Annotated in this window: 49 protein-coding genes and 1 tRNA gene (2 of these 50 cut by a window edge); 18 read left to right on the top strand and 32 right to left on the bottom strand. The window is 67.2% G+C overall.

Features of this window, described 5'->3' with window-relative positions:
* Positions 1-813 carry the 3' portion of a S41 family peptidase gene (locus tag HDC96_RS12645; RefSeq protein WP_179460270.1) on the top strand. Its footprint begins 654 nt before the window's first position, so the window shows 813 of its 1,467 coding nt (coding positions 655-1,467); its start codon lies off the left edge, out of view; it ends in the stop codon at positions 811-813.
* 91 nt (positions 814-904) lie between these two features.
* Positions 905-1,279, top strand: a complete 375-nt coding sequence (locus HDC96_RS12640; protein WP_179460269.1) for a DUF6713 family protein — start codon at positions 905-907, stop codon at positions 1,277-1,279.
* Positions 1,280-1,694: 415 nt separating this feature from the next.
* On the opposite strand, the gene HDC96_RS12635 is transcribed toward HDC96_RS12640, so the two are convergent.
* From HDC96_RS12635 to aspS, 18 genes are all read right to left on the bottom strand, one after another.
* Positions 1,695-1,770, bottom strand: a tRNA-Lys gene (locus HDC96_RS12635).
* A 72-nt stretch (positions 1,771-1,842) separates the two neighbouring features.
* A complete protein-coding gene (queC, locus tag HDC96_RS12630) occupies positions 1,843-2,508 on the bottom strand; it encodes a 7-cyano-7-deazaguanine synthase QueC (RefSeq protein WP_179460268.1) in 666 nt (221 codons plus the stop codon).
* Positions 2,509-2,583: 75 nt separating this feature from the next.
* Positions 2,584-3,282, bottom strand: coding sequence for a 7-carboxy-7-deazaguanine synthase QueE (gene queE, locus HDC96_RS12625; protein WP_176988423.1), 699 nt, complete (start codon positions 3,280-3,282; stop codon positions 2,584-2,586).
* Positions 3,283-3,414: 132 nt separating this feature from the next.
* The gene (gene ybgF / locus HDC96_RS12620) at positions 3,415-4,215 is read right to left on the bottom strand and encodes a tol-pal system protein YbgF (RefSeq protein ID WP_179460267.1); all 801 of its coding nucleotides are present in this window, start codon (positions 4,213-4,215) and stop codon (positions 3,415-3,417) included.
* Between the two features lie 3 nt (positions 4,216-4,218).
* Positions 4,219-4,734 carry a peptidoglycan-associated lipoprotein Pal gene (gene pal, locus HDC96_RS12615; protein WP_179460266.1) on the bottom strand — a complete coding sequence of 172 codons (516 nt, stop codon included), beginning with the start codon at positions 4,732-4,734 and terminating at the stop codon, positions 4,219-4,221.
* 64 nt (positions 4,735-4,798) lie between these two features.
* Complete coding sequence (tolB, locus tag HDC96_RS12610; protein ID WP_179460265.1) at positions 4,799-6,118, bottom strand: Tol-Pal system beta propeller repeat protein TolB; 1,320 nt, start codon at positions 6,116-6,118, stop codon at positions 4,799-4,801.
* Positions 6,119-6,262: 144 nt separating this feature from the next.
* Positions 6,263-7,321 carry a cell envelope integrity protein TolA gene (gene tolA, locus HDC96_RS12605; RefSeq protein ID WP_179460264.1) on the bottom strand — a complete coding sequence of 353 codons (1,059 nt, stop codon included), beginning with the start codon at positions 7,319-7,321 and terminating at the stop codon, positions 6,263-6,265.
* Positions 7,311-7,739 (bottom strand): protein TolR, encoded by a 429-nt coding sequence (gene tolR / locus HDC96_RS12600; RefSeq protein WP_179460263.1) that lies wholly within the window; start codon positions 7,737-7,739, stop codon positions 7,311-7,313. The genes tolA and tolR overlap by 11 nt, the downstream gene beginning before the upstream one ends.
* 23 nt (positions 7,740-7,762) lie before the next feature.
* Positions 7,763-8,542: a protein TolQ gene (tolQ, locus tag HDC96_RS12595; RefSeq protein WP_179460262.1), complete on the bottom strand. Its 780-nt coding sequence runs from the start codon at positions 8,540-8,542 to the stop codon at positions 7,763-7,765.
* Between the two features lie 10 nt (positions 8,543-8,552).
* Positions 8,553-8,996 carry a tol-pal system-associated acyl-CoA thioesterase gene (gene ybgC / locus HDC96_RS12590; RefSeq protein WP_179460261.1) on the bottom strand — a complete coding sequence of 148 codons (444 nt, stop codon included), beginning with the start codon at positions 8,994-8,996 and terminating at the stop codon, positions 8,553-8,555.
* Complete coding sequence (gene ruvB, locus HDC96_RS12585; RefSeq protein ID WP_121039149.1) at positions 8,986-10,026, bottom strand: Holliday junction branch migration DNA helicase RuvB; 1,041 nt, start codon at positions 10,024-10,026, stop codon at positions 8,986-8,988. Before ruvB ends, ybgC begins: the two co-directional genes overlap by 11 nt.
* Positions 10,027-10,241: 215 nt before the next feature.
* Positions 10,242-12,092, bottom strand: coding sequence for a potassium transporter Kup (locus HDC96_RS12580; RefSeq protein ID WP_179460410.1), 1,851 nt, complete (start codon positions 12,090-12,092; stop codon positions 10,242-10,244).
* A gap of 127 nt (positions 12,093-12,219) precedes the next feature.
* Complete coding sequence (gene ruvA / locus HDC96_RS12575) at positions 12,220-12,810, bottom strand: Holliday junction branch migration protein RuvA (protein ID WP_088433901.1); 591 nt, start codon at positions 12,808-12,810, stop codon at positions 12,220-12,222.
* Between the two features lie 10 nt (positions 12,811-12,820).
* Positions 12,821-13,342, bottom strand: a complete 522-nt coding sequence (ruvC, locus tag HDC96_RS12570; RefSeq protein WP_121039160.1) for a crossover junction endodeoxyribonuclease RuvC — start codon at positions 13,340-13,342, stop codon at positions 12,821-12,823.
* Positions 13,343-13,471: 129 nt separating this feature from the next.
* Positions 13,472-14,203, bottom strand: coding sequence for a YebC/PmpR family DNA-binding transcriptional regulator (locus tag HDC96_RS12565; protein WP_176988417.1), 732 nt, complete (start codon positions 14,201-14,203; stop codon positions 13,472-13,474).
* Positions 14,204-14,286: 83 nt separating this feature from the next.
* Positions 14,287-14,919: an alpha/beta fold hydrolase gene (locus tag HDC96_RS12560; protein WP_179460260.1), complete on the bottom strand. Its 633-nt coding sequence runs from the start codon at positions 14,917-14,919 to the stop codon at positions 14,287-14,289.
* Positions 14,920-15,030: 111 nt separating this feature from the next.
* Positions 15,031-15,564: a GNAT family N-acetyltransferase gene (locus HDC96_RS12555; RefSeq protein WP_179460259.1), complete on the bottom strand. Its 534-nt coding sequence runs from the start codon at positions 15,562-15,564 to the stop codon at positions 15,031-15,033.
* A gap of 180 nt (positions 15,565-15,744) precedes the next feature.
* The gene (gene aspS, locus HDC96_RS12550) at positions 15,745-17,502 is read right to left on the bottom strand and encodes an aspartate--tRNA ligase (RefSeq protein WP_176988414.1); all 1,758 of its coding nucleotides are present in this window, start codon (positions 17,500-17,502) and stop codon (positions 15,745-15,747) included.
* 203 nt (positions 17,503-17,705) lie between these two features.
* On the opposite strand from aspS, the gene HDC96_RS12545 reads away from it, so the two are divergent.
* Entirely contained in the window at positions 17,706-18,659 is a 954-nt protein-coding gene (locus HDC96_RS12545; protein ID WP_179460258.1) for a DUF3011 domain-containing protein, read from the top strand.
* Between the two features lie 81 nt (positions 18,660-18,740).
* Here the strand turns inward: HDC96_RS12545 and HDC96_RS12540 are convergent, their stop codons facing one another.
* On the bottom strand, positions 18,741-19,355 hold the full coding sequence (locus HDC96_RS12540) for a hypothetical protein (RefSeq protein ID WP_257018709.1): 615 nt from the start codon (positions 19,353-19,355) through the stop codon (positions 18,741-18,743).
* Between the two features lie 187 nt (positions 19,356-19,542).
* Between HDC96_RS12540 and HDC96_RS12535 the strand changes: the two genes are divergently transcribed.
* The gene (locus HDC96_RS12535) at positions 19,543-20,811 is read left to right on the top strand and encodes an MFS transporter (protein WP_179460256.1); all 1,269 of its coding nucleotides are present in this window, start codon (positions 19,543-19,545) and stop codon (positions 20,809-20,811) included.
* Between the two features lie 62 nt (positions 20,812-20,873).
* Positions 20,874-23,120 carry a glucosylglycerol-phosphate synthase gene (ggpS, locus tag HDC96_RS12530; protein WP_179460409.1) on the top strand — a complete coding sequence of 749 codons (2,247 nt, stop codon included), beginning with the start codon at positions 20,874-20,876 and terminating at the stop codon, positions 23,118-23,120.
* 281 nt (positions 23,121-23,401) lie between these two features.
* Here ggpS and blaL2 read toward each other — a convergent pair whose 3' ends face one another.
* Positions 23,402-24,301 (bottom strand): L2 family extended-spectrum class A beta-lactamase, encoded by a 900-nt coding sequence (gene blaL2, locus HDC96_RS12525; protein ID WP_179460255.1) that lies wholly within the window; start codon positions 24,299-24,301, stop codon positions 23,402-23,404.
* 207 nt (positions 24,302-24,508) lie between these two features.
* Here blaL2 and HDC96_RS12520 point away from each other — a divergent pair, with 207 nt between their 5' ends.
* Complete coding sequence (locus HDC96_RS12520) at positions 24,509-25,408, top strand: LysR family transcriptional regulator (protein ID WP_179460254.1); 900 nt, start codon at positions 24,509-24,511, stop codon at positions 25,406-25,408.
* Between the two features lie 39 nt (positions 25,409-25,447).
* On the opposite strand, the gene HDC96_RS12515 is transcribed toward HDC96_RS12520, so the two are convergent.
* Positions 25,448-27,304, bottom strand: coding sequence for an ABC-F family ATP-binding cassette domain-containing protein (locus HDC96_RS12515; protein ID WP_179460253.1), 1,857 nt, complete (start codon positions 27,302-27,304; stop codon positions 25,448-25,450).
* A 344-nt stretch (positions 27,305-27,648) separates the two neighbouring features.
* On the opposite strand from HDC96_RS12515, the gene HDC96_RS12510 reads away from it, so the two are divergent.
* From HDC96_RS12510 to ybaL, 4 genes are all read left to right on the top strand, one after another.
* Positions 27,649-30,042 carry a TonB-dependent receptor gene (locus tag HDC96_RS12510; protein ID WP_179460252.1) on the top strand — a complete coding sequence of 798 codons (2,394 nt, stop codon included), beginning with the start codon at positions 27,649-27,651 and terminating at the stop codon, positions 30,040-30,042.
* 82 nt (positions 30,043-30,124) lie between these two features.
* Positions 30,125-30,550 (top strand): hypothetical protein, encoded by a 426-nt coding sequence (locus HDC96_RS12505; RefSeq protein WP_179460251.1) that lies wholly within the window; start codon positions 30,125-30,127, stop codon positions 30,548-30,550.
* A gap of 9 nt (positions 30,551-30,559) precedes the next feature.
* Positions 30,560-31,450 carry an XVIPCD domain-containing protein gene (locus HDC96_RS12500; RefSeq protein ID WP_179460250.1) on the top strand — a complete coding sequence of 297 codons (891 nt, stop codon included), beginning with the start codon at positions 30,560-30,562 and terminating at the stop codon, positions 31,448-31,450.
* Positions 31,451-31,596: 146 nt separating this feature from the next.
* Positions 31,597-33,300 carry a YbaL family putative K(+) efflux transporter gene (gene ybaL / locus HDC96_RS12495; protein WP_179460249.1) on the top strand — a complete coding sequence of 568 codons (1,704 nt, stop codon included), beginning with the start codon at positions 31,597-31,599 and terminating at the stop codon, positions 33,298-33,300.
* Between the two features lie 125 nt (positions 33,301-33,425).
* Here ybaL and HDC96_RS12490 read toward each other — a convergent pair whose 3' ends face one another.
* The 3 genes from HDC96_RS12490 to HDC96_RS12480 form a co-directional block, all read right to left on the bottom strand.
* The gene (locus tag HDC96_RS12490; protein WP_179460248.1) at positions 33,426-34,727 is read right to left on the bottom strand and encodes an aminotransferase class I/II-fold pyridoxal phosphate-dependent enzyme; all 1,302 of its coding nucleotides are present in this window, start codon (positions 34,725-34,727) and stop codon (positions 33,426-33,428) included.
* A gap of 122 nt (positions 34,728-34,849) precedes the next feature.
* Complete coding sequence (gene clpB / locus HDC96_RS12485) at positions 34,850-37,435, bottom strand: ATP-dependent chaperone ClpB (protein WP_179460247.1); 2,586 nt, start codon at positions 37,433-37,435, stop codon at positions 34,850-34,852.
* Positions 37,436-37,584: 149 nt separating this feature from the next.
* Positions 37,585-38,901: a retropepsin-like aspartic protease gene (locus tag HDC96_RS12480; RefSeq protein WP_179460246.1), complete on the bottom strand. Its 1,317-nt coding sequence runs from the start codon at positions 38,899-38,901 to the stop codon at positions 37,585-37,587.
* Between the two features lie 114 nt (positions 38,902-39,015).
* On the opposite strand from HDC96_RS12480, the gene HDC96_RS12475 reads away from it, so the two are divergent.
* The gene (locus tag HDC96_RS12475) at positions 39,016-39,726 is read left to right on the top strand and encodes a glutathione S-transferase (protein ID WP_179460245.1); all 711 of its coding nucleotides are present in this window, start codon (positions 39,016-39,018) and stop codon (positions 39,724-39,726) included.
* Positions 39,727-39,929: 203 nt separating this feature from the next.
* Here HDC96_RS12475 and HDC96_RS12470 read toward each other — a convergent pair whose 3' ends face one another.
* The 4 genes from HDC96_RS12470 to HDC96_RS12455 all read right to left on the bottom strand — a co-directional run bounded on the left by HDC96_RS12470 (position 39,930) and on the right by HDC96_RS12455 (position 44,904).
* On the bottom strand, positions 39,930-41,528 hold the full coding sequence (locus HDC96_RS12470) for a hypothetical protein (protein WP_179460244.1): 1,599 nt from the start codon (positions 41,526-41,528) through the stop codon (positions 39,930-39,932).
* Positions 41,529-41,731: 203 nt separating this feature from the next.
* A complete protein-coding gene (locus tag HDC96_RS12465; RefSeq protein ID WP_179460243.1) occupies positions 41,732-43,453 on the bottom strand; it encodes a thiamine pyrophosphate-dependent enzyme in 1,722 nt (573 codons plus the stop codon).
* Positions 43,454-43,525: 72 nt separating this feature from the next.
* Positions 43,526-44,386 (bottom strand): SH3 domain-containing protein, encoded by an 861-nt coding sequence (locus HDC96_RS12460; protein WP_179460242.1) that lies wholly within the window; start codon positions 44,384-44,386, stop codon positions 43,526-43,528.
* Positions 44,387-44,421: 35 nt separating this feature from the next.
* Complete coding sequence (locus tag HDC96_RS12455; RefSeq protein WP_179460241.1) at positions 44,422-44,904, bottom strand: DUF3574 domain-containing protein; 483 nt, start codon at positions 44,902-44,904, stop codon at positions 44,422-44,424.
* Between the two features lie 244 nt (positions 44,905-45,148).
* Between HDC96_RS12455 and HDC96_RS12450 the strand changes: the two genes are divergently transcribed.
* The 4 genes from HDC96_RS12450 to otsA all read left to right on the top strand — a co-directional run bounded on the left by HDC96_RS12450 (position 45,149) and on the right by otsA (position 51,675).
* Positions 45,149-47,599, top strand: coding sequence for a TonB-dependent receptor (locus tag HDC96_RS12450; protein ID WP_179460240.1), 2,451 nt, complete (start codon positions 45,149-45,151; stop codon positions 47,597-47,599).
* Positions 47,600-47,687: 88 nt separating this feature from the next.
* Complete coding sequence (gene otsB / locus HDC96_RS12445) at positions 47,688-48,446, top strand: trehalose-phosphatase (protein ID WP_179460239.1); 759 nt, start codon at positions 47,688-47,690, stop codon at positions 48,444-48,446.
* Between the two features lie 86 nt (positions 48,447-48,532).
* Positions 48,533-50,314: a glycoside hydrolase family 15 protein gene (locus HDC96_RS12440; RefSeq protein WP_179460238.1), complete on the top strand. Its 1,782-nt coding sequence runs from the start codon at positions 48,533-48,535 to the stop codon at positions 50,312-50,314.
* The gene (gene otsA, locus HDC96_RS12435; RefSeq protein WP_176988389.1) at positions 50,311-51,675 is read left to right on the top strand and encodes an alpha,alpha-trehalose-phosphate synthase (UDP-forming); all 1,365 of its coding nucleotides are present in this window, start codon (positions 50,311-50,313) and stop codon (positions 51,673-51,675) included. Before HDC96_RS12440 ends, otsA begins: the two co-directional genes overlap by 4 nt.
* Before the next feature lie 32 nt (positions 51,676-51,707).
* Here the strand turns inward: otsA and HDC96_RS12430 are convergent, their stop codons facing one another.
* From HDC96_RS12430 to rluD, 3 genes are read right to left on the bottom strand one after another with little or no spacing between them, the layout of a single operon-like run.
* On the bottom strand, positions 51,708-52,133 hold the full coding sequence (locus tag HDC96_RS12430) for a thiol-disulfide oxidoreductase DCC family protein (RefSeq protein ID WP_179460408.1): 426 nt from the start codon (positions 52,131-52,133) through the stop codon (positions 51,708-51,710).
* Positions 52,130-52,909, bottom strand: coding sequence for a peptidoglycan editing factor PgeF (gene pgeF, locus HDC96_RS12425; RefSeq protein WP_179460237.1), 780 nt, complete (start codon positions 52,907-52,909; stop codon positions 52,130-52,132). Before pgeF ends, HDC96_RS12430 begins: the two co-directional genes overlap by 4 nt.
* On the bottom strand, positions 52,909-53,904 hold the full coding sequence (rluD, locus tag HDC96_RS12420; protein ID WP_019183947.1) for a 23S rRNA pseudouridine(1911/1915/1917) synthase RluD: 996 nt from the start codon (positions 53,902-53,904) through the stop codon (positions 52,909-52,911). The genes pgeF and rluD overlap by 1 nt, the downstream gene beginning before the upstream one ends.
* Positions 53,905-54,020: 116 nt before the next feature.
* Here rluD and HDC96_RS12415 point away from each other — a divergent pair, with 116 nt between their 5' ends.
* From HDC96_RS12415 to HDC96_RS12405, 3 genes are all read left to right on the top strand, one after another.
* The gene (locus HDC96_RS12415) at positions 54,021-54,905 is read left to right on the top strand and encodes an outer membrane protein assembly factor BamD (RefSeq protein WP_179460236.1); all 885 of its coding nucleotides are present in this window, start codon (positions 54,021-54,023) and stop codon (positions 54,903-54,905) included.
* 205 nt (positions 54,906-55,110) lie between these two features.
* The gene (locus HDC96_RS18395) at positions 55,111-55,536 is read left to right on the top strand and encodes a type II toxin-antitoxin system MqsR family toxin (protein ID WP_257018706.1); all 426 of its coding nucleotides are present in this window, start codon (positions 55,111-55,113) and stop codon (positions 55,534-55,536) included.
* Between the two features lie 2 nt (positions 55,537-55,538).
* Positions 55,539-56,270, top strand: a complete 732-nt coding sequence (locus tag HDC96_RS12405) for a type II toxin-antitoxin system MqsA family antitoxin (RefSeq protein ID WP_179460234.1) — start codon at positions 55,539-55,541, stop codon at positions 56,268-56,270.
* Between the two features lie 155 nt (positions 56,271-56,425).
* On the opposite strand, the gene HDC96_RS12400 is transcribed toward HDC96_RS12405, so the two are convergent.
* Positions 56,426-57,459: the 3' portion of an NAD+ synthase gene (locus tag HDC96_RS12400; RefSeq protein ID WP_179460233.1), read on the bottom strand. 601 nt of this gene lie beyond the right edge of the window; 1,034 of the gene's 1,635 nt are visible here — the last part of the coding sequence; its start codon lies beyond the right edge, outside the window — the gene reads right to left on this strand; it ends in the stop codon at positions 56,426-56,428.

The raw sequence follows: 57,459 nt of genomic DNA, 5'->3' as shown, positions 1-57,459 counted from the left end.
GCCAGCCTGCGGCGTTTCCAACAGGACGGGGTGGACGCCGTGCTGGTGGATGTCGGCGACAACCCGGGGGGCGACGACAGTGGCGATACGCTGGCGCGGCTGTTCACCCCGCAGCCGGTTGCCTCGGCCGTGCTCCAGGTCAGCCAGTCCCCGGCCGGCAAGCCCTATCTGGACGAACAATTCGAGCGGCTCGACGACGCACTGCGCAATCACCGCCCCAACGCCACAGCGCGCAGGCTTCTCACTACAGAGCGGCGGGCGTTCCAGGCCTCGCGGCAGGCCGCGGCACTGCCGGCCTGCGATCTGTCCTGGGCCTGGCAGGTACAGCACGACTGGAACGGCCCCACGTGCCGGCGCCTGGTGCCTGCAGGTACCTCCGGCGGCCCGTTGCCGAGCCCTGCCGTGGACACCCTCGATGATTTCCTCATCGCGCACCGCCTGGACTGGTCACAGGATGTGCGCGAGCACTGGGGCGCCTGGAAAGGCCCGGTATATGTCCTCACCAACGCAAAGACGGCGTCCTCGGCCGAGATGTTCGCCGCGCGGATGCAGGACAACCACATTGCCCGCATCATCGGGACGCACAGCGGAGGGTACGGCTGCGGTTTCATGAGTGCGCAGGCAATGCCTGAACTGCCCCATTCGCATCTGCGCCTGCGCGTTCCGAACTGCGTGCGCCTGCGTGCCGATGGGAGTGACGAGGTGGCCGGCATCCGCCCGGACCTGCCGGTCGAGCCGCGTCATGGCGAAGGCGCGCGGGGCCGCGCGCAGCGCCTGGTCGATACGCTCATCGGCGACATCGCGCTGCATTGAATGCGGACCGCACCGAAGCCGACAGGGAAACGATGGGCCCCGCTACACTGTGCACGCTGCAGGATCCGCAGCCTTCGGCATCGTCTGTCCCATGGAAAGAAGCTACTTCGCCACCCTGCTCGCCCTGATCCTTCATCAGATCGACGCCGCCTTCTGGCGTGAGTGGGAGATGTTCCTCCTGCCCGGTGGCGTGCAGGGCTTCCTGGTCTTCAACCTGCTGGCCGTCGGCGTGGTGCTGCTCGGCTACCGCCACGTGCTGCTGCGGACGAGCAAGGCACGTGGCTTTGCGGTGGTCTGCGCGGCGCTGGGCATGGCGACGTTCGTCATTCACCTCGGCTTCGCCATATTCGGCCACCGCGCCTTCCACCTGCCGTTGTCGATGACGGTGATCGCGGCCTGCCTGGTCTCGGCGGTGTGCCTGTTGCGCTCGCTGCGCACCGTTGCGCGGATGCCCACACGCACCTGACCGACGCTTGGCAGGCACTGCGCCGGTGTCGGGCACAGGTGTGGAGCCGGCCAGGCCAGCCGACCTGCTGGTGTACCAATGCCGAGCGCGCAGCAGCACGCCAAACAGGGACAGTACCGTCGCAAAGACGGCGGCGGTCTGCAGGACATCGATCATCAGTGCCATTCCAGTGCTCCGGATCGACCGTCGGCATGCACGCGTTCTCCGGGAGGCGGCATGTCGTGCTCACGGTCGGGAGGTACAGCGTGCAGGTCCGGGCGATGGACAGGCATCGGTCATTGCCCTGCTGCGCCTCGGTGAAACGCGCAGCGCGCTGTGATACAGCTCCGTAGCGCGGACGGGAGATCCTATGGCGCGTGCGCCCCGCTGGAGGCATGAAAAAGGCGACCTCGCGGTCGCCTCGATCATGATGCAGTGGTGGGCCGTGATGGATTCGAACCATCGACCAAAAGATTAAAAGTCTTCTGCTCTACCAACTGAGCTAACGGCCCATTGCATCCCCGACATGACGCCGGGGGTGCGCATTCTAACGCATCTTGGCGCTCATGCGTACCCGTCCGGCATCACGCGTAATGGGTCGGGTCCGGCACGCCGGCCTCCTTGAAACCCTGCGCACGCAGGCGGCAGGCGTCGCAGTGACCACAGGCGCGGCCCTGGTCGTCGGCGTTGTAGCAGGACACGGTCAAGCCGAAATCCACGCCCAGGCGGACGCCTTCACGCACGATGTCGGCCTTGCTCAGGAACTGCAGCGGGGCGTGGACCTGGATGCCGGCGCCTTCCACGCCCGCCTTGGTGGCCAGGTTGGCCAGCGTCTGGAACGCCTGGATGAATTCGGGGCGGCAATCCGGGTAACCGGAGTAATCCACCGCATTGACGCCGCAGAAGATGTCATTGGCGCCCAGCACTTCAGCCCAGCCCAGCGCGACGGACAGCATGATGGTGTTGCGTGCCGGCACGTAAGTGACCGGGATGCCCTCGCCGCCCGCTTCGGGGACGTCGATGTCGTCGGTCAGCGCGGAGCCGCCGATGCTGCGCAGATCGATGTTGACGGTCTTGTGGGCGGCCACGCCCAGCGCGCTGGCGACCGCGGCGGCGGCATCGAGCTCGGAGGTGTGGCGCTGGCCGTAGCGCACGCTCAGGGCGTGGACGGCGAAGCCCTGTTCGCGGGCCATGGCGACGACGGCGGCGGAGTCCATGCCGCCGGACAGGAGGACGACTGCTTTTTTCATGGGGTGTTTCCGGTGGTTTGCGGGGAACCAGCACGCTGTCCCGCGCCGGCTACATCAGGGTACGTCGAGACGGAGTTACCTTCCGGGCTCGTCGTCCCAAAGCAGCTTGTGCAGCTGCATCTGGAAGCGGACCGGCAGGCGGTCGGCGACGATCCAGTCGGCCAGTTCGCGCGGGCTGACCTCGCTCTTGCTCGGCGAGAACAGCACCATGCTGCGCTCGTTGAGCCGGTGCTCGCGGACCATCCCGCGGGCCCATTCGTAATCCTCGCGGCTGCACAGGACGAACTTGATCTGGTCGCGCCTGGTCAACAGCGGCAGGTTCTCCAGGCGGTTGCGGGCCATTTCGCCCGAGCCGGGGGTTTTCAGGTCGACCACCCGCGAGACGCGCGGATCCACGCCGCTGACATCCAGCGCACCGGAGGTCTCCAGCGAGACGTCCAGGCCGGCATCGCAGAGCTTCTCCAGCAGCACCAGGCAGCGCTTCTGCGCCAGCGGCTCGCCACCGGTCACGCAGACGTGGTGGACGCCCTGGGCCAGCACTTCTTCCACGATCGCGTCGATGTCCCACCAGGTGCCGCCATGGAAGGCGTAGGCGGTATCGCAATAGGTGCAGCGCAGCGGGCAGCCGGTCAGGCGCACGAACACGGTCGGCCAGCCGGCGGTATCGGCTTCGCCCTGCAGGGACAGGAAGATCTCGGTGATCTTCAGTCGCGGCAGCGGGGACTGCACGATCTCACTGGGGAGCGCGGCGGCAGCGGACAGGGTCGTGGTCATGGCGGTGATTCTTGGGGGACGGCTTCGGAAACGACAACAGCCGGGCATGGCCCGGCACGGAGGACCGGGCAGCGCCCGGTTGGCGATCAGACAGTATACCGGGCCCGGACGCTCCAGCGGCCCGGGGCGGGTTCAGCGGATCTGCTGACCCAGCCGGATCGACTGCAGACGGTCCTGCGCGGTGCGCGCGGCGTCGGAGCCGGGATACGTGGACACGACCTGTTCGAGGGTCGCCTGGGCCTGGTCGACCTTGCCTTCGCCATACTGCGAGAGGCCGATCTTGAGCAGGCCACCGGACGCCTTGTCATGGGTCGGGTAGCGCGAGAGGAGGTCGCGGAACTGCGCCTCAGCCTGCGGGAAATTGCGGGTGGCGTAATAGCTTTCGCCCAACCAGTACAACGCGTTGGGGGTATAGACGCCGTTGGGGTACAGCTCGAGGAAGCTCATGAACAGCTGCGCCGAGTCGTCGTACTTGCCGGCCTTGAGCGAATCGAAGGCGACATTGTAGGCCGTGCGCTCGTCGCCACTGGCAGCCAGGCTGCCGGCATCGCCGTGCACGGAGGGCGGCCGCTCGGAAGCGGCCGTTGCCGGTTTCGGGGAGGCAGCGGGAGCTGCTGCGGCCGGGGCGGCGGGAAGCACGGGGGCCCCACCTTCCAGGCGGTTCAGGCGGCTGTCCAGGTCCAGATACTGGTCCTTGGCGGACTGCTTGAGCTGCTCATTGTCGTGCTGCAGCAGCTCGACCTGCGACTGCAGGGCCTGCAACTGGGTACGCAGCTGATTCAGCTGATTGAGCATGTCCATGTTGGACTGGTTGTTGTTCGCCTGCTGCTCAAGCGCGCCGACGCGGTCGGCCAGACTCTGGCGCTGCGCATTGGCCGGTGCGGCAGCCACGAGGGCTGCCGCAACGATCATCGATAGAAATCGAAAGCGCATCTATTACTGAGCCGTGTACACGATCTCGACGCGACGGTTCTGCGACCAGCAGGACTCGCCCGACTCGGTGCAGACCGGACGCTCTTCACCGTAGGACACGACGGTCAGCTGCGAAGCCGAGCCACCGTTGGCCTGCAGTGCCGAGGACACGCCGTTGCCACGACGCTCGCCCAAGGCCTGGTTGTAAGCGCGCGAACCGCGCTCATCGGTGTGGCCCTGCAGGGTCATGCGCGAGGACGGACGGTCACGCAGGTACTTGGCGTGGCACGCCATGATGGCCTGGAATTCCGGCTTCACTTCTTCCTTGTCCAGGTCGAAGTACACCACGCGCTGGCGCAGGCAGGAATCGGTATCCAGATCACCCGGGCCGTACAGGCCGGAGGTGGACGGGCCGGTCGGAGCGGTCGTGCTGCCGGTATCAACCGGGGCAACAGGCGTTTCCTTGACCTTCTTGGAACAACCGGCCAGGGCGGCCACGGACAACAGGGAGACAAGCAGAACGCGGGTGGTCTTGTTCATGGCGATACCTTTGAGGCTCCTAAAGCCGGATGAGGGATGAATACGGCGAAATCTTAACACTCTGTTAGCGCTTTGTACGGTAAGGCGACCAAGAAGGCTCACGAACATCACCGTCAGCCAGAACCAGCCGCTGGCGCACGCGCGCATCGGCCGAAACGGCGTACAACACTCCACGCCCCCCCTCGCGGGCGGCGTACAACACCATGCTCGCGTTGGGCGCAAAGCTCGGCGATTCATCCAGCGACCCGGGCGACAGCGTGTTCCAGCGGGCCGAGCCCGTGCTGCTGTCCATCATCGCGATCTTGTAGGTGTTGCCGCTGCCCTGGGCGACCACCAGCTTCTTGCCATCGTAGGACAGGCTCGGCGTGGCGTTGTAGTTGCCCTGGAAGGTCACGCGCGAGGCGCTGCCGCCGCTGGAGGCCACCTGGTAGATCTGCGGGCGGCCGCCACGGTCGGAGGTGAAGTAGACGCTGCTGCCGTCCGGGCTCCAGGTCGGCTCGGTATCGATGGCGAAGTGGTTGGTCAGCTGGGTCAGCTGCTTGCTGCCCAGGTCCATCACGTAGATCTCCGGGTTGCCACTGCGCGACAGCGACAGGGCCAGGCGACGGCCGTCCGGGGAGAACGACGGGGCGCTGTTGATGCCGCGGAAGCTGGTGACCAGCTCACGGGCGCCGCTGGAAATGTTCTGGATATAGATCGCCGAGTTGCCACGCTCGAAGCTCACGTAGGCCAGCTTGCTGCCGTCCGGGCTCCAGCTGGGCGAGAGCAGCGGCTCGGCCGAGCGCACGATGGTCTGCGGATTGAAGCCGTCCGAATCGGCCACCATCAGCGCATAGCGCATGGCATCGCCCTTGCCGCTGGCGGTGACATAGGCGATGCGGGTCCAGAAGGCACCGCGCACGCCGGTGATCTTTTCATAGATGGCATCGGCCATCTGGTGGGCGACGTCGCGCATGGCATTCCCACGGGCGGTCATCGCCAGGCCGAGCAGGCGCTCGCCCTTGGGCACGTCGTACAGCTCGTACTCGACCCGATAGGCGCCGGCGCCGGCGTCCATGACGCGGCCGACCACGATGTAGTTCTGCTTCAGCGCCCGCCAGGTAGCGAACTGGATCTCGCTGCCGCGGGTCGGCTTTTCGACGATCTGCGCTTCAGGCAGGTTGCGGAACTGGCCCGAACGGTCCAGATCGGCGCGCACGACCGCGGCGACGTCGGTCTGGGGCGCACCTGCCGAACCCTGGTAGGGCATCGGGACGACCGTGATCGGGGTGGCGGAGGCGTTGCCGCCGATGATGTCGATATCCAGCCCCTTCTGCTGCGCCATGGCAGCAAAGGGCAACAACAGGGCCGCAACAACGGCAAACCAGCGAGGCATCTTTTTCATTGAGCGCTCAATAGGGGGAAACCAGAACGAGGGATAACAGGACGGCGGTGAACAGTTTCGCAATCATGAACCAAGGCCGTGTGAATTCCGAGTCACCGGGCGCACACATCTCACGAGCCGTTAACAACAGGGTCCCGCCCAAGATCAATCCTGGGCGGTGAAGGTGAAATTGATCGTGCGCGCGAACACCGACTCGAAACCGCGGTAAGGCAACGGCTGGGCGTTCAGCACGGCAGCCTCGATCGAGCGGCGGCCGGCGTCGTCGAACGGGCAATTGCCGCTGACCTTGGCCTGGATGACCTGCCCGCCGGGGATCTGGGTGATCGAGACCTGGCAGCGCTGGCCCAGCGGGACCGAGTCCGGACGGGTCCACTGGGCGGAGACCTTCTGCTGGATCGCGGCGGCGTACTTGGCGCTGAGGTCGTCGCTGGTGCCCCCTGCCCCGGCCGCCGGCTTGGCCGCGCCGGTGGCACCGGCGGTCGAGGCCGAGGCATTCGCGGCCCGCGCGGCGGTGACCTGGCGCAGCTTCTGCTCGGCCAGCTTGGCTTCGTTCTCGGCCTGGGCCCGCTTGCGGCGGATCTCGGCCAGCTTCTTGTCGCGCTCGGCGTCGGCCTTGGCGTCGTTGGCCTTCTGTTCCTGCTCGGCCAGCTTCTTCTTTTCCGCCTCTTCCTGCTGCTTGGCCAGGCGCAGCTTCTGCTCGGCCTGTTCCTGCCGCTTGCGCTCGGTCAGGTCGATCTGTTCCTGGCGGCGCTTGGCTTCCTGCTCCTGCTTGGCCTTTTCAGCCGAGATCGCCAGCGCGTTGACCGCTTCCTGGTCGACCGTGTCGGGCTGGGCGATGCGCTCCTGCGCCTGCGACTGCTGCGGGGTCGGTGCGTCCTGCGGGCGCGGCTCGGGCAACGGCTGCGGGGGCGGCACGGTGTCTTCCGGAATGGGCTCGGGCTCAGCGACCGGCTCGGGCAGGTCCGGCAGCGATTCGGAGGCACGCAGGGCCTGGCGCGCGGCCGAGGCTTCGGACGCGGACAGTTGCAGACTGGCTTCGATGGCCGGATCGCCGGCGGCCGCTTCGGTGGTGCGTTGCGGCGACCACAACCAGGCGGCGATGAAGATCAGTGCCAGCAGCAGATGGACGCCGAGCGCCAGCGCGATCGGCAGGCCCCACTCCTCATCCCGTGCGCGCTGCGGTGGCAGGGCTTCAGTGTGCATCGGTCGCCAGGCCCACCTTTTCCACGTTGGCGCGCTTGATCACGTCCATGGCCGCGACCACCTTTTCATAGGCCACGGCCTTGTCGGCGGCGACGATCACGCGCAGGTTTTTGTCCTGCGAGGAGAGCGCGGACAGCTGGGCCTGCAGGCGGGCCGCATCCATCGGCTCCGGGTCCTTGGCCTCGGGCAGCTTCAGGCTGAGCTGGCCATCCAGGCGGACGGACACGACGACGGGATCCTGCTTGCTCTCCAAGGCCTTGGCCTGGGAGGTCGGCAGATCCACTTCAAAGCTCAGCGTGAGCAGCGGCGCGGTCACCATGAAGATGATGAGCAGCACCAGCATGACGTCGATGTACGGCACGACGTTGATTTCGGATTTGAGCTTTCGGCGCTTGCGGCGGCCAATGGCTGCGGTCATGGCAGGACTCCTGTGCTGGGCGCTTACTCGTCGCCCGCGGTCTGGCGCTGCAGGATCGAGCTGAACTCTTCTGCGAAGGTTTCAAAGCGCACCGACATGCGCTCCACGCGGGTGGTGAAGCGGTTGTAGGCCCACACGGCCGGGATCGCCACGAACAGGCCGATCGCGGTGGCGAACAGGGCTTCGGAGATGCCCGGGGCAACCGAGGCGATGCCGGCCTGCTCACCACTGTTGATCATGTCATGCATGGTCACCATGATGCCGAACACGGTACCGACCAGGCCCACGTACGGGGCGGTCGAGCCGATGTTGGCCAGCAACTCCAGGCTGCGCTCCATCTGGTCCACTTCACGCGTATAGGTGGTGCGCATGGCGCGCTGGGCGCCCTCGAGCTGGGCCCGGCCATCCAGGCGACGCTTGTCGCGCAGGCGGGTGAACTCGCGGAAGCCCGATTCGAAGATCGCTTCCAGGCCGCCGACCTTGCGGTTGCGGTCGGTCGCTGCGCTGTACAGCTTGCCCAGGTCCGCGCCGGACCAGAAGCGGCTTTCGAACTCGTCGGCCTCACGGTTGGCGGCGTTGAACACGCGCGCCTTGCGGAAGATGATCACCCAACTGATGAACGAGCCGGCCAACAGCAGCAGCACGATGATCTTCACCGGGATGCTGGCCTTGATCATCAGGTCCAGGTAATTGATGCCACCGCCATGCGCGGCTTGGGCGACAGTCTGCGCCGCGGCGCTGGTGACTTCCTGCGGCAGCGCTTCGGTCACCGTGGCCTGCAGGGCCAGGAGCATTGCGATCATCCGTTGTTCCTCAGTGTGCGGATTCTGGAAATTCGAGGTGTTTCAGCGCGGCATGCAGTGCATCGTCCATGCCACGCGGCTTGAAGGTGGTTGCATCGAGCGCGGCGATCTTCACCTGCGCGGTCAGCAGTGTCTCCTCGCCCCGGCACACGGCCTGGGCGAACACCATGCTGGCGCGCTTGCACTGCACCAGCGTGGCGGTGACATCCAGCGCATCGTCCAGGCGCGCCGGCTTGAGGAAATCCATGGTCATGCTGCGCACCGCGAACACCAGGCCATGGTCGCAGCGCATGCGCTCCTGACCATACCCCAGTGCACGCATCCATTCGGTGCGCGCCCGTTCCATGAAGGCCACGTAGCGGGCGTGGTATACGACCCCGCCAGCGTCGGTATCTTCCCAGTAAATGCGTGTCGGCCAACTGAATCGGGGCTCAACACGGGGATCAACCGACATCCGGGACCTCCGCGAACAGGTCGGCCGGCGGGTTTTTCGGCTTCAGGCCCATGTGCCGGTAGGCCTTGTGCGTGCACATGCGGCCCCGCGCGGTCCGGATCAGGAACCCCTGCTGGATCAGGTACGGCTCGACCACGTCTTCCAGCGTGCCGCGTTCTTCGGACAGGGCCGCGGCCAGCGATTCGATGCCGACCGGGCCACCGTCGAAGTAATCGACCATGGTCCGCAGCAGGCGCCGATCCAGCTCGTCGAAGCCTTCCGGGTCCACCTTGAGCATCTGCATCGCGGCCTGGGCGACGTCCTGGTCGATGTGGCCGGCGGCCTTCACCTGGGCAAAGTCGCGCACGCGGCGCAGCAGCCGGTTGGCGATACGCGGGGTACCGCGCGAACGCCGTGCGATCTCGGCCGCGCCTTCGGCGGTGCAGTCGATGTTGAGGATGCTGGCCGAGCGCCGGACGATCTTCGTCAGCTCTTCGGGCGTATAGAACTCCAGCCGGTGCACGATCCCGAAGCGGTCGCGCAGCGGCGCGGTCAGCAGGCCTGCACGGGTGGTCGCGCCGATCAGGGTGAACGGCGGCAGATCGATCTTGATCGAGCGGGCCGCGGGGCCCTCGCCGATCATGATGTCGATCTGGAAATCTTCCATCGCCGGGTACAGCACTTCTTCCACAACCGGCGAGAGGCGGTGGATTTCATCGATGAACAGCACATCGTGCGGCTGCAGATTGGTCAGCAGCGCGGCCAGGTCACCGGCTTTTTCGATCACCGGGCCGGAGGTGACGCGCAGCGCGACCCCCAGCTCGTTGGCGATCACATGGCTCAGGGTGGTCTTGCCCAGGCCCGGCGGCCCGAAGATCAGCACGTGGTCGAGCGCGTCGCCACGGGCCTTGGTCGCCTCGATGTAGATCGACAGCTGCTCGCGCACCGGCGCCTGGCCCAGGTAATCGGCCATGCGCTTGGGGCGGATGCTGGCGTCGGTGCCCTCGTCTTCGCGGGTGGCACCGGCGGCGATGATGCGGTCGTCGGTCATTCGGCAATTATGCGGCAAAAGCGGCGCGATCCGCGCCCGGTAGTGCCGGCCGCTGGCCGGCTCCGCGCGATGCAGATGTCATGAGGAGCCGGCCAGCGGCCGGCACTACCGGGAACGCATCGCCGAAGGCGCGGGGACAAGGGGGAATGCCGCCGGGGCCCACGGTTTGCTTCGCAAACCGTGGGGTAGCGGCCGACCGTTGGTCGGCCGTCCGGTCAGATCTCCACCTGCGCCCCGAGCTCGACCAGCCGATTACCCGGAATCCGGAAGAACCCGGTCGCCGGCGCCGCATTCCGGTGCATCAGCGCGAACAGCTTGTCGCGCCAGATCGGCATGCCGCGGTTGGCGGTGGCCACGATCGTCTCGCGGCTGGCGAAGAACGTGGTGTCCATCGGGTCGAAGTAGATCCCGCCGTGGTCGCACGAGCGCATCAGCGCCAGCGGCACGTCCGGGGTCTCCATGAAGCCGAAGCGCACGTAGATCCGGTAGAACTCATCGCCCACCGATTCGATCTTCAGGCGCTGGCCCGAGGGCGCGTACGGCACCGGCAGCGTCACCACGTGCAGGAACACGTTGCGCTCGTGCAGCACCTTGTTGTGCTTGAGGTTGTGCATCAGCGCATGCGGGGCCACCGAGGGGTCGGCGGTCAGGAACACGGCGGTGCCCGGCACCCGCACCGGCGGGGCCAGCATCAGGCCCGGCAGGAAGGTGTCGATGCGGATGCCGTCCTTGCGGATCTCATCGCGCAGCAGCTCGCGCCCACGCCGCCAGGTGCGCATCATGGTGAACAGCACGATGCCCAGCACCACCGGGAACCACGCGCCCTGCAGCAGCTTGGCGCCGTTGGCGATCACGAAGCCCAGGTCGATGACGAAGAACACCACGCACAGCGGGATGATCCAGTTGCGGGCCTTGGGCCACAGCGCACGGGCCACCAGCGCCAGCAGCAGGGTATCGATCAGCATGGTCGCCGAGACCGAGATGCCGTAGGCCACCGCCAGGTTGGAGGAGCTGCGGAAGGCCAGCACCAGCCCGATCACCATCACCGCGATGCCCCAGTTGATGCCCGGGATGTAGATCTGCCCGATGGTGTCGTGCGAGGTATGGGTGATGCGCATGCGCGGGATGTAACCCAGCTGCATGGCCTGGCGCGAGACCGAGAACGCCCCGGTGATGACCGACTGCGAGGCGATCACCGCGGCCATCGTGGCGAGGATGATCATCGGGTACAGCGCCCAGTCCGGCACCGCTTCGAAGAACGGGTTCTTGACCGCCTCGGGGTTGTTGAGCACCAGCGCGCCCTGCCCCAGGTAGTTCAGCACCAGGCACGGCAGCACGAAGAAGTACCAGGCATGACGGATCGGCTTGGCGCCGAAATGGCCCATGTCCGCATACAGCGCCTCGCCGCCGGTGACGGCCAGCACCACCGCGCCGAGGATGAAGATGCCGTGCCAGCCATGCTCCATGAAGAAGCGCAGTGCCCACATCGGGTTGAAGGCCTTCAGCACTTCCGGGGCGTCGACGATGTTCCAGATGCCGATCGCGGCCAGCGAAATGAACCAGATCGAGGTGATCGGTCCGAACAGCTTGCCGATCTGGGCCGTGCCGAAGCGCTGCACGGCAAACACCGCCAGCAGCACCACCACGGTGATCGGCACGATGAACGCATGCAGCCCGGGCGCCGCGACCTCCAGGCCTTCGACCGCGCCCAGCACCGAGATCGCCGGGGTGATCACGCCGTCGCCGAAGAACAGCGAGGCGCCGAAGATGCCCAGGATGCCGACCACATAGGCCGAGCGCGACCCGTTGCGCAGGGTGCGCTGGGTCAGCGCCATCAGCGCCATGATGCCGCCCTCGCCGTCGTTGTCGGCGCGCATGATGATGGTGACGTACTTGAGCGTCACCACGATGTTCAGCGCCCAGAACGCCAGCGACAGCACGCCCAGCACGGTGTCATGGTCGCTGGTGAGGCCGTAGTGCGGAGAAAAGGCTTCTTTCAGCGTGTACAGCGGGCTGGTGCCGATATCGCCGAAGACCACGCCGATGGCGCCGATCATCAGCGCCATGCCGCCGGCCGCCGGCGCGTGGCCGTGCGGGGCCTGGCCGTCGCTGTGCTGGGGGGAAGTGGTGGACATGGGGCTCCGGGAGGACGCGGTCGTTGGTGTCGTTAGCTAGGGAAGGCAGGCGCGCGGCTCAGCGCAGCGCGGCCTGCAGGGCCTTGCGGATGACCGTGGCGACGTCGTCACCCTCGGCATTGGCATCGCGCGCCATGCGTGCGGCCTCGGTCGGCTTGTAGCCCAGCTGCTGCAGGGCCACGGTCGCCTCGGAGACCGGATCGGTCGCCGGTGCAGCGCCGGCGATCGGCGCGCCGCCCCCGCCGAAATTGGCCGCGCGGTCGCGCAGCTCCAGCACCATGCGCTCGGCGGTCTTCTTGCCGATGCCCGGAATCCGGGTCAACGCGGTGATGTCACCGGCCTGCAGCATGCGGGCGAATTCGTCCACGCTCACGCCGGACAGCACCGCCAGCGCGATCTTGGCGCCGATCCCGCTGACCTTCTGCACATCGCGGAACAGGCGGCGCTCGCCCTCGCGCAGGAAGCCGTACAGCGAGACGCTGTCTTCCTTCTGCGCGTAATGGGTGAACAGGGTGACCTCGCGGCCCAGCTCGGGCAGGTCGTAGAAGGTGCTCATCGGCGCCTCCAGTTCGTAACCGACGCCATTGACGTCGACCATGAGCCACGGCGGCGCCTTGTAGGCCACGATCCCGCGCAGACGACCAATCATGCAGTGTTCCTCATTTCCGGCTCCAGGCCTGGCGCGCATTGACGCCCAGGCGCAGCGCCGTGGCCCGGACATGGGCGTGGGTGATCGCCACGGCCAACGCATCGGCAGCGTCGGCCTGCAGCTTGGTTTTCAGGTTGAGCATGAGCCCGACCATGTGTTGGACCTGTTGTTTTTCCGCGCCACCGCGGCCGACCACGGCCAGCTTGATCTCGGTGGCAGCGTATTCGCTGACCGGCAGGTCGCGCATCACCACGGCCGAGATCGCCGCGCCGCGCGCCTGGCCCAGCTTCAGGGCCGAATCCGGATTGCGCGCCATGAACACCTTTTCGATGGCCACTTCGTCGGGGCGGTATTCCTCGACCAGGGCGGTCAGGCCGACCACCAGCAGCTTCATCCGCTGCGGGAAGTCGTCGGCGCCCAGCAGGACCAGCGGCAGGTGATGCACATGCACCACCTTGCCGGCGGCGTCCACATCAATGATGCCCACCCCGGTGCGCTGCGAACCGGGGTCGATGCCGAGAATGCGCGTCATGCGGCACGCACACGGCCGCCGGCGGCCCGGGAGGGACACATGCGGCGGGGATAACGGGGAACGGCTGGGGTCATCATGGTCCGCATTGTCCGCTCACCGGTCGCGCAAAGCGACCGGTGAAGCGCCCACTCAGGCGTAAGCGTCCGCGCCGAGGTCGGCGTTGGAGAACACGTCCTGCACGTCGTCCAGGTCTTCGAGCATGTCCAGCAGCTTCTTGACCTGCAGGGCGGTGTCGCCCTCGACCTTGATGTCGTTGTCGGCACGGTAGGTGATTTCGGCGTGGTCGGGCGTGAACCCGGCCGCCGCCATCGCATCCTTGACGGCGTGGTAGCTGTCGGCTGCGGTGACCACATCGATCGCCCCGTCTTCCGGGTAGACCACGATGTCGTCCGCGCCAGCGTCGATCGCCGCTTCGGTGACGGCTTCTTCGTCCGCACCGGCGGCGAAGTGCAGCACGCCCAGGCGCTTGAACATGAACGACACCGAGCCTTCCGTGCCCATGTTGCCGCCGCACTTGCTGAACGCATGGCGGACATCGGCCACGGTGCGCACGCGGTTGTCGGTCAGGCAGTCCACGATCACGGCCACGCCACCGGGGGCATAGCCCTCGTAGCGGATCTCTTCGTATTCGACGCCTTCCAGCTCACCGGTCGCCTTCTTGATGGCGCGCTCGATCACATCCTTGGACATGTTCGAGGACAGCCCCTTGTCCATGGCCACGCGCAGGCGCGGGTTGTTGTTGGGGTCGCCTCCACCGCCGCGCGCGGCTACGCCGATCTCGCGGATGATCTTGGTGAAAATCTTGCCGCGCTTCGCGTCAGACGCGTTTTTGCGGTTCTCGATGGAGGGGCCTCTACCCATGGGGTGACTCTCGTGTTTCTGTCAGGAACAGGGCGCGAATTCTACCTGATCCGCCGGCCGGCCCGTGTCAGTGCCCAGCCCGCTCAGGCGGCGTGGGCCGCATCATCGCGCCGGAACCGGCCATCGCGCAGGAACGCAGCGGTCTGGCGCGCGGCATCCGGCGAGAACACCAGCCCGCTGTGGCTGGCCGGGATCACGCAGTGGTCGGCCAGGCCCGGCAACTGCGTCTCATCCAGCGCCACGGTGCCATCGGAGGCATCGCCACAGGCGCCGAGCAGGCTGCCCAGCCCGTGCGGGACCGAGCCGGCGATCAGCCCGACCTGCGCCCTGCCCTCCCACGCCGGCAGGCCATCCAGCAGCAATTCCGAGCTGCGGCCGAGCGCCAGCGACCAGCCGTGATCGCTCAAGGAACGCGCGGTCACGCTGCCACGCAGCGGCGAGCCCAGGCAGACCACCCGCGACACCGGCAGTTCGGGCGCCCGCCGCAGGGCCTCCAGCGCGACCAGCCCGCCCAGGCTGTGGCCGACGAGGGAAATCGGGCCACTGTCCTGGAGCCGCTCCAGCAGTTGGGGCACGGCGACGTCAGGGCCGCCGAACACGCTCGAATAGCCGAAGGTATCCACGGCGAAGCCACGGGCGCGCAGCCGCCAGGCCAGGGGGCCGACCCAGGCACGTGCGTTCCAGATGCCGTGCAGCAGTAAAACAGGGGGATTCATGGTGTCAGCCTAGCCCGTTGGGCGGGGCGCCTGCAGAAGGAAACAGCGTCATTAGACGAATGGACCGGACAACGGCAGGTGAAGCCGCTGCGGGCCGTGACAGTGTCGCGCTCAGGCCGCCGTGGGCGGGCGGCGCAGGATGAACTCCAGGTCGAGCACCTTGCCGACCGGGAACGCATAGGTACCGACCTTGCTGAAGCCGTAGCGGGCGTAGAAACGCTGCGCGCCGAAGTTTTCCGACCACACGCCCAGCCACAGCGTGCGCGGGCCCTCGCGTTCCAGCCAGGCCAGCGCGGTTTCGAACAGGCGGCTGCCCCAGCCACAGCTTTGCTGGTCCTTGATCAGGTACAGGCGCTTGAGCTCGCCATCGCCGGGCTGCACCTCGGCATGCGGCAGGCCACAGGGACCGGCGGCGGCATGGCCCACGGCGACACCGTCCAGTTCCAGCAGCCAGACCGCGTAATCGGGGTGTTCAAGAATGATGCGCTGGCGCGGCGCCGGGTACGCCTCATCAAGGAAGGCCTGGAGGTCCTCCGCCGGGTACAGATGGCCGAAGGTTTCCACGAACGTGCGCGTGGCCAGCACCGACAGGGTCTGGGCGTCGTCCGGGGTGGCGCGGCGGATGGTGTAGCGGCCTGGGGTCACGGCGGGAGCATCGGCATCGGCGAGAACCGCCAATTTACCTGAACGTGGCGGCGATGGCGCCCCACGACCCTCGAACCTGTCGAACCTGTCGATCATGGCGGCCACGATCCGCAGCAGGCACCGACCACCGGTCGGTACCTGCCACGTGTTGACGCCGACCGGGGGCCGGCGCGTCCCGGCTTATTCCTTGACGGCGCGCGGGCGGACTTGCACGTGCACTTCGGCCAGCTGCTCGTCCGGGATCGGCGACGGCGCGCCGGTCATCAGGCACTGCGCGCCGGTGGTCTTCGGGAACGGGATGACGTCGCGGATCGACTCGGTACCGGCCATCAGCGCGGCGATACGGTCGATGCCGAACGCGATGCCACCGTGCGGCGGCGCGCCGAAACGCAGCGCATCGAGCAGGAAGCCGAACTTGCCCTCGGCCTCTTCGGCGCCGATGCCCAGCAGCTCGAACACCGCGCTCTGCATGTCCGAACGGTGGATACGGATCGAGCCACCGCCGATCTCGTTGCCGTTGAGCACCATGTCATAGCCGCGCGACACGGCGGTCTTCGCGTTGGCGCGCAGGTCGGCGATGTCGTCCACCGCCGGTGCGGTGAAGGGGTGATGCAGGGCGACGTAGCGCTGGGCTTCGTCGTCGTATTCGAACATCGGGAAGTCGGTGACCCACAGCGGTGCCCAGCCGGCGGTGACCAGGTTGAAGTCCTTGCCGGCCTTCAGGCGCAGGGCACCCATGAAGTCGGAGACCTTGTTGTAGCCACCGGCGCCGAAGAACACGATGTCGCCGTTGCCGGCACCGACGTGGGCGACCAGCGCGGCGAAGGCCTCTTCGCTGAAGAACTTGGCGATCGGCGAGCTGACTTCACCGCTGTCGCTGATCTTGATGTAGGCCAGGCCCTTGGCGCCGTACTTGGCGGCATGCGCGGCGTATTCGTCGATCTGCTTGCGCGACAGGCTGGCACCGCCCGGAACGCGCAGCGCAGCCACGCGGCCATCGGCATCGTTGGCGGCGGCGGTGAACACCGGGAACTCGCTGGTCTTGACCAGCTCGGCCACGTCCACCAGCTCCAGCGCGATGCGCAGGTCCGGCTTGTCCGAGCCATAGCGACGCATCGCCTCGGCCCAGGTCATGCGCGGGAAGCTGGCGGCCAGCTCCACGTCCACCACTTCCTTGAAGATGGCGCGGATCATGTTCTCGACGAAGTCCTGCACATCCTGCTCGCGCACGAAGGCGAACTCCATGTCCAGCTGGGTGAATTCCAGCTGGCGGTCGGCGCGCAGGGCCTCGTCGCGGAAGCAGCGCGCGATCTGGTAGTAACGGTCGAAGCCGGCGACCATCAGGATCTGCTTGAACAGCTGCGGGCTCTGCGGCAGGGCGTAGAACTCGCCCGGGTGCATGCGCGCCGGCACCAGGAAGTCGCGGGCGCCTTCCGGGGTGGCCTTGGTCAGGATCGGGGTTTCGATGTCCTGGAAGCCGGTGGCGTCCAGGTGGCGGCGCAGGGCCTGCACCAGCTTGATGCGGGTGCGCTGCATGCGCTGCATTTCCGGGCGGCGCAGATCCAGGTAACGGTACTTCAGCCGGGTTTCCTCGCCCGGGTTCTCGTGCGCGTGGAACGGCAGCGGCTCGGCCTTGTTGAGGACGGTGATGGCCGTGGCGATCACTTCCACCTTGCCGGTACGGAGCTTGTCGTTGGCCGCATGGCGCGCGCGCACCACGCCTTCCACCTGCAGCACATCCTCGTAGCCCAGGCTCGCGGCCACGGCGAACACGGCCGCGTTGTCGACTTCCACCGTCACCTGCACGATGCCTTCATGATCGCGCAGATCGATGAAGCACACGCCGCCCTGGTTGCGGGCAACGTCGGTCCAGCCGGCGAGGGTAACGGTTTGGCCAATCAGGGTCTCGTCGACCAGGCCACAGAAGTGGGTACGCATGGGGGTAAAGCTCCGCAGGAGAATGCCGGCACCAGGTTGCGCCGGACAGCCCTTTATTCTGCGGCGTCGGCCCGGCCGGGGCAAATCCCCCGCGCCATGTGCCGGCGCGGCGGCACCCGGACGGCCCGCCCGGGCGGCATCACGCCTTTTGAACCCTGACTCTTCCTATAGTCCGCGCACCAACCACCGCAAGGGATGCCGCCATGAACAGACGTCTGACCGTTGCCTGCCTGGCCGCCGCACTGGCCTGTACCGCCCCGGCCGCCCAAGCCCAGATGAGCACCCGCGCCTACGCCCCGGAAAACCTGTCGCAGCTGTCCAGCAGCGACCGCAGCCGGGTCATCACCCAGGAATACGCCGACCAGTCCAATGGCCGCCGGATTCCGGACGACCAGCTGCGCTTTTACCTGGCCCAGGTCAACTCGGGCTGGAGCTTCTCGCGGATCAAGCAGGACATCGCCACCTCCCTGCGCGGCAGTGGCAGCGGGGGCGGCTGGAATGGCGGCGGCAACGGACCGGGCAACAGCGGCACGGTCCGCTGCGAAAGCCAGGACAACCGCGAGCGGGTCTGCAACACCGGCTGGCGCAGCGCCCGGCTGTCGCGCCAGATCTCCGGGACCACCTGTACCGAGGGCCGCAACTGGGGCTCGCGCAACGGGACGGTCTGGGTCAGCGGCGGCTGCCGCGCCGAGTTCGTCGAGGGCCGCGGCAACGGCGGCAACTGGGGCGGCGGCGGTGGCAACGGCGCGACGATCCGCTGCGAGAGCCAGGACAACCGCGAGCGCACCTGCAACACCGGCTGGCGCAATGCGACCCTGGTCCGCCAGATCTCCGGCTCGGCCTGTGTCGAGGGCCAGACCTGGGGCGTGCGCAATGGCGCGGTCTGGGTCAATCGCGGCTGCCGCGGCGAGTTCGCCGAAGCGCGTGGCAATAGCGGCGGCAACTGGGGCGGTGGCGGCGGCAACAGCAATTACAGCGTGACCTGCAGCAGCAACGACAAGCGCCAGCAGACCTGCGCCTGGGACGACCGCCAGGGACGTCCGGCACTGGTCCAGCAACTGTCGGGCACGGCGTGCGTGGAAGGCCGCAGCTGGGGCTACAGCAACGGCAGCCTGTGGGTCAGCGGCGGCTGCCGCGCCCGTTTCGGCGCACGCTGATCGCCCCCTCGCGGTAGGTGCCGACGGTTGGTCGGCACCCTCGCGGCGGCATCGCCCATACGTCGGCGAAACCAGACTGCGTTACGGCGCAGCGGTCTTCTCGCTGCCCCACGGCGCCGGCGGCAAGGCCACCGGCTTGCTCAGATCGAACACCACCTGGAAGTGGCGCCCGCCGGGACGGGTCAATTCGTAGACGAAACGCTGGTCCGGTTCGACCTCCATCGCCCACGTGTTCTGCACCGAGGCGAGCATGTCCGCCTTGCGGAACATCGCCACCGAGTCCGAATCCACCGGGAATGACTGACGTTGCGCGGTGCCTGGCGGCTTGCTGTCGCCGCCGTACAGCGTGACCGCATCCGGACTGCCGTCTTCGTGGCGGTGATCGTGCTTGAGCCGCAGCCCATTTTCGGTACGGCTCAGCACCCAGGTGCGCGAGTGGTCGTCGCCGACATGGAAGGGAATCCGCAGCTCATGTGCCGGATCCTCACAGCCACGCACATGCATGACCAGCCGTTTGCCGTCGAAGGGATCGGGTGCATCGGTGCGCGGCTCGTTGACCGCGATGCGGCCTTCGAACGCCTTGCCGCAATGCGCAGCGACGGCAGCCATGAAGGCATCGGACGGCGCCATCGAGACTTCATGGCCGACGGTATCGTTGGAACCACTGCAGGCAGTGATCGCCAGTGCAGCTGCCATGGGAAGAAGTTTGACTACGTTCATGGGCCCACCCTAACGGGCGCGAACGACCAGCGCAAACCATGCGTCCTGCCCCGCCGTGCCACACGCGCTCGACGCCCGCAGCGCTGCAACCAGGGCTTCATCCCTCCTGTGTTATGGTCGGTCACGTGACTCGTTCGCCTTCTTCCCCACGAAGGACGCACGCATGTTGCGGTTGACCGCCCTGCTCGCCGGCGTGGCGCTGTTGCTGACCGGCAGCGGCCTGCTTGGCACGTTGCTGGCGGTGCGCGGTGGTGAAGCCGGCTTCGGTGCCGGTACGTTGGGGTTGGTGATGTCCGGCTATTTCGCCGGTTTTTTCATCGGCACCTTCTTCGCCCCCTCGCTGATCGGCCGCATCGGCCATATCCGTGCGTTTGCCTTCTTTGCCGCCCTCGCCGCCATCGCGGTGCTGCTGCACCCTCTGTGGATCAATCCCGTGGGTTGGGGCGTACTGCGCATCCTCACTGGCATCGCACTGGTGGGCCTTTACACCGTGATCGAGAGCTGGCTCAACGCCGAGCCCGACCCGCGCCTGCGCAGCCGCGCCTTTTCGCTCTACATGGTGGTCAATCTCTCGGCGCTCGCGCTGGGACAGGTGCTGCTGATGCTCGGCGACGGCGGCGCGACCTCGATGTTCATGCTCACCGCGATCCTGGTCTGCGCGGCGGTATTGCCGGTCACCGCTACGCGCCTGCGCCCGCCGGAAATTCCCTCGGTGCCGCGCCTGAAACTGGCGCGACTGTATGCGATGGCACCGGTGGCGACGGTTGCCGCCGGGCTCTCCGGCCTGGCGATGGGTGCGTTCTGGGGTCTGCTGCCGGTCTACGCCGGCGAGGTCGGCCTGGATGGCAACGGCGTCGCTCTGTTCATGCTGACCGCCATCGCCGGGGGTGCCTTGCTGCAATGGCCATTGGGCCACATCAGCGATGGACATGACCGCCGCACCGGACTGGTCGCACTGAGCCTGGCCGCGGCCGGCATCGCCGTGGTGGCCTCCTTGCCGATGATCCAGCTGCAGACCCATCTGCTGTTCGGGCTGTTCTTCTTCTACGGCGGGCTGGCGTTCGCGCTGTATCCCTTCGCGGTCGCGCACATGCTGGATTACCTGCCGCGCGAGGACCTGCTGTCCGGCTGCTCCAGTCTGCTGCTGGTGCATGGCGTCGGCGCGGCGCTCGGCCCCGCGCTGGCGGGCGCCGCCATGCAGCGTTTCGGTGCGCCGGCACTACCGCTGTACTTCGCGGTGGTGCTGACGCTGCTGGCGCTGTTCACCACCGCGCGCCTGCTCAGCTTCGAGCGCCTGCGCACGCACCCGGTCGGGTTCCGGCTGATGCTGCGCACCACGCCGTCGGCGCTGGAGCTGATGCCCGAGACCGACACCGCGCCGCCGGATTCCGATTCCCCCGTCCCCTCTGACTCCGATAAGGAAGTGCATTGACTGTTTCGACACCGACCTCCCTCACTCCGACCCCTACACCGCCGGCCCCGCCGGCCCCGCAACTGATCCTAGCCACCGATCTGGATGGCACCTTCCTCGCCGGCGATCCCGCCGCGCGCCATCGGCTCTACCGGCTGGTCGACCAGCACCCCGGCATCCGCCTGATCTTCATCACCGGCCGCGGCCTGGAAGCAGTGATGCCCCTGCTCTCCGATCCGGCCATCCCGCGCCCGGATTACGTGGTCTGCGATGTAGGCGCCACTGTCGTCGACGGTCACACCCTGCAGCCGCTGCAGCCCCTGCAATCGATGATCGATGCGCACTGGCCGGGCGAGCAGGTGGTCGCCGCGGCGATGCGCCCGTTCACCGCGCTGCAGCGCCAGGACGTTCCCCAGGAACGCCGCTGCTCGTACTTCTGCGATCCCGACACGCTGGCGCCGCTGCGCTCACAGATCCAGGCTGCCGCACAGGCGCTGGGCTGCGACGTGCTGTACTCGGCCGACCGCTACCTGGATATCCTGCCGCCCGATACCGACAAGGGCCGCACCCTGGCCGCGCTTGCGCGCCTGCTGGAACTCCCGCGTGACCGCATCCTGGTGGCCGGTGACACTCTCAATGACCTGTCGATGTACACCTCCGGTTTCCGCGGGGTGTGCGTCGGCGATTCCGAGCCGGCACTGACCGCCGCCACCGCCGACCTGAAGCACACCTATCACGCGCAGGCGCCCGGCTGCGGTGGCATCCTCGAGGCGATCGAACAGTTCGGCCTGCTCGCCGATGACGATCCTTTCCTGCGTCCGCCGGCACAGGCGCGCGCCGACGGTGCGGACCTGGTGATGGTCTACCACCGCCTGCCCTTCGATGAAGTGATGGAAGACGGCGTGCTGGTCCAGCGCCCACCGCGCTCGCCGAACGGCATCATTCCCTCGCTGCTGAGTTTCTTCGAAGGCGGCCAGAAAGGGTCCTGGGTGGCCTGGGGCATCGACGAGCCCAAGCGCGGCCCGTTCCAGACCCATCTGGCGGTGGATGCCGAGCGCTACCCCACCCTGACCGCCGCGCGCGTGCCGCTGAGCAAGCAGGAGGTGGACATCTTCTACAAGCGCTTCTCCAAGGAAGCGTTCTGGCCGATGCTGCATGTGTTCTGGGAGCGCGCGAAGTTCCGCGAAGAAGACTGGCAGGTGTTCCTGAAGGTCAACCGCAAGTTCGCCGAGGCCACCGCGGCCGAAGCCGCCCACGGCGCGACCGTGTGGATCCACGACTACAACCTGTGGATGGTGCCGGCCACGCTGCGCGAATTGCGCCCGGACCTGAAGATCGCCTTCTTCCACCACACCTATTTCCCCTCGGCCGATGTGTTCAACGTGGTGCCGTGGCGCCGCGAGATCATCGGCAGCCTGCTCAGCTGCGATTACATTGGCTTCCACATTCCGCGCCAAGTGGAGAACTTCGTGGACGTGGTCCGCGGCGCGATGCCGGCCGAGCGGTTGGCCTGGGAAAGCTGCGCGCCGCGTTTCCTCACCTACGGGTGTGCCGTCGGCCTGGACACGATGACCACGCGCCTGCGCGTGGGCGATCGCGAAGTCGCGCTCGGTGCGCATCCGGTCGGCACCGATCTGCGCCGCATCCACAACGTGCTCGCGCGCAGCGACGTGCGCAACGACATCTTCAAGCTGCGCCGCGAGATCGGCGCGCGCAAGCTGGTGCTGTCGGTGGAGCGGCTGGATTACACCAAGGGCACGCTGGCCAAACTGGAAGCCTTCGAGCGGCTGCTGGAACAGCATCCGGATCGCCAGGGCAAGGTCACCCTGCTGATGATCTGCGTGCCCGCCGCGCGCGAGATGACCATCTACCGCACGCTGCAGAACCAGATCGAACAGGCGGTCGGGCGGATCAACGGGCGCTTCTCGCGGCTGGACTGGACCCCGGTGCGCTTCTTCGCGCAGGCGTTGCCGTTCGAGGAGGTGGTGGCGCATTACGCGGCCGCGCAGGTGATGTGGATCACCCCGCTGCGCGATGGTTTGAACCTGGTCTCCAAGGAGTTCGTGGCCACGCAGGGCATCGAGGGCAGCAACGGCGTGCTGGTCCTCAGCGAATTCGCCGGTGCGGCCGCCGAGCTGAAGGGCGCGGTGCTGACCAACCCGCACGATCCGGCCGATCTGACGGCAGGGCTGCTGCAGGCGTTGTCGATGCCCGACGACGAAGCGACCGGCCGCATGCGGCAGTTGTTCGGCAGCGTGGAGTACTACGACGTGGACCGCTGGGGCCGGGATTTTCTGGACGCGGTGCGCAACAGCCACGCCGAAGGCTGACGCGGAGACGGTGGTGCCGGCCGCTGGCCGGCTCTGCTGCAGGCGGTGCGGGCGGCGGGCGATGCGGGTTTCGTGGGTAGTGCCGGCCGCTGGCCGGCTCCACGCGGTCCTGGCGGCGGGCGATCACGGCCTTGGGCGGTGACGGCTTCATGGGGAGCCGGCCAGCGGCCGGCACTACCATCCGTGCGCACCGACCAACGGTCGATGCCTACCTAGCGCGCACCGACCAACGGTCGGTGCCTACCGGGCGTGCATTGCCGAACGGAGGGTACATGGCGCTATCACGCCGCCTGCATGATGCCTTCGGCGATCACCGCCACTTGGCGCAGCACATCGTTGCGGCCGGCATCGTCGACCGTCGCGCCCTGCAGGTAGCTGGTCAGCACCCAAGGAGCGCCGCCGGCGAGCGGCCACAGGATCGCGATGTCGTTGGTGGTGTCCTCGCCATTGCTGCCGGTCTTGTCGCCGACCCGCCACGCCTTGGACAGCCCGGCGCGCAGACGCGCATCGCCGGTTTCATTGTCGATCAGCCAATCGGCCAGCTGCTGTTTCGAGGCGAGCTTGAGGACGTCACCGAGCACGAAGCGCTGCAGGCTGGCCGCCATCGCGGCCGGGCTGGTGGTGTCGCGCGGGTCGCCCGGGGCGAACCGGTTCATCTCCGGCTCGAGCCGATCATTGCGGGTCACCGCGTCGCCATTCGCGCGCAGGAACGCGGTCACGCCGGCGGGCCCGCCAACCACGCCCAGCAGCAGGTTCGCCGCAGGATTGTCGCTGGTGATCATGGTCGCCCGGCACAGGTCACGCACCGTGACGTCCTTGCCGATATGCCGCGTGGTCACCGGGGCATGCGAGAGCATGTCCTGCTGGCGGACGGCCACGCGCCGGTCCAGCGAGAGCCTGCCCTGGTCGGCCAGATGCAGGACAGCGGCGGACAACACGAACTTGAACGTGCTGCACATCGGGAAGCGTTCGTCCTGCCGGTTGCCGGTGCGCCAGCCGGTGCCGGTATTGAGCAGGGTCACGCCGAGGCGCCCGCCGCTCGCCGCTTCCAGCGCCGCGAAGTCCTTCGCCGCGACGGCGGGTTTCGGCGAAGGCAGCGGAGTCTTGGCGAAGGCGGTGGCGGCCAATGCCGAGGCGGCGGCCGCGCCGGTCCATTGCAGGAACTGTCGTCGAGCGATCATGCGGTTCTCCTTGGCGAAGGCCTGAGTATTGGCAGATTGCGGCGCCGCCACCAGCGAGGATTTTCAGCGGAAGCCATTAGTTGACCTCACATCTCTCTGGACCTACCTCTGGGAATGAACCCAGGAATTGCCCTCATCCCTGCCAACTGCTCGCCGCAGCAGCCCCCTCGGTGCGAAGATGCATCACCTCTGCTCACGGCTCGGCCCATGCTCCGCCCCCAGCTGCCGCTCAATGCCCTGCGCGCCTTCGAGGCCGCTGCACGGCACCAGAATTTCACCCGCGCCGCATTGGAGCTGTGCGTCAGCCAGGCCGCGCTGAGCCATCAGATCCGGGCCCTGGAGGACCGGCTGGGGGTGTCGCTATTCACCCGATTGCCGCGTGGGGTCGCCCTGACCGATGAAGGAGCCCGCCTGTATCCGGTGCTCAATGAGGCCTTCGACCGCATCGCGGTGAGCCTGGACCGTTTCGTCGGCGGGCACTTCCGCGAGGTATTGAGCGTGGGCGTGGTCGGCACCTTCGCCACCGGCTGGCTGCTGCCACGCCTGGGCGATTTCAACGCGCGGCATCCGGATATCGAGCTGCGCCTGCAGACCCACAACAACCGCATCGATCTGGCCGGTGAAGGGCTGGACCTGGCAATCCGGTTCGGCGATGGCGACTGGCAGGGGCAGGTCAGCGATGCGGTGCTGGATGCACCGTTCGCGCCACTGTGCGCCCCGGCGCTGGCACGTACGCTGCGGCAGCCGCGCGATCTGGCCAATGTCGCGTTGCTGCGCTCCTACCGAAGCGACGAGTGGCCACGCTGGCTGCAGGCGGCCGGGGCACCGGAGCTGGACGCGCGCGGGCCGGTGTTCGATTCGTCCCTGACGCTGGCCAGTGCCGCCGCAGCCGGCGCGGGCGTGGCGCTGCTGCCGTTGAAGATGTTCGAGCAGGACCTGGCCCAGGGGCGCCTGATCCAGCCGTTTGCGCAGACGCTGGACCTGGGGCGGTACTGGCTGACGCGGCTGCGCTCGCGCACCGAAAGCGATGCGGCGCGCAGGTTCCGGGAATGGCTGGAGGCGCAGGACGCTGTGCCGACCAACGGTCGGCACCTACCGGTTGCCTGAGGGTGCCAGGTAGATGCCGACCGTTGGTCGGCATGCCGTCTACGCGTCCAGCAATTCCATCCACGTCTGCTCGGCCTTGCTGAGCAGGGTGGCGGTGGCTTCACGGTCGCGGCCGAGGACCGCCATGCGGGTCGCATCGGCGTAGTTGGCCGGGTTGGCCAGCTCGCGGTCCAGGTCGGCCAGCAGCGCCTCCAGTTCGCCCACCTTGGCTTCGGCAGCAGCCAGCTTGTGGGGATTGACCGGCTTCTTCGGCGGCAACGGCGGGGTCGGCGGTGCCGGCTCCGGGGCGGCGGCAGCCATCTTCTGCTTGGTGCCCTGCGCGGCAGGACGCGAACGCAGCCAGGCGGCGTAGGCATCCAGATCGCCGTCGAACGGCTCGACCACGCCATCCGCCACACGCCAGAACGTGTCGCAGACCAGTCCGATCAGATGGCGGTCATGCGAGACCATCACGATCGCGCCCTCGAAGTCGGCCAGTGCTTCAGCCAGCGCTTCGCGCATTTCCAGATCCAAATGGTTGGTCGGTTCGTCGAGCAGCAGCACGTTCGGCTGCTGGTAGGCGATCAGCGCCAGCGCCAGGCGCGCGCGCTCGCCACCGGAGAAGCCGTCCACCGGTTCGAAGGCACGGTCGCCGGCGAAGTTCCACTTGCCGAGGAAATCGCGGAAGGACTGGTTCGGTGCATCCGGCGCCAGGTCGCGGAAGTGCTCCATCGGCGACTGCCCTTCGTGCAGCGACTCCACCGTGTGCTGGGCGAAGTAACCAATGCGCAGGTCCGGATGCGCGGCACGCTCGCCGCTGATCGGGTCCAGTTCGCCCACCAGGGTCTTCACCAGGGTGGTCTTACCGGCACCGTTCGGACCAAGCAGGCCGATGCGCTGGCCAGCCTCCAGGCCGAAGCCCACGTTGTGCAGGATCACCGAATCGGCGCCGTAACCGGCCTCGACATGGTTCAGGCGGATCAGCGAGAACGGTAGTTTGGCCGGCGGGGCGAATTCGATGCGGAACTCGCGCTCGGCGCGCACGGCTTCGGTGCCGGCCAGCTTGGCCAGGCGCTTCATGCGGCTCTGCGCCTGCGCGGCCTTGCTGGCCTGTGCCTTGAAGCGGTCAATGAAGCTCTGCAGATGCGCGCGCTCGGCCTGTTCCTTGTCGTGGGCGAGCTGCTGCTGGCGCAGCTGTTCGGCACGCTGGCGCTCAAAATCGGTGTAGCCGCCGACGTACAGCTTGGCGCCGCCACCGTGCAGATGCAGGGTGTGGGTGGCCACGTTGTCGAGGAACTCGCGGTCATGCGAGATCAGCAGCAGGGTGCCCGGGTACTTGAGCAGCCACTGTTCCAGCCAGAACACCGCGTCCAGATCCAGATGGTTGGTCGGCTCATCGAGCAGCAGCAGGTCGCTGGGCATCATCAGCGCGCGCGCCAGGTTCAGGCGCACACGCCAGCCGCCGGAGAACGAGGAGACCGCGCGGGAGTGCGTCTCGGCCGGGAAGCCCAGGCCATGCAGCAGCTTGCCGGCACGCGCTTCGGCGTCATAGGCGCCGATCTCGGCCATGCGCTGGTGGGCGGTGGCGACCGCTTCCCAGTCTTCACGCGCGGCAGCGGCAGCTTCCTCGCGCATGACGGCGGCCACCTCGGTGTCGCCCTCCAGCACGAACTGCAGCGCCGGGTCGGGCAGCGACGGGGTTTCCTGGGCCACGCTGGCGATGCGGATCTTGCCGGGCAGATCGACGTCGCCCTTGTCCGCCTCCAGCTCGCCCTTCACGGCGGCGAACAGGCTGGACTTGCCAGCGCCATTGCGGCCGACCACGCCGACGCGGTACCCCGCGTGCAGGGTCAGGTCGACGTTGGACAACAGCAGCCGCTCGCCACGGCGCAAGGCGAAGTTACGAAGGGAAATCATCTTGGGGGTCCATATAACGGAATGGAATGTGCTCGTGAGCACCTTTCCTGCGACGTAATTCTAGCGTTAACGAATACTTGACGGGCCCCGGGATGCGCGGCAGGCCTCGTTTCTCTCTCCCACGACCCTGCCTGCGCTCCCCCGGGACCCTCCTGTCAGATCCTCGACCTCACGTAAATGGTTGCTGCTGCAACGTTTTTTACGAACATGGCTAATATTTGACAAGCGATGAATATCCCGTTAATCCATCTCTTGCGCACCGCAACAACCGCCTTCGCAGACCCGATCCTCGATGTCGTGATGTCGCTTTGGTGCAGCACCGCCCCTACCGGAGCCCCATCCTGATGAACCGCAAGACCAGTACGCTCGCCGCCGCCGTAGCTGTCGCGCTCGGTATGTCCAGCTTCGCCGCCACCGCCCAGGAGGCGCCCGCCCGCACGGCGGCCAACACCCTGGACACCATCATCGTCACCGGTACCCGCGTCGCCGACCGTACCGTGGCCGAGTCGCAGTCGCCGATCGACATCATCACCCCCGAGGCGCTGCAGTCCACCGGCACCACCGAGCTGGCCACCGCGCTGGCCCGCGCCCTGCCCTCGCTGAACTTCCCGCGCCCGGCGCTGACCGATGGCACCAGCGGCATCCGCCCGGCGCAGCTGCGCGGCCTGTCCCCGGACCAGGTGCTGGTGCTGGTCAACGGCAAGCGCCGCCACACCTCCGCGCAGATCAACGTCAATGGCAGCATCGGCCGTGGCTCCTCGGCGGTGGACATCAACGCGATCCCGATCGCCTCGATCGAGCGCGTGGAAGTGCTGCGCGACGGCGCCTCGGCGCAGTACGGTTCGGACGCCATCGCCGGTGTGATCAACATCGTGCTCAAGGGTTCGTCCTCCGGCGGCAGCCTGGCGCTGGACGCCGGCCAGTACTCGGCCGGTGACGGCAACAAGTACCAGCTCTCCGGCGATACCGGCATCGGCTTCGCCGACGGCCGCGGCAGCGTCCACGTGGCCGGCCAGATCGTCCAGCAGGACGAGAGCAACCGGGCCGGCCCGTACCAGGGCACCACGCCGAACACCGGCAACTTCCCCAACATCGGCCAGACCACCTTCGTGGTCGGCGACCCGCAGGTGGATGCAACCGCCGCCTCGGCCAACGCCAGCTTCCAGTTCAGCGACCACGTCTCGGCGTATGCCACGGCGATGGCAAGCAACCGCGACATCACCTCGTTCGCGTTCTACCGCTCGCGCAACAACCTCAACCAGGGCGCGCTGCTGGCGCAGACCTACCCGGACGGCTTCGTGCCAGAGATCAACCAGTATTCCAAGGACCGCTCACTGGTCGCCGGGGTCAAGGGTGATACGGACAGCGGCTGGAACTGGGACGTCAGCTACAACTACGGCGCCAACAAGATCGATTTCCACACCCGCAACAGCATCAACTACGCCCTCGGCGTGAACAGCCCGCGCTCGTTCTACGACGGCGCGCTGGAGTACACCCAGAACATCGTCAATGCCGACGTGACCAAGACCCTGGATTGGGGCCTGGCCTACCCGGTCACGCTGTCCTTCGGCGGTGAGTACCGCAAGGAGAAGTGGGAGCAGTCGGCCGGTGAACTGAACTCCTACACCGGCAGCGGTGCGCAGGGCTTCGGCGGCTTCACCCCGCTCAACGCCGTCGACGCCGACCGCGACAACTACGCGGTCTATGCCGGTCTGGAAGCCGACCTCACCGACAAGTTCTCCGCCGGCGTGACCGGCCGCTACGAGGACTACTCGGACTTCGGCGACAAGTTCTCCGGCAAGCTCTCCGCACGCTACGCCTTCACCGACAAGGTCGCCCTGCGCGCCACAGCCTCCAGCGGTTTTCGCGCGCCGTCGCTGGCCCAGCAGAGCTACCAGGCGGTGACCAGCACGATCGTCAACGGCGTGTTCGTCGAACGCGGCACCTTCCCGACCACCAGCCCCGCCGCGCAGGCGCTGGGTGCCAGCCCGCTGAAGGCCGAAAGCTCGACCTCCTACAGCCTGGGCCTGGTGCTGCAGCCGGTGGATCGGCTGTACCTGACCGTGGATGCGTACCAGATCGATATCGATGACCGCATCGTGCTCTCGACCAACATCACCACCAATGCCGCGGCCAATGCGCTGCTGTCCGGGCTGGGGCTGCCGGGCGTCACTGCGTTCTCCTACTTCACCAACGGCGTGGACACCCGTACCCGCGGCGTGGATGCGGTCTCCAGCTACACGATTCCGTTCGCCGTCAGCGCGCTGGAGCTGACCGCTGCCTACAGCTACAACGAGACCGAGGTGAAGAAGTTCATCGGCTCGCCGCCGGTGTTCGGCACGCTGGGCATCACCCAGTCGCTGATCGGCCGCGATGAGATCGGCCGCATCGAGGACAGTTACCCGCGCGACAAGACCATCCTCAGCGGCACCTGGCGTTCGGACCGCTGGGACCTGAATCTGGCGGCCACCCGCTACGGCTCGTTCACCGTGCGCAATTCGGCGACCGCGCTGCGTGACCAGACCTACGACGCCTCGTGGGTGCTGGATGCCTCGGCCAGCTACAAGCCGAGCGAGAACTGGACCCTGACCTTGGGCGCGGACAACATCCTGGACGAATACCCGGACCGCACCGTGGACCTGCAGAACTCCACCTGGGGCATGCTGCCGTACAGCAACTACTCGCCGTACGGGTTCAATGGTGCATACGTGTATGGTCGCGTGACCTACAAGTGGTAACAGGGGTAGTGCCGGCCGCTGGCCGGCACTACTGTGCGCCCCGACACGCATTTCACACGCGGCGCCATGCCAGAATCCAGGCATGAATCGCCAAGACCTCCCACTGAACCTGTCCAGCAGCGCACGCCGCGTGGTGCGCTGCGCCGTCGCATGGGCGGCGCTGGCGGCGGTCCCGCTTTCCGGATGTGCAGGAGATCACGTGAAACCGAGCTATTCCAAGTCAAGCGTCGAGCCGGTCGTCGTGACCAAGGTGTCCGACTCCACCCTCCAGGTGCAATTCGAGGAACCTGCCGAAAGCATGTACTACGCAGCGGGAATCAGCTACGTCGTCGAGGCGGACACCATGAAGATCGTCATCGACCGGTGTCCGATATCCGGCAACTGCGCAACCATGCTGCGCCGTCACATCGTGCCTGGCCCACCGAAACCTGCTGTGCAGGATATTCCCCTGCTGGCGCCTCGCGTTGTAATGCTCTTCGCCGACAGCGAAGAGCAAGTCTTTCCTTAAGGGGGCGCTATGGCTGACAAGGTAGTCCTGGGTATCCATAGCGACGTAGACCCCAACACGCAAGGCTCATTCAATCAGTTTGTGGATGGTCATGCCTGGATCACGGTCACCCGCAATGGCGACACGCAGTACTACGGCCTGTGGCCAGACGGGCACCCACGCGCAGGCGACAATGGCCCCGAAACGGACATCAGGGTCGGCTTGGAAACAAGGTTCAGGTCGTCGGCCTCCCGCTACTACGAGCTGACACCCGCGCAGGAAAAGCAGCTCGATCAGGCCCTGAACGAGAATGTCACATGGGCATACACGAACACCTGCGCGTCGTGGGCGACGGCCACGGTCTCCAAGGTGACCGGGCAAACGCTGGATGCCGGCGAGTTGATGCTCACCGATACGCCCCGGGAGCTGATCGAATCCATCCGCAAGGCAGAACGCCTTCAGCCCACTACCCCGGCGAACCCGCAACCTCCGCCGGAACCCAGGCAGCAGGGATCCAGTGCAGGATCGCTCAGCGACACGTCCCTGTCGCTGCACCAACAAGCCATCGAGGGCGTCCACAAACTGGACGCAGCCCTGGCCAGGCAGCCTGACCAGTCCAGCGAGCGCATGGCCGCCAGCCTGGCGAACCTGGCCCGGGCCCAAGGGCTAGAGCGGATTGACCACGTCGTCCTGGGAAAACCTACTGGCCCCTCTTCCGACTCACAGAACGTATTCGTGATCCAGGGTGCGCTGGACGACCCTGCCCACCGGCGGGCCCATATGGGGATCGACGCCGCAGTGCATACCCCGGTCGACGATTCGATCCGGCAACTGCAGCAGATCGACCGCCAGCAGGCTGCAGCCACGGTCGCCGAACCTGCCCAGGTACTTGAAGAGGTCCCGCATCGGCGGCTGGTTTGATCCAGCCCCCTTGAGACAGCCACTGGCTGGCGCCGCGGCGAACGACGCGAAGAGGGTGCACCTGGAACCCGGCGGCGTCACGCTACGGTTTGCCGTATCCAGCCGCATCGGTGAAAATCGGGGCATTCCCCACATTGCGAGCCCCGATGCACCATGATACCGACCTGATCAACATCGTTGCCGTTGGCCTGGGGCTCGCCTTCATCTTCGGCGCGCTGGCCAACAAGCTGCGTTTGTCTCCCCTGGTCGGTTACCTGGTTGCTGGCATCTGCGTAGGCCCGTTCACCCCCGGCTTCGTCGCCGACCAGGCGCTGGCCAACCAGCTCGCCGAGATCGGCGTGATGCTGCTGATGTTCGGGGTCGGCCTGCACTTCTCGCTGAAAGACCTGATGGAGGTCAAAGCGATCGCCATCCCGGGTGCGATCGGCCAGATCCTGGTCGCCACCCTGCTCGGCTGGGGCCTGGCGGCGTTGATGGGCTGGCCGGTGATCTACGGCGTGGTGTTCGGTTTCTCGCTGGCCACGGCCAGTACCGTGGTGCTGCTGCGCGCGATGGAAGAACGGCGCCTGCTGGAGACCACGCGGGGCAAGATCGCCATCGGCTGGCTGATTGTGGAAGACCTGGCCTGCGTCCTGGCCCTGGTGATGATGCCGGTCCTGGCCGGCGTGTTCGGCCCGGACGCGGCCAATGAAAGCCATACCGTCGGCAGCGTGCTGGCCAGCATCGGCTGGACCTTCGTGCAGCTGGGCCTGTTCGTGGCCGTGATGCTGGTGGTCGGGCGCCGGGTGATCCCGTGGATCCTGGAGCGCATCGCCGGCACCGGTTCGCGCGAGCTGTTCACCCTGGCCGTGCTGGCGATCGCGCTGGGCGTGGCGTTCGGCTCGGCGATGCTGTTCGGCGTGTCGTTCGCGCTGGGCGCGTTCTTCGCCGGCATGCTGCTCAACGAATCCGAACTCAGCCACAAGGCCGCCAACGATTCGCTGCCGCTGCGCGATGCGTTCGCGGTGCTGTTCTTCGTCTCGGTCGGCATGCTGTTCAATCCGGCCATCCTGATCGAGCACCCGTGGCAGGTCCTGGCCACCGCGGCGATCATCATGTTCGGCAAGTCCGCCGCGGCGTTCGTGATCGTGCGTGCCTTCGGCCACCCGACCGGTACCGCGCTGACCATTTCGGCCAGCCTGGCGCAGATCGGCGAATTCGCCTTCATCATCGCCGGCCTCGGCGTGACCCTGAAAATTCTGCCGCCGACCGGGCAGGCGCTGGTGCTGGCCGGTGCGTTGATCTCGATCATGCTCAACCCGCTGGTGTTCGGCCTGCTCGACCGCTGGCTGCTCAAGAACCAGGAAGCCGCCCCGACCACGGTGGAGACCGAGCTGCCACCCGGCCCCTCGCTGGACCTGCACGACCATGCCATCGTGATCGGCTACGGCCGCGTCGGCAGCGCGCTGGCGCAGGTGCTGCGCGACCGTGGCGTGCCGGTGATGATCATCGACGACAACAAGGAACACGTCGCCGAGGCGCACGCGGCCGGCCTGCCCGGCATCCGTGGCAGCGCCGCCTCCGACCGCGTACTGGCCGAAGCGCATCCCGAGCGCGCCAAGATCGCCGTGCTGGCGATTCCGCAGCCGCTGGAAGCCGGTGAGACGCTGGCCAAGCTGCGCGCGCTCAATCCCGGCCTGACCCTGCTGGCGCGCGCGCACAGCGACGCCGAGGTGAAGCACCTGCTCGCCCATGGCGCCGATGGCACGGTGATGGCCGAGCGCGAGCTGGCCTATTCGCTGGCCGAGATGGTGATGTCCACCCCGCCGTACCGCACGATGAGGCAGCAGCACAGCATTCCGGTGGTGTGAGGGTTCATCGGGGCAATGCCCCATCCACGCATGGCGTGGATCTACACACATGGCAGGGAATCCCGCGGCACCATGGAAAGACCCCCACGGCGGCCGGCCCGCACCGGCCGCCGTGGGTCCTGCCTCTACGCCTTGGCCAACGCCTGCTCCAGGTCCGCCAGCAGGTCATCGATGTGCTCGATGCCCACCGACAGCCGCACCGTGTCTTCGCTGACGCCCGCCTTTTCCAGCTCGGCCGCATCCAGCTGCCGGTGGGTGGTCGAGGCAGGATGCGTGGCCAGGGATTTGGCATCGCCCAGGTTCACCAGGCGGGTGAACAGCTGCAGCGCATCCAGGAAGCGCGCGCCTGCCGCGCGCCCACCGGGCAGGCCGAAGGTCAGCACGCCGGAGCCGTGGCCGCGCAGGTACTTCTGCGCCAGCGCATGTTCGGGGTGGTCGGGCAGCGCGGCGTAGTTCACCCAGGCGACCTTGGGATGCCCCTGCAGGTGCCTGGCCACGGCCAAGGTGTTCGCGTTGATCCGGTCCAGCCGCAGCGCCAGCGTCTCGATGCCCTGCAGGATCAGGAAGGAATTGAACGGCGAGATCGCCGCGCCGGTATTGCGCAGCGGCACCACCCGCGCACGACCGATGTAGGCAGCCGGGCCGAGGGCTTCGGTGTAGACCACGCCGTGATAGCTCACGTCCGGCTCGCTCAAGCGACGGAAGCGCTGCTTGTGCTCGGCCCATGGGAAGCGCCCGGAGTCGACGATGGCGCCGCCCAGGCTGGTGCCGTGGCCGCCGAGGTACTTGGTCAACGAATGCACCACGATGTCCGCGCCGAAGTCGAACGAGCGCTGCAGGTACGGCGTCGCCACCGTGTTGTCGACGATCAGCGGCACGCCATGCGCATGCGCGATCTTCGCCACCGCCTCGATGTCGGTGATGTTGCCGCGCGGGTTGCCGATCGACTCGACGAACACCGCCTTGGTGCGGTCATCGATCAACGCACCGAACGCCTGCGGATCGCGGTAGTCGGCAAAGCGCGTCTCAATGCCGAACTGCGGCAGCGTATGCGCGAACAGGTTGTAAGTGCCACCGTACAGCGCGCTGGCCGAGACGATGTTGTCGCCGGCCTCGGCGATGGTCTGGACCGCGTAGGTGATCGCAGCCTGCCCCGAGGCCAGCGCCAGCGCACCGATCCCCCCTTCCAGCGCGGCGATGCGCTGCTCCAGCACGTCCGTGGTGGGATTCATGATGCGGGTGTAGATGTTGCCCGGCACCTTCAGGTCGAACAGGTCCGCGCCGTGCTGGGTGTCATCGAAGGCGTAGGCCACGGTCTGGTAAATCGGCACCGCCACCGCGCGCGTGGTCGGGTCGGGCCGGTAGCCGCCATGCACGGCGATGGTCTCCGCGCGCCACTGTGATTCTGGACTGCCGTGTTCGGACATCGCATCGTCTCCAGGTGAATGCCGACGATACCGAACAAAAAACCCCCGCCGAGGCGGGGGTTCATGCCAAACCAGCATGGCCTGAGGCGCAACGGTTATCAGGCCGCCGGCGCGTGCGGGGCTCAGCCCTTCACGAACACCAGCTTGCCCTCGGCCGCATCGACCCGGATCACATCGCCGTTGAGGAACTCGCCGGACAGGATCTTCTGCGCCAGCGGGTTCTCCAGCTGCGACTGGATCGCACGCTTGAGCGGGCGGGCGCCGTACACCGGATCGAAGCCAACATTGCCCAGCAGCTCGAAGGCGGCGTCGCTGACCTCGATGCGCAGGCCACGTTCGGCCAGGCGCTTTTCCAGGCCCTGCATCTGGATGCGGGCGATCTGCTTGATCTGCACCTTGTCCAGCGGATGGAACACGACGATGTCGTCCAGGCGATTGATGAATTCCGGGCGGAAGTGCGCCTGCACCACGCCCATCACCGCCGCCTTCATCTGCGTATAGGCCTCCGGACTGTCATCGCCGCTCATGTCCTGGATCTGGTGCGAGCCCAGGTTGGAGGTCATCACGATGACGGTATTGCGGAAGTCCACCGTGCGGCCCTGGCCATCGGTCAGGCGACCGTCGTCGAGCACCTGCAGCAGGATGTTGAACACATCCGGATGCGCCTTCTCCACTTCATCCAGCAGGATCAGCGAATACGGGCGACGACGCACCGCCTCGGTCAGGTAACCCCCTTCCTCGTAGCCCACATACCCCGGGGGCGCACCGATCAGGCGCGCGACACTGTGCTTCTCCATGAACTCGCTCATGTCGATGCGGATCATCGCGTCGCTGCTGTCGAACAGGAACTCGGCCAGCGATTTGCACAGCTCGGTCTTGCCCACGCCGGTCGGGCCCAGGAACAGGAACGAGCCGCTCGGACGATCCGGATCGGACAGGCCCGCACGCGAACGCCGCACCGCATCGGAGACCACCTTGATCGCCTCTTCCTGGCCGACCACGCGGTTGTGCAGCACCTCTTCCATGCGCAGCAGCTTGTCGCGCTCGCCTTCCAGCATGCGGTTGACCGGAATGCCGGTCCAGCGCGATACCACCTCGGCGATTTCCTCGGCAGTGACCCGGTCCTGGACCAGCTTGAACTCGCTGGTTTCCACTTCCTGCGCGGCAGCCAGCTGCTTCTCCAGCTGCGGCAACTGCCCGTACTGGATTTCGCTCATGCGGCCGAAGTCCTGGCGGCGCTGCGCCGACTCCAGCTCCAGCTTGGCCTGCTCGATCTGCTCCTTGATCCGGGTCGCGCCCTGCAGCGTGGCCTTCTCCGACTTCCAGATCTCGTTGAGATCGGAGAACTCGCGCTCCAGCGCATCGATGTCGGTTTCCAGATCGGCCAGGCGCTGGCGCGAGGCCTCATCCTTTTCCTTCTTGAGCATTTCGCGCTGGATCTTGAGCTGGATCACGCGCCGCTCGAGGCGGTCCAGTTCTTCCGGCTTGGAGTCGATCTCCATGCGGATGCGCGAGGCGGCTTCGTCCATCAGGTCGATGGCCTTGTCCGGCAGCTGGCGATCGGCGATGTAGCGGTGCGACAGCGTGGCCGCCGCGACGATCGCCGGGTCGGTGATTTCCACGCCATGGTGCACGGCGTACTTTTCCTTCAGCCCGCGCAGGATCGCGATGGTGTCTTCCACACTCGGCTCGCCCACCAGCACCTTCTGGAAGCGGCGCTCGAGCGCGGCGTCCTTCTCGATGTACTTGCGGTACTCGTCCAGCGTGGTCGCGCCGACGCAGTGCAGTTCACCGCGCGCGAGGGCCGGCTTGAGCATGTTGCCCGCGTCCATCGCGCCATCGGCCTTGCCCGCACCGACCATGGTATGCAGTTCGTCGATGAACAGAATCACCTGCCCCTCGCTCTTGGCCAGGTCGTTGAGCACGCCCTTCAGGCGTTCCTCGAACTCACCGCGGAACTTGGCGCCGGCGATCAGCGCGCCCATGTCCAGCGAGAGCACGCGCTTGCCGCGCAGGCCCTCGGGCACTTCGTCGTTGATGATGCGCTGGGCCAGGCCTTCCACGATCGCGGTCTTGCCCACGCCGGGTTCGCCGATCAGCACCGGATTGTTCTTGGTGCGGCGCTGCAGGACCTGGATGGTGCGACGGATTTCCTCGTCGCGGCCGATCACCGGATCCAGCTTGCCACTCTCCGCGCGCGCGGTCAGGTCGATGGTGTACTTCTCCAGCGCCTGGCGCTGGTCTTCCGCATTTTCCGACTGCACGGTCTCGCCACCGCGCACCTTCTCGATGGCGGTTTCGATCTTCTTCCTGTCGGCACCGGCAGCGCGCAGCGCCATGCCCAGGGTGCCGCCATCGTCGACCGCGGCCAGCACGAACCACTCGCTGGCGATGAAGGCATCGCCGTGCTGCTGGGCCAGCTTGTCGGTGTTGTTGAGCAGCCGGTTCAGATCGTTGCCGATCGACAGGTTGCCTTCCTGCCCGGAGACCTTGGGAAGGGCCTCCATGGTTTCGTTCAAACGTTCGCGCAGTACCGGCACGTTGACGCCGGCCTGGGCGAGCAGCGGGCGCGTGCTGCCGCCCTGCTGGTCCAGCAGCGCGCTGAACACATGCACCGGTTCGATGATGTTGTGGTCGCGGCCCACGGCCAGCGACTGCGCGTCGGCCAGCGCCTGCTGGAAACGCGAGGTGAGCTTGTCCATCCGCATGATTCTTGTCCTCGATGTAAACGGGAGCTGGCCGTGCCAGCACTCTCTGTCAGATGCGGTTACGCGGGCGTGTTTCAAGGGTGGATGAGATGCCGATTCAGCCATCGTCGGCCTTCGCACAGCCTTTCCGCCCCCGCCCGCGCGGGCCTTCACACGCTGGGCGGCCGCTCCAGCACAGGCGGCGCGGCCGGGTGCGGCACCAGGCAGCCAAGGCTGGCGGGCAGGTCCAGCGCCACGTCATAGCCCCCGGTGACGCCGTAGCCGATCCGCCACGACGACGGGAACAGGTCCGGCGGCTGGAAGGCGATATCCACCGGAATCGCCGCCACCGTGTCGGTGATCTGCAGCGGCGTGCTGGCCGGGGCGTACTCGATGTCCTCGGCGCCGCGCGTGGTGATCACGTTCCGGCGCTGGATCGCCGCGGCCGGCACCGACGAGCGCGGCGCGCCGCGCATCTGGAAGGCCCCGTGGAAGCCGGTATCGACCAGCATCAGGTGGTGTTCGCGGCCCCGGATCGGATAGCGGGCCTGCTGGAACGGCCCCCACAGCGACGAGGTGTAGACCATCCGGCGCGTGCAGGCAGCCGGCGTGTGCGACCCCAGCAGCGTCAACGTTTCGCGGGACAGCCGGACCGGTCCCAGCGCGCGCAGCACGTCCAGGCCGATCAGGTTGATCTCGCGCGCGGCTTCGCTGTTGAACGACACATCGCGCACGCGCTGGCCACCGAGTTCGATATCGATCGGCGCGGCCAGCCCCGCCTGCTGGATCTCGTCCCCGACGATGCGCGACACCACGAAGTTGCCGGTGACCGCCAGTCCCAGCGATTCGGCCAGGGCGCGGCTGATATGCGAGCGCGGCGCACCGGTGTCGATGATGAAAGGGGCTTCGTGGGCGACGACAGCACCATCGCGGCTGCCATGCAGCGTCACCGTGACCGAGGGCAGTTCATTGCTGAACTGGATCGGCACGTCCACGTCCTGCCCGCGTTCGGCCACCGGCAGCGCGCTGCGCGGCCAGGCGGTGAACGCCGCGAACGCGGGCCGGGTGACATCGGGCACTTCATCACCGGGCGCGAGCATCGGCACGATGGTGCGCTGGTAGTCCTCGCGCACACGCAGCATCAGCCTCGCCCACTGGGCGATGTCGCCCTCGATCAGCGCATTGCCGGCCAGGGTGGATTCGCACAGGAAGGCCAGGCCCTGCAGCGCCGGCGGTGCATCGGCTGTTTCGGCCAGGCACTGGCGTGCGGCACGGTTGGAGGCATCCAGCTCTCCACGGACGCGGTGGTAGCCCGCCGCGCCGAGATGGCGGCGCGGGCCGGACGCCCCGCTCATGTCGCGCAGCGTCATCAGCTCCGCACGCAGCACCGCATCGCTGTAGCCGAACCCATCGTGGAGCGCCACCGGATCGGCCGCCACGGTCGCCGGCAGCATCGCCACGCACGCGCCCAGTACCCACATCCGCATCCCGTACTCCCGTCGACGTCCCCGCTCGACCCTAGCACGGGAACCACGCTGCGCTCACGCCTGCTTTCGTCCGCGCGCGCGATGCTGGGGGCCGGTTCCGCACGGAGTGACTGCATGCATTACGAACTGTATTACTGGACCGGCATCCAGGGCCGCGGCGAGTTCGTGCGGCTGGCGCTGGAAGACGCCGGTGCGGGCTACACGGACATGGCGCGCGTCCATGGCGACGCGGTGATGCAGCCGTACCTGGATGGCAAGGTCGAAGGCTTGCAGCCGTTTGCCCCGCCGTTTCTGCGCACCGGGCGGCAGGTGATCGCCCAGGTCGGTGCGATCCTGGATCATCTGGGCCCGGAACTGGGCCTCGTTCCCGATGCCAGCTCGCGGCGACAGCAGGCGCTGCAGCTGCAGCTGACCATCGCCGATCTGGTCGCCGAGGTGCACGACACCCATCACCCGATCGCCGCCTCGAAGTACTACGACGACCAGAAGCGCGAAGCCAAGGCGCGCGCCGAATCGATGCGCGCCGAACGCATGCCGAAGTTCCTGGGGTATTTCGAGAACGTACTCAAGCACAACGGCGGCCGACATCCCCTGCGCGAGCATTCCTACGTCGATCTGTCGCTGTTCCAGCTGCTGAGCGGGCTGGAGTACATGTTCCCGCGCCGCATGCAGGCGCTGTGGCCGTCGCTGCCGCAGCTGCGCGCGTTGAAGGACCGCGTGGAAACCCGGCCCAACATCGCCGCCTACCTGGCCTCGGAACGGCGCCTGGCCTTCAACACCAACGGCATCTTCCGGCACTACCCGGAGCTGGATGGCGAAGCCTGATCCCTCGCCGGCCCGCCTCCACCCGGTAGCTCACGACCGTTGGTCGTGAGCGCAGGTTGGGTCGTGAGCCGGTAGTGCCGGCCGCTGGCCGGCTCCGCAGCACACCCATTCCATCCGGTAGTTCACGACCGTTGGTCGTGAGCCGTTAAAGCAGCCGGCCAGCGGCCGGCACTACACCCGTTCGACGTGCTACCGCCTGAGCGTCAGGTCCGCTCAGCAGGCTGCTTCTGCAGCGACAACAGCGCCAGCAACCCGGCCAGCGCCACATACGCGCCCGCGAACTGCCAGCTGATGATCTTCGGCAGGCCTTCCAGCTGCCACGGCAGGTAAATCCCACCGCGCGGGTCCACCGAATGGATCAGGCCGAACAGCGTCAGCGCGGCAGCCACCAGCAGGAACCCGGACGCACGCAGCAGTTTCCCGTCGATCATCGCCACTACCGCCGCGATCCACAGCATCGAAGTGATGATGAAGCCATTACCCAGGGTGAAGATCACCGCCAGCTCGGGCAGGCCGTGCCCATCCAGCGTGGTGGTCAAAGCCACCAGCTGCTCCGGCGCGATCCAGCCCGGCGCCTTGATCGCCAGCAGGTAAGCCACCGAGGGCAGGAAGCCCAGCACCATCGCCCCGGCATGCTCGCGCGGCGTGGCCTGGAAGGCCTGGGTGGTGATGTCGATCGCCACGTACACGATGATCGGCGCCAGCACCGCCAGCGGCAGCCACTGCACCAGCCCGGAGATCACCCCCAGCATGCCGCCGATGCCGACGAACAGGCCGGTCAGCAGCGTGTAGCCGCTGCGCGCGCCCATGTGCTTGTAGGCCGGCTGGCCGATGTACGGCGTGGTCTGCGCGACACCGCCGCAGAAGCCGGCCACCAGCGTGGCGATCGCTTCCACCAGCAGGATGTCGCGGGTGCGGTAATCGTCACCGGCAGCGCGCGCGCTCTCGGAGACGTTGATGCCGCCCACCACCATCAGCAGGCCGAACGGCAGCAGCAGCGGCAGGTAGGTGATCGCGGTCGGCAGGCCGTCGATGAAGCCCAGCGTCGGCCACGGCAGCACCACCTGTGGCGGCACCCACTCCGGCACCTTGAAGCCCGGTGCGCCCAGCCCGGCAAGCCCGAGGCCGTAGTACAGAATCGTGCCGAACACGAACGCGACCAGCACGCCGGGCGCACGGATCGGCAGCGTCCGCTTGGCGATCAGCACGTACAGCAGCAGGCCCAGCGTAACGAAGCCGACGATCGGCGAGCGCAGCGTTTCCAGCAGCGGCAGGAAGCCCATCAGCACGATCGCGATGCCGGCGATGGAGCCCAGCAGCGAGGCCCGCGGCAGAGCGCGGGTGACCGCTTCGCCGAAGAACGAGAGGATCACCTTGAGCACGCCCATGATCACCAGCGAGGCCATGCCCAGCTGCCAGGTCGCGATGGCGGCATCGTGCGGGGCCAGCCCCTGCCCCTTGAAGGCGAGGAAAGCCGGGCCGAGCACCAGCAGCGCCATGCCGATGCTGGTCGGGGCATCCAGGCCCAGCGGCATCGCGGTGACATCATCGCGGCCGGTGCGGGCGGCCAGGCGTCGTGCCATCCAGGTGTAGAGCACGTTGCCGACCAGCACGCCGAAGGCGGTACCCGGGAACATCCGGCCAAACACCACATCCGCGGGGAACTGGAAAATACCTACCAGTGCCATCGCGATGAAGCCGAGGATCGACAGGTTGTCGACCACCAGGCCGAAGAAACCGTTGAGATCGCCGGCAACGAACCAGCGGGGGCGTCCGGAGCGGACGGGAGCAGTGGCGGACATGCGCGGGGCGGCCGTGGGGAGGGGGTAGCCGATGGTAGGGCCTCACCGCCGCCAGTAACAGGCGCATGGATGGAACGCCGGGAAACGTCCGCGGGAGGGACGCGTCACCGCGCGGTAGTGCCGGCCGCTGGCCGGCTCCCGTCATCGCCTGGAGCATCCTGAGGTTGCCGGCCAGCGGCCGGCACTACCGGAACCCGTGCGGATCAGGGCTTGTTGAGGAAGTTGTTGGCCAGCAGGTCCCGCACATCCCCGACGCGCCCGCTGAGCAGCGCCTTGGCCGCATACAGCGCGGTGCCGGCCACCTGCTTGGCTTCCACCTGCGGCGGCATCACCAGCTCGGTCGGGCTGGTGTGCACGTCCAGCAGCGCCGGGCCGGGATGGGCCAGGATGTCCTGCACCGCCTGCTCCAGGTCCTCCGAGCGGGTCACGGTGCGCCCGTAGAAACCGATCACCTCGGCCAGGCGGCCGAAATCGGGGTTCTGCAGGTCGGTGTAGTTGTCCAGCAGGCCTTCGACCTTCTGCTCTAGCTCGACGAAGTTCAGCGAGCTGTTGTTGTAGACCACCACCTTGATCGGCAGATTCTCCTGCACCGCGGTGAGCAGGTCGCCGAGCAGCATCGCCAGGCCACCATCGCCAGAGAGCGAAATCACCTGACGGCCGGGATATGCCTTCTGCAGGCCCAGCGCCTGGGGCATCGCATTGGCCATCGTGCCGTGCAGCAGGCTGGTCAGGGTGCGGCGGCGCCCATTGACGCGGATATGGCGCAGGATCCACACCATCGGCGAGCCGCCGTCGGCGGTGAACAGCGCATCGTCGGCAGCGTGGCGGTCGATCAGCGCGGTCAGATGCTGGGGGTGGATCAGCTCGCCCTCGCCCGGCTGCTCTTCCTTGGCCCGTGTGGCCAACGCCTTATCGCGATGCTCCATGCACTCGTCCAGGAAGCTGCGGTCCTCGCGCTCCGGCAGCAACGGCAGCAGCGCCTCCAGGGTCGGGCCGATGTCGCCCACCACGCCCAGGTTCACGGGATGGCGGCGGCCAAGATGGCTGCCATCGCGATCCACCTGGATCAGCGTGGCCTTGTCCGGGTAGTACTGGCCCCAGGCGAAGTCCGCGCCGAGCAGCAGCAGCGTGTCGCAGGCCATCAGTGTGTGGTAGCCGGACTCGATGCCGAAGATGCCGGTCATGCCCATGTTGTACGGGTTGTCGTACTCGACGAAATCCTTCGCCCGCGAGGTATGCGCGATCGGCGCCTTGAGCTTGGCACCCAGCGCGACCAGCGCGTCATGGGCATGCTCGCAGCCGGCGCCGGCGTAGATGCCGATGCGTTTGCCCTCACCGATCAGCGCGGCGATGCGCTGGAGTTCATCGTCCGAAGGACGCAGCACCGGCTGGGTGTAGTGCACCGAGAACGGCGGATCGTGCTTGACCTCGGCTTCGCTGATGTCGGCCGGCAGAATCACCACCGCCACCCCACGACGGCTGATCGCCGCCTGGCAGGCCAGGGTCACCACGCGGCGCGCCTGCTCCGGGCTGTGCACCTGCTCGCAGAACACGCTGCAGCTGCCGTACACCGCCTTGAAATCGACTTCCTGCGGGAACTCCATCCCCAGCTCGGCGGTGACCACCTGGCTGGCGATCAATACCATCGGCGCGCGGTTGCGGTTGGTTTCGAACACGCCGTTGATGAAGTGCAGGCCACCCGGACCGCACGAGCCGGCGCAGGCGGTGAGCCGCCCGCTGATCAACGACTCGGCACCGGCGGCAAACGCGGCCACTTCCTCGTGCCGCATGTGCACCCATTCGATATCGCTGCGATGGAGGGCATCGGTGACATGGTTGAGGGTGTCGCCGACGATGCCGTAACAGTGACGGACACCGGCGGCCTGCAGGGTTTCAACCACGATCTCTGCAACGCGCTTGCTCATGACATGCTTCCACGACGAGGGGGAAGCGTCAGCCTAGTACCGCGCAAGTGACACTCATGTGGGTTTACGCGATCACGGCTGCGTGTTCACCCAGCCCAGCACCGCGCCGCGCGTGGGATTGTCATAGCGCACCTGCACCCAGCCATCGCGCTCATCCAGCAGTTCCACGCGGTCGTCCCGCACCAGATACCGCTTGGTCGTGGCATCACCCGGGCGGCTGTACAAGGGCAGCCGCGCCGCCATCACACGGCCGGAAACGGGTGCCAGCGGCGCGCCGGCGGGTGGTGTCTCCAGGCCATCGCCGATGGCGGTCTCCAGCACCTTGCCGGCCGGATCGAAGGTGCTCCAGACCGCCAGCGGACCGCTGTCGGCGGTCTGCTTGATGAACACGTAAGGCTCAAGCACATCGTCGAGCATCAACAGACGCTCGGCGCGGTACAGGTACAGGCGCGCACCGTCGTAACGATACTGGTCCACATACCACATCGGGCCACCGCGGCAGCTGCTGCTCAGGGTGCGGGTCGCTGCATCCACGGTCAGGCCCATCAGGCCACCGCATTGCGCGCCTTCGGTCGAGACCGGCTCCAACGCCGCCAGCTGCTTCGTGTCCGTGTCGTAGCGATAGACCGCCACCGCCTCATTGACCATGCCCACCGAGGCGCGCGCGACCAGCTCCGGGCGGCCATCGAAGTCGACATCCTCGGCCGACAGGCGCGCAGTGCCGTCCGCATCGGCCGCACCCGGCAGCACCTGGCGCGTGCCCGACGGCGTGAGCAGCACGGCGATGCTGCCGCCCTCCTGCACCTCGGCCTGCGCCTGCACGCCCGGCGCAACCTCCCATCGCAGCGGGGCCGGGTCGGCATCCTGCGCGTGCGCGCACGTCACCGCCAGGCCCATCACCACGGCGGCCAGCATCGCATCCCTGGGTTTCATGATCGCTCCGTGAGGCGCCACCGCGGCGCCCGGGATCAGAACGATACTTCAACCGCCTGCTGCGCCCACAGCACCGACTGGTGCCCGGTCGCCTGCTTCCATGCCAGGCGGATCGCTTCGATGTCGGCGCGGCGCTGCGGGGTGTTTTCGTGCAGGACCACCAGCACCTTGGTGCGCAGGCGGTTCGGTTCGGGGGCGCCGCGGAACAGCCACTGGCCGTAGGCATCGAACACGGTCAGGCCGTCCGGGAAGCGCGGCGTGACCTCCTTGTCGAGGAAGGCGCGCCACTGCGTGTCGCTGATGCCCTCGGTCTGCGGGCGGTCGGCCACGCCGGTTTCCTCGCCCACGCCGAAGTACAGCTCGCTGCGGACCCAGCCGGCGGCCGCGTCCGGGCGCGCGGCGTCGCCCTGCAGGGTGGCCGTGGCGGTGGTGGGCGGGGTCGGCTTGGCGGCCGGGGCGGCGGTGGCACAGCCGCTGGTGGCCAGGACCAGGGCAAACAGAATGGCGCGGAACGACATGGACAACTCTCCGGAAACACAGGGACAGGCGAGGGAAGGAGCGTGCCGGACTTCCGGGTCCGGTGCAGATCGCCAACGGCTATCTGCTGATAACCACCCCGATGGGACTTGCATCACACAGGGACATCACGCGAAGATAATATATCGCTTCATCCGGATGGATTGGTAGTGCCGGCCATGGGTCGGCAGCGCCCGCTCCCTCCTCCCCCCTCCCCTCCCCCCTCGTCGTCCTGCTGGAGTCCGCATGTCCCGTCCGTCCGCGTCGCGCCTTGGCCTTGCCATCGCGCTCGTCCTCTCCTCCCCCCTGCTGCCCCAGGACGTACTTGCGCAGGACGCGCCGACCACCGCCCAAACGCTGGACACCGTGATCGTCACCGGCACCCGCGCCATCGACCGGACCGTGCTGGAATCCACCTCACCGGTGGACGTGCTGACCGCCGAGGACATCCGCAAGGCCGGCGTGGTCAATGGTGAACTGGGCAGCGCGCTGCAGGCGCTGCTGCCCTCGTTCAACTTCCCGCGCCAGTCCAACTCCGGTGGCGCCGACCATATCCGCGCCGCCCAGCTGCGTGGGCTCTCGCCCGACCAGGTGCTGGTGCTGGTCAACGGCAAGCGCCGCCACAGCAGCGCACTGGTCAACACCGACAGCAAGATCGGCAAGGGCACCACCCCGGTCGACTTCAACGCGATCCCGGTCAGCGCGATCAAGCGCATCGAGGTGCTGCGCGACGGCGCCGGCGCGCTGTACGGCTCCGATGCGGTCGCCGGGGTGATCAACGTGATCCTCGATGACGCCCCGGAAGGCGGCGCGTTCGAAGCCAGCTTCGGCGCCAACCACACCGACCTCAAGCCGATCGACCGCACCATCACCGATGGCCAGACCAGCTATGCCAGCGCCAAGGTCGGCACCGCGCTGGGCGACGAAGGCGGCTTCCTGCGCGTCGGCCTGGAGCTGAAGAACCACGAGGGCACCAACCGCGCCGGCTTCGACCAGATTCCGCCGTGGGACCAGAGCGAGACCAACCTGGCCCTGCAGGGCAAGCGCAACTATGTGCTCGGCGACGGCAAGACCCGGGATCTCAACGCCTGGTACAACGCGCAGCTGCCGTTCGGCGAGACCTCCACGTTCTACAGCTTCGCCACCTTCAACCAGCGCGACAGCGAAGGCGCGAACTACTTCCGCTACCCGGACAGCGACGCCAACTGGGCCGAGGTCTACCCGAACGGCTACCGCCCGATCTCCGAAGGCGAGAACCGCGATGTGCAGGCCGTGGCCGGCGCGAAGGGCCAGTGGGGCGAGTGGAACTACGACGCCAGCCTGGATTACGGCGTCAACACGTTCACCTACCGCCTGCGCAACTCGCTCAACGCCTCGCTGGGCCCGACCAGCCCGACCCGCTTCAAGACCGGCGACTACCGCAATGAGCTGACGGTCGCCAATGTCGATCTGGGCCGCGTGTTCGCGCAGGGCGACAGCATCACCCACAGCCTGGGCCTGGGCCTGGAAGCGCGTCGCGATCATTACGAAACCCGGCCGGGTGACCCGGGCAGCTATGCCGCCGGCCCGTTCACGGACCGCCCGACCGGCTCGCAAGCCGGTGGCGGCCTGACCCCGCAGGATGCGACCTCGCTGTCGCGGGATGTCGCCAGCGCCTATGCCAGCCTCTCCAGCCAGTTCGGCGAGCATTTCTCCAGCGATCTGGCCGCGCGCTACGAGCACAGCGACGACTTCGGTGGCGAGCTCACCGGCAAGCTGGGCCTGCGTTACGAGTTCACCCCGGCGTTCGCGCTGCGTGGCGCGATCTCCAACAACTTCCGCGCGCCGTCGCTGGCGCAGATCGGCTACGAGTCGACCTCCACCGGTTACAACGCCGCTGGCCAGCTGGTCCAGGGCCGCGTGCTGTCGGTCAACAATCCCATCGCCCGCGGCCTCGGCGCCACCGACCTGAAGCCGGAGAAGTCGCTCAACACCAGCCTGGGCTTCACCAGCCGCATCGGCGACCACTTCGACGTCTCGCTGGATTTCTTCCAGATCGACATCGACGACCGCATCGCGCTGTCGGAAAGCATCACCGGCGATGCGCTGACCGATTACGTGCAGCAGCAGTTCGGCGTGGCCGGCCTGCAGAGCGCCAGCTTCTTCGTCAACGCCGCCGATACCCGCACCCGGGGCGCCGAACTGGTGAGCAACTGGCGGCAGTCGCTGGGCAATGGCGAACTGGTGCTGACCGGCACCTACGCCTATACCAAGACCACCCTGAAGAACGTGCTCGCCACGCCGCCGGGTCTGTTGGCGCTGGATCCGGACTACGTGCTGTTCGGCGTGGAAGAGACGAATACGCTGACCGACGCCACCCCGCGCACCCGCGCTGCGCTGGCCGCCAGCTGGGCCAATGACCGCTGGTCGCTGAGCAGCCGTCTCAGTCGCTATGGCAGCGTGACCCGTGTGTTCAACTTCGGTGATGGCTACATCCCACGCCAGACCTTCGGCGCGGAATGGCAGCTGGATGCCGAGGTCGACTACAAGATCACGCCGCAGTGGAGCGTGGCACTGGGCGGACAGAACCTGACCGACAACTACTCGGATCTGTCCAACGATGACATCTACTACTTCGGCAACCTGCCGTACGACGTGCTGTCACCGATCGGCAGCAATGGTGCGTACTACTACGGTCGCGTCCGCTACACCTTCTGACCGACGGTGCCGGCCGCTGGCCGGCACCGCTGCATGAATGTGGTTGCCATGACCTGGCAATCACATCCACGCTGGCATGTTGGTCACCATGGCCAACGACTTCCCCCAACGTCCGCCGCCGCCGCTGCTGGACGATGCCTGTGCGCTGTTCCTGGATGTGGATGGCACCCTTATCGAATTCGCGGACGACCCCGAGTCGGTCGCGCTGCTGCCCGATGTGCGTGAAGCGATCGGGCGGATCAGCGATCGGCTGGATGGCGCGGTCGCGCTGATCAGCGGGCGGCCGCTCGCCCAGCTCGACACACTCTTCGCGCCCCTGAGCCTGCCCGCTGCCGGCCTGCACGGCCACGAGCTGCGCAACCATGAGCAGCGCGCGCAGAGCAGTGATCCCTCCGCCGATACCAGCGAGTGGCTGCATGCCCTGCACCAGCAGGCGATGCGCTTCGCGCATGGCTATCCCGGCGTGCTGGTGGAGGACAAGGGCCGCAGCCTGGCCCTGCACTGGCGCGGCGCCCCGCATGCCGCCAACGATGTGCGCGCGTTCGCCGAACGGCATATCCGCGGGCATGCCGGCTACAAGCTGCAGCCCGGCGACCATGTCATCGAATTCCTGCCCGAAGGCAGCGACAAAGGGCGCGCGATGCGGCAGCTGATGCTGCAGCCGCCGTTCCGCGATCGCATGCCGGTCTTCGTCGGCGATGACCTCACCGATGAATTCGGCTTTGCCGCGGCCAACGACCTGCATGGCTGGAGCGTGCTGGTCGGTGCGCGCGAGCCCAGCGATGCGGTGTTCGCGCTGCCGACGATACGCAGCGTGCACGCCTGGCTTCGCGAGAATGCCTACTGATGCCTTGATCCCAAGGCCCCCTGACGCCGCGCGCAGGTCTCCCCCACCGGTGTGCCGCCGCGGCATGACACGAGACTTCCTGCATCATGAGCGAACCCGATCTGAATCTGGGCGTGGTCGGCAATGGCAGCTTCGGCGCGCTGATCGACAAGCACGCGCGCGTCGTCTGGAGCTGCCTGCCGACCTTCGATGGCGACCCGACCTTCTGCGCCCTGCTCGGCCCCAACCAACAGGAAGGCGGTGACTTCGGCATCGAGCTGGAGGACATGGTCGACAGCGAACAGAGCTACCTGACCAACACTGCCATCCTGCGCACCGTGCTGCGTGACAAGCATGGCGGTGCGCTTGAGATCATCGATTTCGCGCCGCGCTGGCGCGAGAACGACCGCTTCTACCGGCCGGTCAGCCTGATCCGCCAGGTGCGCCCGCTGTCCGGCAACCCGCGCATCATCGTGCGTGCCCGCCCGCTGGCCGACTGGGGTGCCCGCGTGCCCGAGGCCACCTGGGGCAGCAACCACATCCGCTGGGTCCTGCCCGACCACGTGCTGCGCCTGACCACCGATGTGCCGCTGCGCTTCGTCCGCGACGGCCTGCCGTTCGTGCTCAACCATCCCGTGCACCTGGTGCTCGGCGTGGATGAATCGCTCAACCGCTCGCTCAGCGGTTACGTGCAGGAATCCTTCCAGCGCACGCGCGACTACTGGCGCGAATGGGTGCGCTATCTGTCGATCCCGCTGGAATGGCAGGACGCGGTGATCCGCAGCGCGATCACGCTGAAGCTGTGCCAGTACGAGGACAGCGGCGCGATCATCGCCGCGATGACCACCTCGATCCCGGAAGCGCCCGGCAGCATCCGCAACTGGGATTACCGCTACTGCTGGCTGCGCGACGCCGCCTTCGTGGTGCGTACGCTCAACCGCCTCGGCGCGACCCGCACGATGGAGCAGTTCCTGGGCTACATCTTCAACCTGGCCACCGCCGATGGCAGCCTGCAGCCGCTGTACGGCATCAGCTTCGAAGCCAAGCTGGAAGAGAGCGAAGTGCCCTCGCTGTCAGGCTACCGCGGCATGGGCCCGGTGCGCCGCGGCAACCTGGCCTGGGTGCAGCGCCAACATGATGTCTATGGCAGCGTGGTGCTTGCCTCCACCCAGCTGTTCTTCGACCGCCGCCTGCAGGACCCGGGTGATGCACACACCTTCGCGCGGCTGGAACCGCTCGGCGAGCAGGCCTTCACCCTGCACGACGTGCCGGATGCCGGGCTGTGGGAATTTCGCGGCCGCACCGAAGTGCATACCTACACCAGCGCGATGTGCTGGGCCGCCTGCGACCGCCTGTGCAAGATCGCCGTGCGGCTGAAGCTGGACGACCGCGCCACTTACTGGCGCGAGCGCGCCGACATCATCCATGCGCGCATCATGCGCGAGTCGTGGAGCGAAGAACTCGGCCACTTCACCGATACCTTCGGCGGCCATCGCCTGGATGCGTCGTTGCTGCTGCTGGCCGATATCGGCTTCATCGAGGCCACCGACGCCCGTTTCGTGGCCACGGTCGACGCGATCGGCCGCGATCTCAAGCACGGCAACGCGCTGTACCGCTACGTGGCGCCGGATGACTTCGGCGAGCCGGAAACCAGCTTCACCATCTGCACTTTCTGGTACATCGATGCACTCGCCGCGATCGGCCGCCTGGACGAAGCGCGCGAGATGTTCGAGATGCTGCTGGAGCGCCGCAACCATCTGGGCCTGCTCTCCGAGGATCTCGCGTTCGACAACGGCGAGGCCTGGGGCAACTTCCCGCAGACCTATTCGCACGTGGGCCTGATCACCGCCGCGATGCGCCTGTCGCGCAGCTGGCAGGAGGCGTCATGAGCCGCCTGGTCGTCGTCTCCAACCGGGTGGCCGTTCCCGGTGAATCGCGCGCCGGCGGCCTCGCGGTCGGGCTGCTGGCCGCGCTCAAGGAGCGCGGTGGCCTGTGGTTCGGCTGGAGCGGCAAGTCGGTGCGCGACAACAGCGGCGCCCTGCACGAGCAGGTCGACGGGGACATCCGCTACGTCACCATGGACCTCAACAAGCGCGACGTCGACGGCTACTACAACGGCTTCGCCAACCGCACATTGTGGCCGCTGCTGCACTTCCGGCTGGACCTGGTCGACTACGACCGCGCCACCCGCGAGACCTATCGCCGCGTCAACGCGCTGTTCGCCGAGAAGCTCGCGCCGCTGCTGCGCGAGGACGACATCGTCTGGATCCATGATTACCACCTGATCCCGCTGGCCTCGCTGCTGCGCGAGCGTGGCATCGGCTGCCGGATCGGCTTCTTCCTGCACGTGCCGATGCCCTCGGCCGATCTGCTGCAGGCGATGCCGGACCATCTGCGGCTGTTCTCCAGCCTCTACGCCTACGATCTGGTCGGCTTCCAGACCCAGCGCGATGCGGACCGCTTCCAGTCCTATGTGCGCCTGTTCGGTGGCGGCCGTGTGCTGCCCGACGGCGAACTGGAAGCGCCCGGCGGCCGCCGTTTCCGCGCCGCTGCCTTCCCGATCGGCATCGATACCGAGTTCATCGCGCGCCAGGCCAAGGCCGGTGCGAACAAGCCCGCAGTCAAGGACCTGCGCGGCAGCCTGCGCAATCGCCAGCTGGCGATCGGCGTGGACCGCCTCGACTATTCCAAGGGGCTGCCCGAACGCTTCCAGGGATTCGAGCGCTATCTGGAACGCCACCCGGACCAGCACGGCTCGCTGACCTACCTGCAGATCGCACCGGTCTCGCGCGGCGATGTCACCGAATACCGGCAGCTGCGCGGCCAGCTGGAGCAGATCGCCGGGCACATCAACGGCGGGCATGCCGCGCCGGACTGGACCCCGCTGCGCTACGTCAACCAGAACTTCACCCATGCCACCCTGACCGGCTTCTACCGGGCCGCGGCGGTCGGCCTGGTGACGCCGCTGCGCGATGGCATGAACCTCGTCGCCAAGGAATACGTGGCCTCGCAGGACCCGGAGAACCCGGGCGTGCTGGTGCTGTCCTTGCTGGCCGGTGCGGCCGATGAACTCAAGCAGGCGCTGCTGGTCAATCCGCATGACCTGGATGGTGTCGCGGATGCGATCGCCACTGCGGCGACGATGCCGTTGAAGAAGCGCGTGGAGCGCTGGCAGGCGATGATGGACCACCTGCGCACCTACGACATCAATCATTGGCGGCAGACGTATCTGCAGGCGCTGGAAGGGTGATGCCGGCCAGCGGCCGGCAGCGCGTCCACCCGTCAGTCCAGGAACCGCGCCGCCTGCTCCGCTGTCGGCAGGAAACACGTGTCATGCCGACCGAACCACCGATACCGGTTGCGGGCCAGCGCCCGATACGCGGGGTCTCGCAACCTGCGGGGCATCCAGCGCAGCACACCCAGCAGACGCCATGCGCCGCCCAGCCCCGTCAGCACGCGGATGATCGCATCGGTGTCCGTCCACGCACGGCCTGCGTCGAGCAGGAGGAACGACGTCGGGTCCTCAGGATCCAGCCCGTGTGCCTGCAGCAGAGCCCGTCCCTGCGCGCCCTGCATCGCCGCGAAGCGGTAGCGGCCCCGCGTGTCGAAGCGGAGCAGGAACCGCACCCAGCGGCTGCACAGGGCGCACACGCCGTCGAAGACGATGACCGGTTCGGCTGGTCCAGCCACCGTCTGTACCGCAGTCAGGGCGCGATCCACGCCAGGGTCGCCATGCGCCCGGTGCGGCGGTCACGCCGATGCGAATAGAACCGCTGCGGATCGGCCAGGGTGCAGTACTGACCGCCGCTGATGCAGGCCGGGTCCAGCCCGGCCGACTGCAGCCGCCGGCGGGCCAACGCATACAGATCCACCTTCCAGTGCCCCGGCCGGGTCGCCACGAAGGCCTTTGCGGCCCCCTCGTCGCGCTCGACGAAGGCCTCGAACACGTCCTCGCCGATCTCATACAGGGCCGGACCGGCCGCGGGCCCCAGCCAGGCCTGCAGCTGCGCGGCCGGGGTCTGCATGGCGGCCACGGTGGCCTCCAGCATGCCGTCGGCCAGCCCACGCCACCCGGCATGGGCGGCGCCGATCTCACCGCCATTGCGCGCGGCGAAAACCACCGGCAGGCAGTCGGCGGTGAGGATCGCCAGCACCACGCCCGCGACCGAGGTCACGGCGGCATCGGCGGTGGGTTCCGCCTCCACGCCGGTGGCCGTCGGCGGGGCGCTGAAGCGACGCACGCCGGTGCCATGCACCTGGCGCAGCCAGTGCGGCGCCGAGGGCAGGCCCAGCCCGGGCACGAGCAGGTCGCGGTTGCGCTGCACCTGTGCCGGGTCGTCGCCGTCGGCGGCGTACCGGTTGCCCATGTTGAACTGGTCGAACGGCGCCACCGAACCGCCTGCGCCGAAGCGCAGGGTGGTCAGCGCATGGACCCCGATCGGGGCCTGCCAGTCGGCTGGCAGCACGGGCACGGGGGCGTCCATCAGCGGCGGTTGCGTTCCTGCTCGGCGAAGCGCTTGCTGTCTTCGCGCAGGGCGTGCAGCAGGGCCTGCATGTCGGCCGGCGGCGGCGCACTGTTGGTGATCTTTTCCCCGGTGATCGGGTGCACGAACTCCAGCGTTTCAGCGTGCAGCGCCTGGCGCTTGAAGCCGCGCAGTTCGGCCACCAGCTCGTCGCTGGCACCCTTCGGCAGCTTCAGCGCGCCGCCATACAGCTGATCGCCGATGATCGGGTGGCGCAGGTGCGCCATGTGCACGCGGATCTGGTGGGTACGGCCGGTTTCCAGGCGGCACTCCAGCGCCGTGTGCGCACGGAAACGCTCGCGCAGGCGGTAATGGGTGATCGCTTCCTTGCCGTCTTCACGCACGGCCATGCGGATGCGGTCGCGCGGGTGACGGTCGATGCCGGCGGTGGCGGTGCCACCGGAGACCAGCGCGCCGACCACGACGGCCAGGTACTGGCGGTGCACTTCACGCGCGGAGAGCTGCTCGACCAGCGCGGTCTGCGCCTGGATGGTGCGGGCGATGACCATCACGCCACTGGTGTCCTTGTCCAGGCGGTGCACGATGCCGGCGCGCGGCAGCACCGACAGCGAGGGGTCGCGGAACAGCAGCGCATTCACCAGCGTGCCGGTCGGGTTGCCCGCGCCGGGGTGGACCACCAGGCCGACCGGCTTGTTGATCACGAACACGTGCTCGTCCTCGTACAGGACCTCCAGCGGGATGTCCTCCGGCTCGGCATGGGTCTGGGTGTCGAGCACGACATGCAGGCTGGCCACCTCGCCGCCGCGCACCGGGTCGCGGCCGCGCACGGTGTCGCCGTCCAGCAGGACGTCCCCGGACTTGATCCACTCGGTCAGCTTGGACCGGGAGAATTCGGGGAACAGCTCGGCCAGGACGGCGTCGAAACGCCGGCCGGCGGCGGTATCGGGCACGATGGCCTGGCGGGGGGAATCGGAATCAGCAGGGGTATCGGACATGGGGGCACACCGCAATAGGGACAATTTTGGGGTCCGGGCGACCAGTTTCAGTCGCGGGACAGGCCACTAGGCTATCATCGACCCTTCGTATTCCAGCCGCGTCCCGCCCTGACCCCATGATCCGACGCTCCGTTATGCTGTCCGCGCCCGTCCGCCTCGCCGCCCTGATGCTGGTGCTGCTCTTCGTCGCCACCGGCTGCCACCGTGGTACCAAGGACAAGAATCCGGATGAAGGCCTGCCGGTTGAGCAGCTCTATGAAAAGAGCCACAAGCTCATGGAAGGGGGGAACTGGAGCGGTGCCGAAGCCAGCTTCCGCCGCCTGGTAGCCCAATACCCGTATGGCCCGTATACCGAACAGGCCATGATCGAAAGCGCCTACGCGCAGTACAAGGCCGGCAAGCACGATGACGCGGTGTCCAGCGTGGACCGCTTCATCCGTACCTACCCGACCCATCGCAACATCGCCTACATGTACTACCTGCGTGGCCTGGCCAATGGCAACCGCGACACGGTCTTCCTGCGCCGCGTCTGGTCGCTGGACCCGAGCCGCCGCGACCTGTCCAGCCCGCGCCAGGCCTATGCCGATTTCACCATCGTCACCGAGCGCTACCCGAACAGCCGCTACGCCGCCGACGCGCGCCAGCGGATGATCGCCCTGCGCGACGTGTTCGCCCAGTACGAGCTGGACAACGCCCTGTACTACCTGCGCCGCGAGGCCTACGTCTCGGCCGCGGGCCGCGCCAACTTCCTGCTGGACAACTACCCGCAGAGCGCGTTCCAGTACGATGCCGTGGCCGCCCTGGGCGAGGCCTACACCAAGCTGGGCAACAAGACCCTGGCCGACGATGCCCGCCGCGTGCTCGAGCTGAACCAGCCCGACCACCCGTGGCTGCAGGGCAGGTGGCCGAAGTACCCGTGGATGGTCCGCAAGCTGAACCCGTTTGCCGGCGAGAAGTCCGCCAGTACCGGTGAACGTAACGCCACGATGAACCGCAAGTAAGAAAAAAGGCCCCGAAAGGGGCCTTTTTATTGACCCTTCTGCCTAAGGAGGGACCGTCTCGGTTCAGGGGCCGGAGCGGGCGGTTGAGAGAACAACCATCGAAAGGGACGCGGTATAGCTGGGCGTGATCAGGTGAATCGGCCCCAACATCACCGTCCAGCCCGCCCGGTTCTCGTTGTAAAAATTCACCTATTAGGGTATTTTTTTGCCATGGGAAGACAAGGACGTTGACCTCAACCCACACGGTGGACCCAATGGCAACGAAAAAACTTCCCAAGGGCGTGACGCGACGGCCCGATGGTGTGCTGGAAAAGCTGACCGCTCATTTCGATATCGGGCACATCAAGGCCGACTCGCCCAGTACGGGGCCACGTGCTTCACATTGAGCGCTCAACAAGGGTTCCAGGCGATGGGCCTGACCTTGGCTGAGGCAGTGGCCTCGCTTACTGCGCTCGACGGCCCGGGATGCTTCTTCAAATCGATGACGACGTATCACGATGAAAACCTGTGGCAAGACGTTTACCACGTCTCTACACCCAAGGGGCTTGCCTACGTCAAGTTACAGGTAGTGCTGCCTCCTGCAGGCTCTAGTCAGACGGCAAGGCTCGTTATTTCATTCAAGGCGAAATGACCATGGATACCAAGACCACGAACACCAACACCCTGTCTCGCCTCACGGCCGGTCAGTGCCCTGTGTGCGGTTCGGCGGAGTCGCTGGTGCATTTCTATGGGAAAACGTTGCCTGTCACCGTGAGCGGTCTCTCCGGCACAGTGAGCGATCTGGCGGGTGAGCATTGCCAGGTTTGCGAGGAAATCTTCCTCGATGACGACAGTGCCAAGCGCTTCGCCAATGCCGGCGATGCTTTGGTGATGGAAACACGCAGGTCAGAGGGCGCACACCTCAAGGCCCTGCGTAAACGGCTGGGCCTGACCCAAGGGGAAGTAGGCCTGTTGATCGGTGGTGGCCACAACGGCGTATCACGGTATGAACGCGGCCAGTCGGACCCGGGTCCCGCAGCGTTCAACCTCCTTCACCTACTGAACAAAAACCCCCTGCTTGCCGGGGAACTTCCGGGCGTGATGGTGACAAAAGTCAGCCCGCAGAAGCGTCACTTTGCGGCCACAGCGAAAGCCAAGGGATTCAAGCCCAACAAGGTTATTCATGTGGGTAACGAGTGGGTCGTCATCAACGTGTGCGGCAGTGATGTGCTGGGTACGGGCAGCCGTGCCGGTAAGCGGACGGCTGCTACAAAAGAAGTTGACGTGAGCCGACTGGTGGCCGCAAAGGCGGCCACCGAACGACCCGGGGGACCCCACGCAAAGCGGACGGCGGCAAAATCCGCGGTGGCGAAAAAGGCCCGCTGACCAGCACGCAGCAGCTCACGCGGATGACTGGTCAGAGGCTCGTTCAAACATACGCCGGCCGTCGCCAACCTGGGTTGCGTGCCGTCGGCATACATAATCTGCCCGTGTGTTGAATTGCCACGCCGACCAACGGTCGGCGCCTACCCGCTGGCTTCTCAGCCCTTGTACCCATTGCTGATCGGGTACCGGCGCTCACGCCCGAACGCCCGGCGCGAGACCTTCGGGCCCGGTGCAGCCTGGTGGCGCTTCCACTCGCTGGTGCGCACCAGGCGCAGCACACGGTCCACCACCTCGGCGGCATATCCGGCGGCCACGATCTCCTCGCGCGACTGCTCCTGGTCCACGTAGCGGTACAGGATGCCGTCCAGCACGTCGTAGGCGGGCAGCGAGTCCTGGTCGGTCTGGTTGGCGCGCAGCTCGGCCGAGGGCGGGCGGGAAATCACCGCCGGCGGGATCACCGGGGCGCCGCCCACGGTATTGCGCCACTTGGAGAGCCCGAACACCTCCGTCTTGTACAGGTCCTTGAGCGGGGCATAGCCGCCGCACATGTCGCCGTAGATGGTCGCGTAGCCCACCGCGTACTCGCTTTTGTTGCCCGTGGTCAGCAGCAGCCCGCCGAACTTGTTGGACAGCGCCATCAGGATCACGCCGCGGCTGCGCGACTGCAGGTTCTCTTCGGTCACATCGGCTGCCTGCCCCTCGAACATGGGGCCGAGCGCGGCCATCAGGCCTTCGAACACCGGCTCGATCGAGACCGCTTCCAGTTTCACGCCCAGCGCGCGGCACTGCTCGGCCGCCAGGTCGTTGGACATGTCCGCCGTGTAGCGCGACGGCAGCCGGACTGCGGTGACGTTGGCCGCGCCCAGCGCATCCACCGCCATCGCCAGCACCAGGGCCGAATCGATGCCACCGGACAGCCCCAGCCAGACTTTCTTGAAGCCGTTCTTGCGGCAGTAGTCCTGGATCCCGCGGGTTACCGCGCGCCAGGCCAGCGCATCCATGCTCTCGTCGCCGTCGTCCATCCACTCGCGCGGCAAGAAGCGGCGCGCATCGGCGTCGTAATCCACGACCAGCCACTGGTCGGTGAAGGCCGCGGCCGCCGGATGCACCGTGCCATCGCCATCGGCGACGACCGAGGCGCCATCGAACACCAGCGCGTCCTGGCCGCCCACCACGTTCAGATAGGCAA

The sequence above is a fragment of the Stenotrophomonas sp. JAI102 genome (genome assembly GCF_013409105.1).
Classification (GTDB): Bacteria; Pseudomonadota; Gammaproteobacteria; order Xanthomonadales; family Xanthomonadaceae; genus Stenotrophomonas; species Stenotrophomonas maltophilia_AA.
This window is presented reverse-complemented; position numbering and strand designations above follow the sequence as displayed.

Excerpts from the sequence above, each read along its gene's own strand:
- HDC96_RS12640 (WP_179460269.1), top strand. The coding sequence starts at position 905 with ATGGAAAGAAGCTACTTCGCCACCCTGCTCGCCCTGATCCTTCATCAG.
- queC (WP_179460268.1), bottom strand. The coding sequence starts at position 2,508 with ATGAAAAAAGCAGTCGTCCTCCTGTCCGGCGGCATGGACTCCGCCGCC.
- queE (WP_176988423.1), bottom strand. The coding sequence starts at position 3,282 with ATGACCACGACCCTGTCCGCTGCCGCCGCGCTCCCCAGTGAGATCGTG.
- ybgF (WP_179460267.1), bottom strand. The coding sequence starts at position 4,215 with ATGCGCTTTCGATTTCTATCGATGATCGTTGCGGCAGCCCTCGTGGCT.
- pal (WP_179460266.1), bottom strand. The coding sequence starts at position 4,734 with ATGAACAAGACCACCCGCGTTCTGCTTGTCTCCCTGTTGTCCGTGGCC.
- tolB (WP_179460265.1), bottom strand. The coding sequence starts at position 6,118 with ATGAAAAAGATGCCTCGCTGGTTTGCCGTTGTTGCGGCCCTGTTGTTG.
- tolA (WP_179460264.1), bottom strand. The coding sequence starts at position 7,321 with ATGCACACTGAAGCCCTGCCACCGCAGCGCGCACGGGATGAGGAGTGG.
- tolR (WP_179460263.1), bottom strand. The coding sequence starts at position 7,739 with ATGACCGCAGCCATTGGCCGCCGCAAGCGCCGAAAGCTCAAATCCGAA.
- tolQ (WP_179460262.1), bottom strand. The coding sequence starts at position 8,542 with ATGATCGCAATGCTCCTGGCCCTGCAGGCCACGGTGACCGAAGCGCTG.
- ybgC (WP_179460261.1), bottom strand. The coding sequence starts at position 8,996 with ATGTCGGTTGATCCCCGTGTTGAGCCCCGATTCAGTTGGCCGACACGC.
- ruvB (WP_121039149.1), bottom strand. The coding sequence starts at position 10,026 with ATGACCGACGACCGCATCATCGCCGCCGGTGCCACCCGCGAAGACGAG.
- HDC96_RS12580 (WP_179460410.1), bottom strand. The coding sequence starts at position 12,092 with ATGGCGCTGATGATCGGCGCCATCGGCGTGGTCTTCGGCGATATCGGC.
- ruvA (WP_088433901.1), bottom strand. The coding sequence starts at position 12,810 with ATGATTGGTCGTCTGCGCGGGATCGTGGCCTACAAGGCGCCGCCGTGG.
- ruvC (WP_121039160.1), bottom strand. The coding sequence starts at position 13,342 with ATGACGCGCATTCTCGGCATCGACCCCGGTTCGCAGCGCACCGGGGTG.
- HDC96_RS12565 (WP_176988417.1), bottom strand. The coding sequence starts at position 14,203 with ATGGGTAGAGGCCCCTCCATCGAGAACCGCAAAAACGCGTCTGACGCG.
- HDC96_RS12560 (WP_179460260.1), bottom strand. The coding sequence starts at position 14,919 with ATGAATCCCCCTGTTTTACTGCTGCACGGCATCTGGAACGCACGTGCC.
- aspS (WP_176988414.1), bottom strand. The coding sequence starts at position 17,502 with ATGCGTACCCACTTCTGTGGCCTGGTCGACGAGACCCTGATTGGCCAA.
- HDC96_RS12545 (WP_179460258.1), top strand. The coding sequence starts at position 17,706 with ATGAACAGACGTCTGACCGTTGCCTGCCTGGCCGCCGCACTGGCCTGT.
- HDC96_RS12540 (WP_257018709.1), bottom strand. The coding sequence starts at position 19,355 with ATGGCAGCTGCACTGGCGATCACTGCCTGCAGTGGTTCCAACGATACC.
- HDC96_RS12535 (WP_179460256.1), top strand. The coding sequence starts at position 19,543 with ATGTTGCGGTTGACCGCCCTGCTCGCCGGCGTGGCGCTGTTGCTGACC.
- blaL2 (WP_179460255.1), bottom strand. The coding sequence starts at position 24,301 with ATGATCGCTCGACGACAGTTCCTGCAATGGACCGGCGCGGCCGCCGCC.
- HDC96_RS12520 (WP_179460254.1), top strand. The coding sequence starts at position 24,509 with ATGCTCCGCCCCCAGCTGCCGCTCAATGCCCTGCGCGCCTTCGAGGCC.
- HDC96_RS12515 (WP_179460253.1), bottom strand. The coding sequence starts at position 27,304 with ATGATTTCCCTTCGTAACTTCGCCTTGCGCCGTGGCGAGCGGCTGCTG.
- HDC96_RS12510 (WP_179460252.1), top strand. The coding sequence starts at position 27,649 with ATGAACCGCAAGACCAGTACGCTCGCCGCCGCCGTAGCTGTCGCGCTC.
- HDC96_RS12505 (WP_179460251.1), top strand. The coding sequence starts at position 30,125 with ATGAATCGCCAAGACCTCCCACTGAACCTGTCCAGCAGCGCACGCCGC.
- HDC96_RS12500 (WP_179460250.1), top strand. The coding sequence starts at position 30,560 with ATGGCTGACAAGGTAGTCCTGGGTATCCATAGCGACGTAGACCCCAAC.
- ybaL (WP_179460249.1), top strand. The coding sequence starts at position 31,597 with ATGCACCATGATACCGACCTGATCAACATCGTTGCCGTTGGCCTGGGG.
- HDC96_RS12490 (WP_179460248.1), bottom strand. The coding sequence starts at position 34,727 with ATGTCCGAACACGGCAGTCCAGAATCACAGTGGCGCGCGGAGACCATC.
- clpB (WP_179460247.1), bottom strand. The coding sequence starts at position 37,435 with ATGCGGATGGACAAGCTCACCTCGCGTTTCCAGCAGGCGCTGGCCGAC.
- HDC96_RS12480 (WP_179460246.1), bottom strand. The coding sequence starts at position 38,901 with ATGCGGATGTGGGTACTGGGCGCGTGCGTGGCGATGCTGCCGGCGACC.
- HDC96_RS12475 (WP_179460245.1), top strand. The coding sequence starts at position 39,016 with ATGCATTACGAACTGTATTACTGGACCGGCATCCAGGGCCGCGGCGAG.
- HDC96_RS12470 (WP_179460244.1), bottom strand. The coding sequence starts at position 41,528 with ATGTCCGCCACTGCTCCCGTCCGCTCCGGACGCCCCCGCTGGTTCGTT.
- HDC96_RS12465 (WP_179460243.1), bottom strand. The coding sequence starts at position 43,453 with ATGAGCAAGCGCGTTGCAGAGATCGTGGTTGAAACCCTGCAGGCCGCC.
- HDC96_RS12460 (WP_179460242.1), bottom strand. The coding sequence starts at position 44,386 with ATGAAACCCAGGGATGCGATGCTGGCCGCCGTGGTGATGGGCCTGGCG.
- HDC96_RS12455 (WP_179460241.1), bottom strand. The coding sequence starts at position 44,904 with ATGTCGTTCCGCGCCATTCTGTTTGCCCTGGTCCTGGCCACCAGCGGC.
- HDC96_RS12450 (WP_179460240.1), top strand. The coding sequence starts at position 45,149 with ATGTCCCGTCCGTCCGCGTCGCGCCTTGGCCTTGCCATCGCGCTCGTC.
- otsB (WP_179460239.1), top strand. The coding sequence starts at position 47,688 with ATGGCCAACGACTTCCCCCAACGTCCGCCGCCGCCGCTGCTGGACGAT.
- HDC96_RS12440 (WP_179460238.1), top strand. The coding sequence starts at position 48,533 with ATGAGCGAACCCGATCTGAATCTGGGCGTGGTCGGCAATGGCAGCTTC.
- otsA (WP_176988389.1), top strand. The coding sequence starts at position 50,311 with ATGAGCCGCCTGGTCGTCGTCTCCAACCGGGTGGCCGTTCCCGGTGAA.
- pgeF (WP_179460237.1), bottom strand. The coding sequence starts at position 52,909 with ATGGACGCCCCCGTGCCCGTGCTGCCAGCCGACTGGCAGGCCCCGATC.
- rluD (WP_019183947.1), bottom strand. The coding sequence starts at position 53,904 with ATGTCCGATACCCCTGCTGATTCCGATTCCCCCCGCCAGGCCATCGTG.
- HDC96_RS12415 (WP_179460236.1), top strand. The coding sequence starts at position 54,021 with ATGATCCGACGCTCCGTTATGCTGTCCGCGCCCGTCCGCCTCGCCGCC.
- HDC96_RS12405 (WP_179460234.1), top strand. The coding sequence starts at position 55,539 with ATGGATACCAAGACCACGAACACCAACACCCTGTCTCGCCTCACGGCC.